The sequence below is a fragment of the Amycolatopsis sp. WAC 04169 genome (assembly GCF_003947535.1).
In the GTDB taxonomy this organism is placed as follows: Bacteria; Actinomycetota; Actinomycetes; order Mycobacteriales; family Pseudonocardiaceae; genus Amycolatopsis; species Amycolatopsis keratiniphila.
The window spans coordinates 393160-447907 of record NZ_QHJI01000008.1 but is presented as its reverse complement, the minus strand read 5'-3'; the positions used below and the strand labels follow the sequence as shown (position 1 = coordinate 447907).

Sequence of the window (54748 nt, the reverse complement as noted above, 5' to 3'; positions counted from 1 at the left end):
GCATCCGCGACGCGCTGCGGAAGACGCGCGCCAAGGTCGTCGGTGTCTCGCCGATCATCGGCGGGAAGGCGTTGCGCGGCATGGCCGACGCGTGCCTGAGCGCGATCGGCGTGGAGACCTCCGCCGAAGCCGTCGGGCGGCATTACGGCTCCCGCAAGGAATCCCCGGACGGCGTGCTCGACGGCTGGCTGGTCGCCGAGGGTGAGACCGTCGACGTGCCGGGAGTCGCGGTCCGCGACGTGCCCCTGCTGATGTCCGATGTGGACGCCACGGCCGCCATGGTGCGCGCCGCTTTCGATCTGGCGGGAGTTTCCGTTGACTGACCATGCTTCGGCGAAGATCGAGATCCTGCCCGTCGAAGGCCTGCCGGAGTTCCGGCCCGGCGACGATCTGACCGGCGCCATCGTCACCGCGGCCCCGTGGCTGCGTTCAGGCGACGTCCTGGTCGTGACGAGCAAGATCGTCTCCAAGACCGAGGGCATGCTGATCCGCGTCCCGTCCGACCCCGAGGAGCGTGACGCCGCCCGGCGCAGGCTCGTCGAGGAGGAGTCCGTCCGCGTGATCGCGCGGATCAACCGGACGGTGATCACCGAGAACAAACTCGGCATCGTGCAGGCGGCGTCCGGGGTGGACGCGTCGAACGTGGCCGCGGGCGAGGTCGCGCTGCTGCCGTCGGATCCGGACGCGTCCGCGCTCGCGCTGCGGAACGGGCTGCGCGAACGGCTCGGCGTCGAGGTCGCGGTCGTGGTCACCGACACGATGGGCCGCGCGTGGCGGGTCGGGCAGACCGACGCCGCGATCGGCGCGTCCGGCCTGCGGGTGCTGCATTCGTACGCGGGCGAGGTCGACGGCCAGGGCAACGAACTCGCCGTCACCGAGGTGGCGATCGCCGACGAACTCGCCGCCGCGGCGGATCTGGTGAAGGGCAAGCTCGGCGGGACGCCGGTCGCCGTCGTACGCGGCCTCCAGCTCACCGACGACGGTTCGACCGCCCGGAAACTGCTCCGGCCGGTCGAGGAGGATCTGTTCCGCCTCGGCACCAACGAATCCATCGCGCAGGGCCGCCGGGAAGCCGTGCTCGCGCGGCGCTCGATCCGCTCCTTCACCGGCGAGCCGGTCGATCCCGAGGTGCTGCGCCGCGCGGTCGGCACCGCGCTGACGGCGCCCGCGCCGCATCATACGAAGCCGGTCCGGTTCGTGTGGCTGCGCGAGGAAGGCTTGCGCCGCAAGCTTCTCGACGCGATGAAGGCGTCGTGGCAGGCGGATCTCGAAGGCGACGGCTTCACGCCCGAGCAGGTCGCGAAGCGGCTCAGTCGCGGCGACATCCTGTACAACGCGCCCGAGGTCGTGGTGCCGTTCCTCGTCGCCGAGGGCGCGCACACCTACCGCGACGACCGCCGGAACGCTTGTGAGCACACGATGTTCACCGTCGCCGGCGGCGCGGCCGTGCAGGGCCTGCTGGTCGCGCTCGCCGCCGAAGACCTCGGCTCGTGCTGGATCGGGTCGACGATTTTCGCGTCCGACATCGTGCGCGACGTCCTCGGCCTGGACGAGCGCTGGGAACCGCTCGGCGCGGTCGCGATCGGCCATCCCGCCGCCCTCCCGCCCGCGCGGGGCCCTGTCGAACCCGGTGAAGGACTTCTCGAACTGTGACCCTGCACGACGACGTCGTGTCCACATTGTCCGGTTGGCGACCGGCGGACGCGGCCCAGGAATCCTTGCGCCAGGCCTATCTCGGCTTCCTCGCCGCGCGAGACGACGTCTGCCGCCGCGAATGCGCGGCCGGGCACATCACCGCGTCGGCCGTCCTTCTCGACGCCGACGCGGAGAACGTGCTTCTCACCCTGCATCCGCGGGTCGGACGCTGGTTGCAGCTCGGCGGGCATTGCGAACCCGGCGACGCGACGCTCGCGGATGCCGCGCTTCGTGAGGCGCGCGAAGAATCCGGCATCGACGACCTGCTGATCGACCCGGCTCCGGTGCATCTCGACGTGCACCCGATCACGTGCTCGCTCGGCGTGCCGACCCGGCATTTCGACGTGCGGTTCGTGGTGCGCGCACCCCGCGGGGCACAACCGGTCCAAAGCGACGAATCGGACGATCTTCGTTGGTGGCCGGTGGATTCCCTCCCGAAAGGTTCGGAAGATCTCGCCGAACTGATGGAAGCCGCCGTGCCCGCGGCGTCCGGCCGTTAGGGTGTCGGCTGACGTTCTTAAGGGGGAATGATGATGCTGACGACGCTGACGACGCTGACGCCATACCTGGACCGGGTCCGGGTCCACAGCAGCGGTGACGGTGACGGCTTCGGCTGGTTTCTGCTGATCTTGGCGATCATCGTCATCATCATCGTGATCGTGGTGATCATCGTGAAGGTCAACCAGGCGAAGAAGCCGCCGATGACCTTCCCGCAGAACCCGAACTTCGGTGGCGGCGGCCCGGCTCCGGGCTTCCCGCCGCCGCCCGCGCCGACCGGCGGCCCCGCGCCGCAGGGCAACTGGCAGCAGCCCGGTTTCCCGCCGCCCCCTCAGCCCGGCTTCGGCCAGGCGCCCGGCTTCCCGCCGCCTCCGGTCCCGACTCCGGCTCCGGCGGGTTTCGCGCCGCCGCCCGGCGCCCCGGCGCCCAGCCCGTTCGGGGCGCCCGGCATGCCCCAGCCCGGTTTCCCGCCGCCTCCTCCGCAGGCCGGGCCGCCGATCGACGCCAATGCGGACCGCACCCAGGTCGTGTCCCCGCAGCAGCAGGCGGCCGCGGACCGCACGCAGGTGGTCTCCCCCGCGAACGCCGACCGCACGCAGGTCGTTTCGCCCGCGAACGCCGACCGGACCCAGGTGGTGGCCGGTGGCACCGGTGACGCCACCCAGGTCGTGCCCGGTGGCGGCGGCGACCGGACCCAGGTGGTTCCGCCCGCTCGGTAGCCGCTTGCCTTTGTGTCAGTGATTGTGTCATCATGGCGATACGATCACTGACACAAGGGGGAGTGGCATGGTGGTGGCACTCAGTGAATCCCAGCAGTTTCAGCTGGCCAGGATGAAGCTGCGGAGCCGGATCAAAACGCAGACCGTCGTCGTGGCCGTCGTGTTGTTCGCGGCGACCTGGGGAACCTGGTTCCTGCTGAGTCAGGAGTTCTTCGTCCGGACTTCGGACGGCACGCCGGGGCTTTACTCGCGCCGGAAAGCCGACTGGCCGACGTTCTCCGCGTCAGCGGGCTTGATCGCGGTCTTGGTGAGCTTCGTCGTGCTGGCAGGGCTTGTCTCGTGGACCTTTCTGCGAGTGCGAAAGGCGGAACGGCGGCTGGCACGGTCGCTGCCGCGCCGGATCGCGCACGGGAAGAAGCTGGGCGTTCACGACGTGGCGGGCTTCGGGTCGTTCGGGCTGTGGCTGCTGAGCACGATCGGCGGGATCGTCATCGGGCTGGGCATCGGCCTGTCCGCCGACGCGGCCGCGACCCGGCTGCTCGGCTTCACCTACGCGGGGGGCGTGGTCGTGCTCGGCGGGCTGTCGCTCGTTCTCGTCCGCCAGGTGATCGAGCAGCCCGCCCTGGCCGACGACGAACGTTCCCTGCGCACGGACGACGCCCTCCGCCGGAAGGACGCGCAGCTGGCCCTGGTGCCCGCCGGAATCTACCTCGGACTCCCCATGACCTCCGCGGTTCCGGAGTTCGCCGAGTGGCTGTGGTGGTTTCTCGTGGGATACGCCGCGATCGTCCTCGTCGGCGCACTGGCGGCGTGGATCCGCAGGCCGGCACAGCGCCCGCCGAGCACGGTGCTCTAATCAAGCCCGCCGACAAGAGACCTGGAGCACGAAGTGATCGTCAGCGTCGACACGAACTCACCCGTCCCGCCGTACGAACAGGTACGGGCCGCCTTCGCCGCGCAGATCACGGACCGGACGCTTCCCGTCGGAACGAAACTCCCGACGGTCCGCAAACTGGCCGAGGATCTGGGCATCGCCCCCAACACCGTCGCCAAGGCGTACCGCGAGCTGGAAGAGGCCGGCCTGATCGAAACCCGCGGCCGGGCGGGCACCTTCGTCGGGGACTCGGGCGACCAGAACCGGAAACTGGCGCAGAACGCGGCCGCCGAGTACGCGGCGATCACCCGGAAGCTGGGGTTGAGCCAGGGTGAGGCGAGCGCCATCGTGAACGCCGCACTGACCGCGAACGTCACCGCCTACCGCACGCGGCTGCAGGAACGCCCCGCGCACTGAGCCCGGCCCTATAGCCGCCGCGCCGGTGGCCGCACCGCGGGTTAGTCTCTCGGCATGGTCTTCCTTCTGGTGCTGGTGGTCGGCGTCCTGATCCTGGCCGGTATCGGCGTCGGGATCTACTTCCTGGTGAAGTCGAACAGCAAGCCACAGCCGCCCGCTCTGCCGTACCACCAGTACCCGCAGCAGCAGCCGCAGTACCCGAGCCAGCAGCAGCCCTACCCGCCGCAGGGCTGGGGCAACTGACTCACATCGCCCGGTAGTCGCGAAGTTCGATCTTCGGCCCGAACCTCGGCCGCCGGAAACCGGCCGTCGACAGGTAGCGCACCGCGCGCTGCCGCTGTGGCGAATACGGCGCCAAGACTTCGGACATCCCGACGTCGTCGAGTTTCGTGCCGACGAGCGCGTGCCCGACCATCGACGGGATGTTGTAGTCGCCGAAGCTCACCGCGTCCGGGTCGCCCCAGGCGCGCTGCGCGATCTCCGCCGCCGTCCACACGCCGATGCCGGGCACCTTTCGCAGCCAGGCCCGGCCTTCGACACCCTTCAGTTCCACGGCCTTCTCCAGCCGCGGCGCGACACGGGCCGCCGCGATCAGCGTCGTCCGCCGTTTCAGATCCACCCCGGCGCGGTGCCACTTCCAGTCCACAATGGAGCGGATGGCGACGGGGGTCGGCGGCACGCGCAGCCGTGACGGTCCCGGCCCTGGCGCCGGTTCGCCGAACCAGCGGCACAGTTCACCCCACGACCGCAGCGCCTCCGTGCTGGTCACCTTCTGCTCCAGCACGGCGAGCACCAGCGCGTCCCACACCCGGCCGGTCGAGCCGAGGCGCAGTCCCGGGTTCCGGCGCCGCGCCGACGCGATGACGTCGTGGTGCGCGACGAATTCGGAGTCGTCGTCGTGTGCGCCGAGCATCGCCGGGACACCTTCGAGCAGCCTGTCCGCGCCGGGGCCCCATGCCTCCGCCTCGATCTCGCCGTCCGCGCGCCGCAGCAGGGCGAGCGTGCCCGCGCCGTCCGCGGTGTTGGCGGCCAGCCAGGTGACCCCGCTCTCGGTCCGGACGACGTTGGGCGAGCGCGACCCACGGCTCAGCGGGCCCAGAACCGTGTCCAGGTCCAGCTCGAAGGCAGGACGGAATCGCACACACGGAAACTACCCGGCACTCGGCTAGGGTGAGCGGGCCACCCGAAACCGTAAGCCTATGGAGGACACCGACGATGACCGAGCGACCGGCGAAGGCCTCGATCGTCAGCGGGTACTTCAACCCGCTCCACCAGGGCCACCTCGACCTGTTCGAAGCCGCTCAGGCCCGGTCCGGCTACCTGATCGTCATCGTCAACAACGATCACCAGCAGGTCCTCAAGAAGGGCAGGGTGATCCAGGTCGAGGACGTCCGGGCCCGGATCGTCCGCGCGCTGCGCATCGTCGACGACGTGTACATCGCCGTCGAGCAGGGGCCGGGCATCAACGAGTCGTTCGACCTGATCCGCGCGGCGTACCCGGACACGGAGCTCGAGTTCTGCAACGGCGGGGACCGGCGCAACGTCGACGAGCTCCCGGCCGACGAGGTCGAGGCAGGGGCCCGGAACAACATCTCGATGATCTACGGCATCGGCGGCACGGACAAGGCCGACTCCAGCACCCGGATCCTTTCGGACATGGAAGCCTGACACCGACATTTGTCGGATGACGTTCGCGGGTCTGCTGACGGCGGCCGCTCCTAGGGCCTACCCTAGACAACACACAGTCGGCCCTGAACCCAGAGGGCCCCAGGTCAGTCGGGAGGCCTAGGGGAATGGACCCCCGTGCTCGGGCGGACGCCTTGCTCGCACGCGCAAGCGCGCGTGGAGCCTTCGTCGTGACACCGGACAACGCGACGTCTCCGATGGACTCCGCGAATACTCAGCAGATCCCCCGGTCGGTGGTCGCCGAGATCGACCGTTCGTCGGACCCGGACACGACCACTCAGCTACCGGCTTCGCTGATCGCGGAGAACGACCACCCGCTCGCGGGACCCGAACCGACGACACGGCTGGACCTGCCGGCGGTGCGGGGCGAAGGCTCGACCCAGCCGCAGCCGTACCCCCGGCGTCCCGGCACCCCGCAGCAGACCAGACCGCTGCCGCAGGCGACGACCCCGCTCACCCGGCGGCCGCCCGCCGCGCCGGTGCAGAGCCCGCTGATCGAGCAGCCGGAGCAGGAGACCGTCGAGAACGAGGTCGGCGGCTTGGTGCCGACGGTGAAGCAGAACCCTTCGGGGCGTTCGAACCTCTCGCGCCGGCTGGACGGCATCTAGCCCCTCCACGCGCGCTATGAACGGTCCGTTCCTTGCAAAATTTGCAAGGAACGGACCGTTCATAGCATCCGGATAGCCCGATCGATCTCCTTGATCGCCGCTCCCCCGCCGTACGTGGCGTTGGACAGCATCGCGACATCCAGCCCTTCGGCGGGATAGTGCCGCATGAGCGAGCAAACGCCGACGTTCCCGCCGTCCTTGTAGTAGTGCCGCACCGAACCGTCCGGCGTCAGCACGAATTCGAGGCCGAAGCCGTACCAAACGCCGCTGCTGTGGAGCACCTGCGGGGTGAGGAACTCCTTCGTGCGCTCAGGGCTCAAGAGCCGCTCCTCGCGGATCGCCCGCAGAAGCCGGACGAGGTCACCGACGGTGCAGTACACCCCTCCGTCGGGTGAACCGATCGGCGGGTAGCTGAAGATGTTCTGCTTCCAGCCGGTGATCCGCTCGCCGTCGAGGATCGGGTCCCAGCCTTCGGCGACCCTCGGCTGCGGATCACGCCGGTCGAAGAACCCCGAATCGGTCATCCCCGCGCGGTCGAGCACGGTCTCCCGGACGTGGTCGCGATACGGCCTCCCGGTGATCTCCTCGATCACCAACCCCGCGAGGACATACCCCGAATTGCAGTACCGGCAGCCCTCACCGGGCGCGAAATTCGGTGCCCGGTAAGCGAAATTGGGCAGATGGTCGCGCGTCTCGACCACCGAGTACACCGGCTTGTCGACCCACAACGCCTCGTAACTCTCGCCCGCTTCCTCGTCCGCGTCGTCGGCGATCCCGGACGTGTGCGTGAGCAGATGCCGCGTCGTCGCCCCGGCCGAGATCACCGTGCCGTCGAGGTCGATGATCTCGCCGATCGGGCGGTCGAGGTCCAACCGTCCCTCGTCGGCCAACTGCACTGCGGCGATCGAAGTGAGGACCTTGGTGATCGACGCGGTGTCGTACCGGATGTCCGGCGCGTTCGGCACCGACCAGCGGCGGCTGGCCAGGCCGTAGCCATGTTCGAACAGCGTCTCGTCGCCTCGCCGGATCAGCACGACCCCGGAGAAGCGGTCCTCCCCGGCGCGTTCCGTCAGCCAGGCGTCCAGTGCGGCGAAGTCCATGCACCGACGGTAACGACGACGGAGAGCCCGGTCGCGTGAATTCCGGTGGCCGGAACGGCTACTTCCGGCGCGTTTCGAGTTTGAGGCGCAGCGCGAGACCGGCCTTCACCGCGAGCATGACCGGCTTCCACAGGAGACCGCGGTGACGGTCCGCGAGGTAGCGGTACGCGCTGTCGTGGTGCGCGCGCAGCATCTTCGCCGAAGCCTGCGAAGTCGAGTGCCCGCCGATGTGCATGACACTGGACGAAGGCGCGTACACGTTCAGCCAGCCGGCGCGGGCCAGCCGGTCGCCGAGGTCGACGTCCTCGAAGTACATGAAGTAGCGCGTGTCGAACCCGTCGACCGAGTCGAAGGCCTCGCGACGGAACAGCTGGCAGGACCCGGAAAGCCAGCCCGCCGTGCGCTCGACCGGGGTGCCGGTCTCCTGCCGGTACTGCCGCGTCCACGGATTGCCCGGCCAGATCTTGCCGAACACCGCGTGCCCGATCCCGCGGCCGAACGACGGCAGCAGCCGGGCCGACGGGTACACGGTGCCGTCGAGATCGTGGATGAGCGGGCCGAAGGCGCCACCGCGCGGCCAGCGCCCGGCCACCTCGAGCAACGCGTCGAGCGAACCGGGCTCCCATTCGAGGTCGGGGTTCACCACGACGACCCAGCCGTAGCTGTCGTCGAGCTCCGCGACGCCCCGGTTGGCGGCCGTGCCGTAACCGACGTTCTCGCCGATGCTGAGCAGCTTGACGTTGTCCCGGCGGGCGGCCTTCTCCGGCGCGCCGTCCGTGGAGGCGTTGTCGGCGACGACGACCTGGACGTCCCGGTCCGTCGCCTTCTCGAGGGTGTCGAGGAACTTCTCGAGGGTCTCGCCGGGGAAGTACGTCACGGTCACGACGGCGATCCCGTCGCCGTAGCTGGGGTGCTCAGTCACGCGGCCATTGTCCACCCGTCACCGAACGCGACTTCGGCCCCACCCCACCGGGGCGGTAGCAAAGGTCCCTTGCTCCCGCCCGGCCGCGTCGATCATGAAGCGAAAAGCTCGCGAGACGACCGTCCGGACGCGTCGCGAGCTCTCATACTCGGTCCCACCGGAACCTCGCGCTCAGAGAGTACCGCCGTTCTCGAACGCGGGCTGCCGTGCCGCGGTAGCAAAGGTCCCTTGCTCCCGCCCGCCGCCGAGCGCGGGAGTCCTGAAGGCCTCCTTTGAGACGTCGAATGTCTCAAAGGGGGCCTTCAGGACAGCGAACCTCAGCTCGCCCGTCGCTGCGAGTGCCGATACCAAGCCTTCGCGTAGGCCTCACGATGCCGCTCCGCGGTCGTCGCCCACGAGAACTCCTTCGCCCGCCGAAGCGCGGCTTCGGCCAGCTCGGCCCGGCGAGCAGGTGCGTCGAGCAGCTCCGAGATGGCCGCGGCGACGTCTCCGGCGCCGACACCGCAGTAGGCGACCGCGTCCCCGCCGACCTCCGGCAGCGAAAGCCGTCGCGTCGTGAGCACGCTCGCGCCGCACGCCATCGCCTCCAGCACCGGCAGCCCGAAGCCCTCGCCGAGGCTCGGATAGGCGACCAGCTCGGAGCCGCCGAGGAAACCGGCGAGCGTGTCGAACGGCAGATACCCGGCCCGGATCACCCGCAGCCGGTGCGGCACGGCGTCCAGCGCGCGTTCGACCTGCGAGTCCCAGCCCGGCTGTCCGGCCAGCACCAGGGCGGGCGGGTTCGGCCTGCCGATCACGGCGTGCGCGAAGCCGCGGATCAGCGCGGGCACGTTCTTGCGCGGTTCCAGCGCACCGAGGAAGGCGACGTACGGCGTCTTCCCGAGTCCGACGGCCTTGCGCGCGGCCTCGATCTCCGCGGGCGAAGGCGGATGGAACCGATCCGGTTCGACGCCGTGGTGGATGATTTCCAGCTCGGCTGTGCGGACCTGGCCGACGCGTTCCAGCTCGGCCGCCGTCGCGATGCTCGGTACGACGCACAGCGTCGCGCGGCGAAGCGCCGTCGCGGTCCAGGCGCGGAAGAAGCGCGCCTTCACCGAAGAGTGCAGGACCGCGTCGGTGAAGAAGGTCGCGTCGTGCAGCGTCACCACCGAAGCGGCCGGGCTGGCCAGCGGCATCGTGTAGTGCGGTGAATGGACGACGTCGGCGGCGAGCCGGCGGACCAGCCGGGGCAGGGTCGCCTGCTCCCAGGTCAGCCTGGCCGTCCTGGTCGATGTCGACGGCGAGGTGGGCACGATCCGCGCGCCGGGCGCGAGCCGGTCGTACAGCACCGCGTCCCGCGGCTGGCAGACGACGGTGATCCGCGCGCCGTCCTCGTCCAGCGCCGCGACCAGCGAATCCACGTAACGACCGACGCCACCCCGGTCCGCGGGAACGGCAGTCGCGTCGATAAGCACGCGAGGGTCATCGGTCACCCTAGGAGGGTACGGCCGTGCACCAGGTCCGCGGTGGGGAACCGACAAACTGCTAGCGCAGGTGGAGCCCCCACACCGCGGAAGCGGCTCGTTCCCAGGTGAACTCACTCGAACGACTGAGACCACTGTCACGCAGGGCTGCCGCACGCTCCGGCTGGTCGAGGACGTCGCGAAGGGCATCCGCAAGCGCTTGCGCATCGCCGACGGGGACGGTGATGCCCGCTCCCCCGGCCACCTCGACCAGGGCAGGGGCGTCCGAATGCACCACCGGCACCCCGGCCGCCATCGCCTCGATCAGCGGCAGGCCGAATCCCTCCGCCCGGCTCGGCATCGCCAGCACCGACGCGCCCCGCAGCACGAACGCCAGCTCCGCGTCGCTCACCTTCCCCAGCACCCGGACATCGGCGCCGTGCTCGCGCGCCAGCGCCAACGGGTCGATACCGCCCCAGCCCGGCTGACCGGCCAGCACCAGCGGGACGCCGAGCCGCCCGACGGCGTCGATCAGCACGTCGATGCCCTTGCGCGGCTCGATCGTCCCGATCGCGAGCACGTACCGCTCCGGCAGCGCGACCTCGGCGAATCCGGCGGGCGGGCGCACCCCGTGCGGGATCACGCGCACCGGCACCGAAACCGGCACCAGCCCGGCGAGCTCGTCCGCAATCGCTTGCGTGGGCACGGTCAGCGCCGTCGCCCGCGACGCGGCCCGCGCGATCACCGCCTTGTGCCAGGCGACGCCGCGCGGGGTCAGCGTCTCGGGATGTGTCCACGGCACGGTGTCGTGCACCGCGACCGACAGCGTCCGCCCCTTCGGCACCCGGGCGGGCGCGAGCGGGGTCGGCGCGTGGACCGCGTCGCCACCCGGCCACCACGGCAGGCCCAGCTGCCAAGCCGCGATCAGCCCCCGGGGCGGGATCGGCAGCACGCGCGGCCCCGCGACCCCCTCGACGACCGCGGCTTCGACGTCGGCGTGCCGCGCGACGACACTCGACACCGTCCAGCCCGGCGGCGCCGTCTCGGCGAGCGCGCGCAGCAGCTCACCGGTGTAGCGGCCGGTCCCGCCGGGGACCGGCGCCAGCAGCTGCTCGGCGAGCACGACCAGTTCGGGCATGGTCTCTATTCTCTCCACCATGACCAGCACCACCGTCGTCGTGGTCACCTGGCGCGGCGCCGCGCATATCACCGCCTGCCTCGACGCCCTCGCCGCGCAGTCCCGCGCGCACCGGACCCTGGTCGTCGACAACGCCTCCGACGACGGAACGGCCGCCCTGCTCGCCGCCCATCCCTCGAAGCCCGAAGTGCTCCGGCTGCGGCAGAACACCGGCTACGCGGGCGCCATGGCCGCCGCACTGGACAAAGTGGACACTCCGCTGATGGCCTGGCTCAACGACGACGCCGCTCCGGCCCCGGACTGGCTCGCGACCTGCGAAGACACGCTCGCGAAGGCGCCGCTCGCCGCTGCCGTGAGCGCCCGGCTGACGCTCGCCGACGGGACCGTCCAGTCCACCGGCGTCCGCCTGACCGCCGACGGCCACGGCGCCGACCTGCCGGAACCCGCCGGCGAGATCTTCGGCTTCTGCGGGGGCGCGGCCGTGCTCGACGTCGAGGCGCTCCGTTCCGTCGGCGGCGTCCCTGCCTCCTACTTCTGCTACTACGAGGACACCGACACCGCGTGGCGACTGCGGCTGGCGGGCTGGGACGTCGTCAGCGCCGAAGCCGACGTCACCCATCAGCATGGCGCGAGCACCCGGCCGGGTTCGGTCCGGTTCCACCTGTGGAATGAACGCAACCGCCTCCTCACCCTCCTGCGATGCGCTCCGCGCGCGGTGGCGATCCGCCAGCTGGTGAAGTTCGCCGTGCTCACCTTGGTCCTTCCCCTCCGAGGGAAACCGGCGGCACCGAACTTCCGTCTGAGCCTCCGGTGCCGCGTCCTGGGCGCCGTCGCCGCCCGCCTGCCGCGCACGCTGGTCGAGCGGCGGGCCGTCGGGCGACGGGCGACACTGGGCCGAGGCGCGGTCTGGGACGCATGGGCCGGGCTTTAAGCTTGGTCCAATCGAGTGCAGGGAGTACGGCTTTGGCGCAGGGGGAAACGCAACCGGTCGTCTCGGTGATCGTCGTGAACTACCGGGGGGCCGCCGACACCGTCACCTGCCTGCGCGCACTCGCTGAACACGATTACCCGAACCTCGAGGTCATCTGCGTCGACAACGCCTCCGGCGGCACCGACGTGGCCGAGATCAAGGCCGCCGCACCGGGCGTCAAGCTCGTCGAATCCCCGGTGAACTCCGGCTTCGCGGGCGGCTGCAACCTCGGCGCGCGGCACGCCACCGGCACCGTCCTCGCCTTCCTCAACAACGACGCCCGCCCGGCTCCCGGCTGGGTCGGCGCGGCCGTCGCCGAACTGCGCGCGCAGCCGGCCGTCGCCGCGGTGGCCAGCAAGGTCCTCGACTGGGACGGCACCGGCACCGACTTCGTCGACGCGGGCCTCACCTGGTTCGGCATGGGCTACAAACGCCACGCCGGCAGCCCGCTGGCCGACGTCCCCGCCGCCGAACACGAGATCGCCAAGGACGTCCTGTTCGCGACCGGTTCGGCGATGTTCGTCCGCGCCGGGGTGTTCGCCGAGCTCGGCGGCTTCGACGAGCGGTTCTTCATGTTCTACGAGGACGTCGACCTCGGCTGGCGGCTGAACCTGCGCGGCTGGCGCGTGCGCTACGTGCCGGAGTCGCTGACCTATCACAAGCATCACGCCACGATGTCCACAGTGGACGCTCCGGACTCCGGGCGTGAGACGTTCTTGCTGGAGCGCAACGCCTTGGCGGCGCTGTACAAGAACCTCTCCGACGAGACCCTCTCGCGTGCGCTGCCCGCCGCGCTGGCACTGGCCGTCCGCCGGGCGACGGCGCGCGGAGACCTCGACGCCACCCAGTTCGATCTCGCCAAGGGTGCAGGCCCGGCCGAAACCGGCCCGGTCGAGGTGCCGAGGACGACGTTGGCCGGGGTGCTGGCGATCGACCAGTTCGTCGAACTCCTGCCGTCGCTCGCCGAGGCGCGCGCCACCGAACAGGCGGCCCGCGTCCGCACCGACGCCGATCTGCTTCCCTTGCTGCGCAAGGCCTTGGAGCCCGCGTATCCGCTGCCGCGCTATCTCGCCGCGCACGACGTCCTGGTCGAAACGTTCGGCATCGACGCGCTCTTCGGGCAGCGCCGCAAGGTGCTGGTGATAACCGGCGACGCGATCACCGAGCGGATGGCGGGCCCGGCGATCCGCGCCTGGAACATGGCCGCCACGCTGGCCACCGAGCACGACGTCCACCTGGTGACGATCAACCCCCTCGCCGATCCGCCGCCCGCGCCGTTCCGGGTCAGCGCGGCGACCAGGCGCGATCTGGAGACACCGATCGCGTGGGCCGACATCATCATCCTGCAGGGGCACGTGCTGGAGCTCGCGCCCTCGCTCAAGAAGCAGTACGCGCACAAGATCGTGGTCGCGGACCTGTACGACCCGATGCATCTGGAGCTGCTCGAACAGGGCAAGGGCGTGCCCGACGACAAACGGGCACTGGACCTCATCGGGGTCACCAAGGTCCTCGACGCACAACTGGAACGCGGGGACTTCTTCCTGTGCGCGTCGGAGCGTCAGCGCCACTTCTGGCTGGGCCACCTCGCCGCGATGGGCAGGCTCTCGCCGCGGCTGTACGACGCCGACCCGACCACCCAGTCGCTGCTGTCGATCGTGCCGTTCGGCCTGTCGCCGCAGGCACCGGTCCGTACCGGCCCCGGCCTCCGGTCCACTTTGGACGGTATCGGCGAGACCGATCACGTCGTGCTGTGGGCGGGCGGGGTCTACAGCTGGTTCGACCCGTTGACCCTGGTCCGGGCGATCGAACGGCTGCGACAGCGCCGCGGTGACGTCCGCCTGGTGTTCCTCGGGATGAAGCATCCCAACCCCGAGGTCACCGAGATGGACATCGGCGCGCGCACGATGCTGCTCTCGGACACGCTCGGCCTCACCGGCAAGCACGTGTTCTTCAACCAGCAGTGGGTGCCGTACGAGGAACGCCAGAACTGGCTGCTCGACGCGAACTGCGGTGTCACGACGCATTACGAGCACGTCGAGACGACGTTCGCGTTCCGCACGCGGGTGCTGGACTACCTGTGGGCCGGGCTGCCGATCGTCACCACCGACGGCGACTCGTTCGCCGATCTGGTCCGTGAGGAACGGCTCGGCGTCGTCGTCCCGGCCGAGGACGTGGACGCGCTGGCCGACGCGCTGGAAAAGGCGTTGTACGACGAGGAGTTCGCCGCCGGCTGCGTCGAGCGGATGGCCGCCGTCGCCCAGCGCTACGCCTGGCCCGAGGCGCTGAAACCGCTGGTGGAGTTCTGCCGGAACCCGCGGCCCGCCGCCGACCGGCTGCCCGGATCGGAAGACCTCGTGGTCACGGCGCCGGTGCGGGGCAAGGAAATGCTGCGCCGCGACGTCGACCTGATCCGCGAGTATCTCGCCGACGGCGGGCCGAAGGAACTCGTGCGGCGCGTGGGCGGCCGGGTGGTCAAGGTCGCCAAGCAGAGGCTCGGCCGTGGCTGACCGCCCCTTGCGCGTCCTGCTCGACGGGACCCCGCTTCTCGGTGCCAGGACGGGTATCGGCCGGTACACCGTCGCCCTGTCCGAAGAACTCGCCTCGATGTCCGAAGTGGACACTCGCGCGGTCGCGTTCACGTTGCGCGGCTGGCGACGGCTGCGGCACGTGCTCCCGCACGGCGTCCGGGCCCGTGGCATGCCGGTGGCCGCGCGGCTGCTGCGGAAGGCGTGGCTGCGGTCGCAGCTGCCGCCGGTGGAGCTGTTCGCCGGGCCGACGGACGTCGTGCACGGCACCAACTTCGTGCTGCCGGGCCGGTTCCGCGCGGCGGGTGTGGTGACCATCCACGATCTGGCCTTTTTGGACGCTCCCGAGGAGCTCGCCCCTAGCGATCACGAGCTGCCGCGGCTGGTCCGGCGCGGCGCCCGGCTCGCCGACGCGATCTGCACGCCCACCAACGCCGTCGCCGACCAGGTCGCCGAACGGCTCGACGTGGACCGCGGCAAGATCATCGTCACGCCGCTCGGCGTGAACCCGGCTTGGTTCACCGCGCGCCCGCCGGATCCCGAGCGCCGCAAGGAACTCGACCTCCCGGACAAGTACCTGCTCTTCGCCGGCGCCCCCGGGCCCCGGAAGGGCCTGCACTGGCTCCAGCAGGCCCACGAGGCCGCGCCGGATCTGCCGGATCTGGTGTTCGTCGGCCCCGGTTCGTTCCCGGTGGGCTCGCGGTCGCGGCACGTCGGGTACCTGTCCGACGTGAACCTCCGGCGGGTCGTCGCCGGGGCCAGCGCGCTGGTGCTGCCGTCACGCGACGAAGGGTTCGGACTCCCGGTGCTGGAAGCGCTGGCGTCGGACGTTCCCGTGGTGTGCACGGACATCCCGGCGCTGCGCGAGGTCGCGGGCAACTGCGCGAGCCTGGTGCCCTACGAGGACGTCGACGGGCTCGTGGAGGCGCTGCGGATGGCCGTCAGCGACCCGCACGCCGTCGCCACTTCGGCCGCGCGCCGCGCCCACGTCGCGAACTTCACCTGGCGCGCATGCGCCGAACTCACCGTCGCCGCGTACCGCCAGGCGAGCACGAAGCACTGACCTCCCGCATTTCGTCCTCTGAATGCGATCGCATTCAGAGGACGAAATGCGGGCGGGGGTCAGGAAGCGAAGTAGGCCTTCAGGGCATCGGACCAGTCCCGGAGCGGCGTGAGACCCGCCTCGCGCCAGGAAGCGTTCGACAGCACGCCATACGCCGGACGCGCCGCCGGACGCGGGAATTCCGCCGTCGTACAAGGCTTCACGCGAGCCGGATCCGCGCCGAGCTCCGTGAAGATCGCCTTCGCGAACCCGCACCACGTCGTCGACCCGCCACCCGTGCAGTGCAGCACCCGCTGCGAAGGTCCTTCGCCCGCGGCGATCCGGCCCGCCAGCTCCAGCAGCCCGGCGGCGAGGTCGCGCGACCAGGTCGGCGAACCGGTCTGATCGTCCACTACGGACAGTTCCTCGCGCTCCTTTTCCAGGCGTGCCATGGTATTCACGAAGTTCGACCCGGTTTTGCCGTACACCCAGGACGTCCGCACGATCCAGGACCGGGCGCCGGACCCGAGCAGCGCGTCCTCGCCGGCCGCCTTCGTCCGGCCGTAGGCGTTCAGCGGGCCCAGCAGATCGCCGGGCTCGTACGGCGAAGTCGCGTCACCGGCGAACACGTAGTCCGTGGACACGTGGATGAGCGGCACCCCGCGCGACGAGCACGCCGCGGCGAGCACCCGGGGGCCGTCGGCGTTCACCGCGAACGCCCGCTCCTCGTCGGTTTCCGCCGCGTCCACCGCGGTGTAGGCCGCCGCGTTGATCACCACCGGCGACGTCCCCGTCGCCCGCGCCCGGTCCGCCAGCTCGGTCACCGCGGCGACGACCTGTCCGGTGTCGCGCACGTTCAGCTCCGAAGACGACGGTGCCGCGGCCTGCGGGGCCAGCGCCGCGAGGTCCTGTCCGAGCTGGCCGGATCCGCCCGGTACGAGAATGCTCAGCACCTGTTCACGCCCCCGCACGGTTCTTCAGCGGTTCCCACCACGATCGGTTTCCGCTGTACCAGGCGACCGTGTCGGCCAAACCGTCCTCAAAGGACTGACGCGGCGCGTAGCCGAGCTCCGTCGAGATCTTGGTGATGTCGACCGAGTACCGCCGGTCGTGCCCCTTGCGGTCCTCGACCGGCTCGACGCTTTCCCAGTCCGCGCCGACGGCGGTCAGCAGCCGCTCGGTCAGCTGGCGGTTGGTGAGTTCCGTGCCGCCGCCGATGTTGTAGACCTCGCCCGGCCTGCCGCCGTCGGCGACGAGCTGGATGCCGTGACAGTGATCGTCCACGTGCAGCCAGTCACGCACGTTGAGCCCGTCGCCGTAGAGCGGGACCTTCTTGCCGTCGAGCAGATTGGTCACGAAGAGCGGGATGACCTTCTCCGGGAATTGGTACGGACCGTAGTTGTTCGAGCACCTCGTGACACAGACGGGCAGCCCGTGCGTGCGGAAGAACGAACGGGCCAGCAGATCCGAGGACGCCTTCGACGCCGAGTACGGCGAATTCGGCTCCAGCGCGTGGTCTTCGGCCCAGGAACCCTCGGCGATCGAGCCGTAGACCTCGTCGGTGGACACGTGGACGAACTTCCCGACCTCGGCCTCGAGCGCGGCCTGCAACAGGGTCTGCGTGCCCAGCACGTTGGTCAGCACGAAGTCGGCCGCGCCGGCGATCGAACGGTCCACATGGGACTCGGCGGCGAAGTGGACCACCAGGTCGACGCCCCGCATGAGCTCGCTGACCAGGGCGGCGTCACAGATGTCGCCCTTTTCGAACCGGTAGCGCGGATTCCCGCGCACCGGCTCCAGGTTCGCCTCGTTGCCCGCGTAGGTCAGCTTGTCGAGCACGATCAGCTCGGCGTCGGCCAAGCTCGGGTACGCGCCCGTCAGCACCTGCCGGACGTAATGCGAACCGATGAACCCGGCACCCCCGGTGACCAGCACTCGCATCCCGCGATCCTCCCTCTACGACTTCACCGACCGGCCGAGTGTGTCACGACCGGGGCAACCTTTCACCAGCCTACGGACGTCTAACACGAGGGTCAGTAGAGTCGTCGGGTAGGCACGCGTGTGCCCTGGGGAGATTCGTGGAGGACCGCACGTGACCGAGTGGCCCGGGCCACCCATTCCGGCGCGCCGTGGCGGCGGCGTCGTGGTCTTCGCCCGCCGCGGTGTGAAGGTCGTGTTCAGCCTGGTCTCGATCACGATCCTGGCGCTGACCTGGTGGGGCTGGCAGTTCATCGGTGACCCGTCGCAGGGCTTTGCGACCACGAACATCTTCGAGGACAACGGCCATCCGCCGGCGAAACCGCTGGACGGCGCGATCGACATCCTGCTCGTCGGCCAGGACAGCCGCACCGACGCGCAGGGCAACCCGCTGCCGCGCGAGGTCCTCGACATGCTGCACGCCGGGGTTTCGGACGGCGAGCGCCAGACCGACACGATGATCCTGGTGCACATCCCCCAGAACGGTAAGAAGGCGGTCGCGATCTCCTTCCCCCGCGACTCGTGGGTCGAGATCACCGGCGGTTTCGGCAAGCACAAGCTCAACAGCGCGTACGTGTACGCCTACAACGACACGTCGAAGACGCTACAGCAGCAGGGCAACTCCGACCTCAAGGACGTCGACGCCAAGGCCAAGGACGCCGGCCGCAAGAACCTGATCGCGACGCTGGAGAAGTTCATCGGCAAGCCGAAGATGATCGACCGGTACGCCGAGGTGAACCTGTCGAGCTTCTACGAGATCACCAAGGCGATCGGCGGCGTCGAGGTCTGCCTCAACAACGCGGTCAAGGAGAAGAAATCCGGCGTGGACCTGCCCGCCGGCAAGTCGACCGTCGAGGGCGTGCAGGCGCTCGCGTTCGTCCGGCAGCGCTACGACCTGCAGAACGGCGATCTCGACCGGATCGCGCGGCAGCAGGCCTTCCTGTCGGGGCTGGCGAACAAGGTGCTCTCCTCCGACGTCCTGATGAACCCGGCGAAGATCTCCGACCTGATCGAGGCGGTGAAGAAGTCGGTCGTGCTGTCGGCGGGCTGGGATCTGCCCGAGTTCGCCGCCCAGATGCGCGGCCTGACCAGCGGAAACGTCGAGTTCCACACCATCCCGACCCAAGGTGACGCGAATATCGGCGGCGCCGCCGTGCTCCGGGTGGACCCGGCACAGGTGCAGGCCGAGGTCACCCGCCTGACCGCCGACGGCGAGACGGCACCGGCCGAGACCCCGGCCACCCTGCCGGGCGCGGAAGCGGTGACCGTCGAACTCTTCGACGGGTCCGGCTCGCCCACCGCGGCCACCGAGACCCGGAACCTGTTGCAGGGCAAGGGTTTCAAGCTCGCGGCCGACACCAAGCTCAGCACCCGCAATTCGACGGTCATCCGGTACGCGCCGGGCGACGACGACGCGCTGGCCCTGATCAAGCAGGTCTTCGGCACCGCGGTGCAGGCCGAGGCGGACCGTGACGTCGCCCCCGGCAAGGTGCGGGTGCTGCTCGGCAAGGACTACAAGGGCGCGAACGCGACCACGGCCCCGTCGAAGACTTCGATCCCCTCGAAGCCCGCTCAGCCGCCCTCCAGCGCTCCGGCGGCGCCCAGCACGACGCCGATCGTCGCGGGCAATGTGCCCTGCGTCAATTAATCCCGGGTACTCAGCGTGGCCGACCTCACGGTGGCCTAGCCTTCTCCTACGATCGGACGAGCGGCAGCACAAGGGGAGGTGATCAGGGATGAGCGACGAGGAAAAGAGCGTCAACGCACGTTCTGAGCAGTTGGACGAAGACGAGCCGAAGTCCGAAGAGGACACCAATTCGGACACCGAGAGTGACGAAGAGCCCCGGTTCGTCCCGACGCCGTACCCGCGGAATCCGCCGCTCCCCCAGCCGTCCACCCCGGCCGAGGACGAAGACGAAGCTGTCTCGGGCACGCTGGCCGTGCCCGAGCGCCCGCTGCGCCGCGCCGGCCGGATCACCCGCAGGATCGCGGTCGGCCTCGTGTCGCTGCTCGCCCTCGGCACGACGGGCTACGCGTACGTCACCAAGGACCAGTTGCAGAACAACGTCCCCACGACGAACGCCCTGAGCAAACCCGACGACCCCGCCGCCCCGCCCGCCGACGACGGCGCGAACGACATCCTCCTGGTCGGCAGCGACGCGCGCACCGACGCGCAGGGCAATCCGCTGCCGCCGCGCGTGCTGAAGGAACTGCGCACCGAGGAGAAGCCGGGCGTCAACACCGACACCATCATCATCCTGCGGATCCCGAAGAACGGCGGGAAGCCGTCGGGCGTCTCGATCCCACGCGACACCTGGACCGACATCCCCGGCCGCGGCCCGAACAAGATCAATTCGGCCTATGGCGCCGCGAAGACCAACTACGCGAACGCGCATCGCGGCGAATCCGATCAGGCGAAACTCGAACGCGATTCCGATCAGGAAGGCCGCAAGGCACTGGTCCAGACCGTTCAGGACCTGACACAGATCCGCATCGACCACTACGCCGAGGTCAACCTGCTCGGGTTCTATCTGCTGACCGAGGCGCTGGGCGGCGTCAAGGTCTGCCTGAACCACTCGACCGAGGACAAGGACTCCGGCGCGAACTTCCGGCGCGGCGAACAGACCGTGTCGGGCGGTGAGGCGCTTTCGTTCGTCCGGCAGCGCAAGAACCTGCCGCGCGGCGACCTCGACCGCATCGTGCGGCAGCAGACGTTCCTGTCGTCCGCGCTGAACCAGGTGCTCTCGGCGGGGACGCTGACCAGCCCGTCGACGATGGCGGGCCTGATGGACGTCGTGCGCCGGTCGATCGTCCTCGACGAAGGGCTGGACCTGCTGGAGTTCGCGCAGCAGGCGAAGGGGATCGCGTCGGGCGACCTGACGTTCACGACCATCCCGGTGGTGAACATCAACGGCCGCAGCGCCGACGGCCAGAGCATCGTCGAGATCGACCCCGCCGCCGTACGGTCGTTCGTCTCCGGGCTGGTGGGCCGGGGCGGTGGCGGTGGGGCGCCCGGGGCGGCTCCGCTGCTCGCCGCGTCGAGCGTTCCCTGCGTGAACTAGCGTTGGGGGCGTGAGCCTCACCGAACTGCTGCTGCGGCCCGTGCTCGGGTCGCCCGCGAAACCGCTGATCACGCACTACGACGACAAGCAGGGCAGCCGGGTCGAACTGTCCGTGGCGACCACGGTGAACTGGGCCGCCAAAACGGCGAACTGGCTGGTCGACGAGTTCGACGTCGAACCGGGCGACGAGGTGGCAGTGGTGCTGCCGTCGCATTGGCAGACCGCCGGTGTGCTGCTGGGCGCGTGGTGGTGCGGCGCCAGGGTGGTGACGGAGACCGCGGGCGCCCGGGTGGCGTTCGTCGCGCCGGGTGGCGCCTCCGACGCGGCCGCGACCGCCGTCGTCTCGCTGCACCCGATGGGTCTCGGGCTACCCGCAGGCTCCGTACCCGACGGAGCGATGGACTACCTGACCGAAGCCAGGCTTTCGGGTGACCAGTTCAGCCCGCTGTTCCCGGTGCCCGGCGACACTCCCGCACTGGGCCCGTCCACTGTGGACGAAGTGCTCGCCGAGGCGCGCTCTCGGGCTTCCGGGCTGGGACTGTCCGCCGACGACCGCGTTCTGTCCACTGTGGAATGGGTTGGCGCGGAAGGGATCTTGGCAGGTTTCCTGACGCCGCTGGCGGCGGGTGCGCATCTGGTCCAGGTCACCGACGCGGATCCGGCCAAACTCGCTTCTCGGCGCGAAGCGGAACGGACTACCGCGGATCTCCCCTCCTGAAATGCAATGAACGGTCCTTTCCTTGCAAATTTTGCGAGGAAAGGACCGTTCCTAGCGTTCGGGTCAGGCGTCCTGGAGCTGCTTCGCCTCACGCTTGCGTCCGAAGAGCGCGTGATCGAGCGACAGTTTGCCGGGGTTGAAACCGAGCGCGAGCCCGGCGACCGCCAGGACCAGGACAAGTTCGTAACCGCCCTGTCCGGTGAGGCCGTTGTCGAGGTGCACCGAGAGCAGCGCGCCGACGGAGACCACGACGAAGCCGAGGCCCACCAGCGGCGTCAGGAAACCGACGATGAACAAGATGGCTCCCACGATCTCCACCGCGATCGCGAAGATCGCCGCGAGCGTCGGGAGCGGGATTCCGGTCTGCTCGAAGAACTTCGCGGTGCCGTCGATCCCGTTTTCCCACTTCTGCAGGCCGTGTGCGAGGAAGACCACACCGACACCGATCCGGCCCAGCAGAAGGGCGACATCCTTGAAACGAGCGAACATCGGGTATCAGCTTTCTGGTCGGTGAATATTCAACTTACCCGGATCACGGTAGGGCACCGAACGCCTCCGACGGCACCTCCGGAGCGTGATCGACAGGTACCCGACAGGAACCCCGTACGGCAGACTCTCGTCCGTGGCGGACGAACGGCTGACCGGCCTTTGGTCGGATGAAATCCTGCATCCGGGCAGCGTCGAGTACGTCGACCTGGCGTTCCGCCGCGACTGCTCCGGATGGTTCTATTGGAAGAGCTGGAGCACCGGATTCTCGGTGTCACGCTTCACCTGGGCGACTCCGGACGCACTGATCGTGAAGTTCCATCGCACCCTCGATGGCAGGTGGGCGACCGACAACGGTGTCACCCGCCACGAAGTCGAATCCGACGAGGAGGACGAGTCCGTCATCGAGCTGGGGTACGAAATCGCGCCTGGCGAAGACCCGTTCGGGACCCCGGTGACCCTGCTCTCGCTGGACCGTCCGCTGATCGCGTATCTGGCGGGTTCGCAGTTCGCGTGGGCCGAGGAACCGGAGTCGCTCAGCGACCCGTCCGCCGATGCTCCGCGGCCAGACCCGTCCAGCCGCCGCTGACGGCCAGCAACTCGAGCACCCGCTCCGCCTGTTCCGCGAACCCGGCCAGATCGGCGTGCAGCAACGCTATCCGCTCGGCGTCGAGCGGGACCTCGTCGTCGGCCCACAGCTCGATGACCGTGCTGACGGTCCACACGAGGAACTGGATGATCCGGATGAACTCCTCGGACGGCTCCTCGACGGCACCGCGGTATCCCGCCTCGATCTCGTCGCAGGCCGCGACCAGCTCCCGCAGCGGCCTGACGACGTCGGCCGCCGTCCCGTCCCACGCGGCCGACGGCCAGGTGCGATCCCCGAGTTCGAGCCACAACCGCCAGCCGGCGATCAGCTCGGCCTCGTCGTGCGGTGTCCACGACACCGGAGCGAACCAGAACATCCTTCGAGAGTGACACCGGCGGCCCATGATCGCCGTACTTCCGTGAAGCATCTCACCGGCTCACACCCCCGCATTTAGTCCTCTAAATGCGGAGGGCGCCAAGCGCGTGAAGGCCCCCTTCCCTCGGCTGAGCCGAGGGAAGGGGGCCTTCACGCGGGAACGAATCAGCCCTTGAGCAGGGCGCGCGCCATGACCATGCGCTGGATCTGGTTGGTGCCTTCGTAGATCTGGGTGATCTTCGCGTCGCGCATCATGCGCTCCACCGGGAAGTCGCGCGTGTAGCCCGCACCGCCGAAGAGCTGGACGGCGTCGGTGGTCACCTGCATCGCGATGTCCGACGCGTACGCCTTCGCGGCCGCGGCCATGTAGCCGCCGCGCGAGTCGCCACGCTCGGTCGCCGCGGCGGAGGCGTAGACGAGGTTCCGGGCGGCTTCGATCTTGATGCCCATGTCGGCCAGCATGAACTGGACGCCCTGGAACTCCGAGATCGCCTTGCCGAACTGCTTACGCTCCTTGACGTACGCGATGGAGGCGTCGAGCGCGCCCTGCGCGATGCCCAGCGCCTGCGCGCCGATGGTCGGGCGGGTGTGGTCGAGGGTGCGCAGCGCGGTCTTCAGGCCGGTGCCGGGCTCGCCGATGATGCGGTCCGCCGGGATGGTGCAGTTCTCGAAGTGGATCTCGCGGGTCGGCGAGCCCTTGATGCCGAGCTTCCGCTCCTTCGAGCCGACGGTGAAGCCGGGGTCGTCCTTGTGCACGACGAACGCGGAGATGCCGTTGGCCTTCTTCTCGGCGTTGGGGTCGGTCACCGCCATCACGGTGTACCAGGACGATTCACCCGCGTTGGTGATCCAGCACTTGGTGCCGTTCAGCACCCAGTGGTCGCCGTCGAGCTTCGCGCGGGTGCGCATCGAGGCGGTGTCCGAGCCGGCTTCGCGCTCCGAAAGCGCGTAGGACGCCGAGGCCTCACCGGAGGCGATCGAGGGCAGCACGAGCTTCTTGAGGTCTTCCGACGCCGAAAGGATGATCGGCACCGTGCCCAGCTTGTTGACCGCCGGGATGAGCGACGCTGACGCGTCGACGCGCGCGACCTCTTCGATGACGATGCAGGCGGCGATGGCGTCCGCGCCCTGGCCGTCGTAGGCCTCTTCGATGTGGACGGCGTTGAAACCCGACTTGACCAGCGCGTTATACGCCTCGATGGGGTAGCGCTCGTTCTCGTCGACCTCGGCCGCGTACGGCTCGATCTCCTTCTCCGCGAGGGCACGCACCGCGGCCCGCAGCTCCTCGTGCTCTTCGGCAAGCTGGTACAGACCCGGGCCGTCAGACACCTTCGTCACCTCTTCTAACCGCGTTTGGGAGTTTGACCGATGTTAGCGCTCGTTCACATGGTGCGACATCGCGAGCGCTTGTGTCTTTGACCGCAAAGTCCGTACGTTCGAGTGATGGAGCTCACCCCGTTCCCCCGGTCGCTCGATTATCCCGAGGTCCCGGTCGGCTCGGTGCTCGCCGGCGCCGCCGCTCGCTGGGGCTCCCGTACGGCCTTCGCCCACGGAGACCAGAGCCTCACCTTCGCCGAGACGTACAGCGCGGCCTGCCGGTTCGCGAACGCCCTGCGCGCCGAGGGCATCGGACGGGGCGACGTCGTCGCGCTCCACCTGCCGAACTGCCTGGCGTACCCGGTCGCCTACTACGGAACGCTGCTCGCCGGGGCCACCTTCAGCCCGGCCAATCCCCTGCTCCCGCCCGAAGACCTCGCCCTCCAGCTGGCCGATGCCGGGGCGGTCGCCGCCGTCACCGTCGGCCCGGTCGCGCGCGTGCTCGCTTCGGTGCGTGATCGGACGTCGGTCCGGCTGACCATCGTCGTTCACCCACCGGAGGGGCTTGGGCAGGGCGAGGTGGAGTTCACGGAGTTCCACTCCGGTCACTCCGACGAGCGGCCCGACGTCGAGATCGACATCTACCGCGACCTCGCCCATCTGGCGTACACCGGCGGCACCACTGGCCGTTCGAAAGGTGTCCGCCTGCCGCATCGGAACGTCGTGGTCAACAGCCTGCAAAGCTCCTGCTGGCGGCTGGGCGCGGTCCCCGCCGTCGACGAGTCGGGAGAGGTGATCGTCGACCAGCTCGGCGGCCCGGAGGAGTGGCCGTCACGGATCGGCACCGGGATCGCCCTCAATCTGACGCCGTGGTTCCACGCCATGGGTACCATCGCCGCGCTCAACGTCCCGCTGCTCGACGGCGGCACCGTCGTCCTGCACGACCGCTTCGACCCGGCCGCGTACGTGGCCGACGCCGAACTGCTGCGGGTCACCACGATCGGCGGCGCGCCCGCGCTGTTCGCCGCGTTGCTCGCCTGCCCCGAGTTTCACACAGCCGACCTGTCTTCGGTACTGACCATCGGTTCCGGCGCCGCGCCGATGAACCACGAGATGATCCGCGCGCTGCAGAAACGCTTTCCCGGTGTGCTCATCATCGAGGGTTACGGCCTCACCGAGGTCACCATGGGAGCCGTCATCGCGCCGGCCTACCGCTCCGCGGTCCGGAAGGTGGGCTCGGTCGGCCTTCCACTGCCCGACACCGAGATCAAGATCGTCCCGGCCGAAGGCGGCGAAGATCCTTTGCCCGCCGGAGAAAGCGGCGAGGTCTGCCTGCGCGGCCCGCAGGTGATGATCGGCTATCGCGACCGCCCCGAGGAGACCTCGGCCGCGCTCGTCGACGGCTGGCTGCACACCGGCGACATCGGCATCATCGACGAGGACGGCTATCTGTCTATTGTGGATCGCAAGAAGGACATGCTGCTGTACAAGGGATACAACGTCTTCCCGCGCGAACTCGAAGAGCTGTTGATCACCCTGCCCGGCGTCTCGGCGGCAGCCGTCGTCGGCAAACCAGACGCCGAGGTCGGCGAACTGCCGGTCGCGTTCGTGGTGCGCAGCGACGAGAACGTCACCGCCGAACAACTCCTGGAAGCCGTCGGCGCACGCGTTCTGCCGTACAAACGGCTGCGGGCGATCCACTTCGTCGACCAGATCCCGGTCTCGGCGGCCGGGAAGGTGCTCAAACGGGAACTGCGGAAGCAACTCGCCGACTGACGCTCAGCGGCCGCGGAGGTTGCCGATCACGAACTCCGCGGCCTTGCGCGCCCCGGCGCACGAATCGTTTCCCCAGTACTGAGAACCACTCGGGCCGTTCACGGCATACTCGACAAGCATCATTTCCGTGTCGCTGATACCCAAGTACAGATCACAAGCCCCCGGAATGTACCGCGGCGTGTACTCGACCACGGGTATTCCATCGATGGACAACTCGCGCCAGCCTGGATACTGTTGCGGATTCTCGTCGTTGACCTCAACCAGTTCAGCCAGGTTGTTCGGCTTCACTATGGCGCGATAGATCCCCAGGCTCGGGCTTTTCGGAGCGCTCCACGCACATCCGAGCATTCCGTCCTTGCCACCGCCCCTGGTCACTTTCTCCGGCGGGTCGATGATGAACGCGGCAACCTGCTCGGGCTGCAATATCCCACACGGGAACCGAGAAAAGTCGGCACTGCGCAGCGGCTTTTCAACGGGGGTGATCGGGATCGCAGGTCCGGCTTGCGCTGCCGCCGGCGGCCCGCTCAGGATCGGCTTCGGCTCCCCGATCCCACAACCCGCGACGAATAGTAATCCCGCGAGAATGCCGGCGATGCGAGCAGGTGTTCGCTTTTCACCTTCACTCGGGAACAGCATCAGGCTCAATCTTCCACTGCTTCTGGTCATCCATCCCCGAACTCGGTGACATATCCGGCACTTCGAAGAAATTGGTCGCGATCTGCTGGAATCCGACGGCCGCCCCGTAGAATTTGCCCGTCTGCTCTACCGCCGCTCCGAGCAAAGCAAGGAAGTTCTCAACCAACGTGCCGAACGCCTCGACGATGGTGTCGATAACGTCACTCCACACGATTGCGTTAAGCCCCGGGACAACCGAGGCAGCGGCCGCCAGCAGCATCTTGATGTCGATCGTCGCAAGCCGTCCGGCACAGACACCGAGGAATTCGATCGCCTTCGCGTAAGTATCAATGACGACCTGGGCGACTCCCACCAGAAGGCCGGACAACGTGCCGACGGCCTCTTGCTCCTTTTCAAGTGCGCTCGTCACCCGGGACGCGTAGGCCGAGAACTGGTCCGCGGCACGCCCTGTCCAAGTACCCGCCAACGATTGGGTAGCACTTTCGAAATCACTTCGAGCGTCGTGAATCGTCTTGTTGTTCGCGAACTGGAGAGCCATCTCTTGAATCCGCACAGGATTGCCCAACAGTCGATCTCGAACATCATCCAAGAGGTGCAGGATATCCGGACGCCCGATGAAGGGAAGGTTGGCGAATTCGCGAATCTTCGCATCGGCGGCATGTGGATATTCCGGCGGAGCACCGATAGGGACACTCATGGTCAATTCGCCTCCTTTTCAATATCGCGAAGTCGCTTGTAGTACTCGTCGTCCTGGGCGTCGTAGTAGTCCGCAGCCTTGTCCAACGAGCCACCCAGCGCTATCAAGCGATCGAAGTTCCTCCTGCTTTTGTCCTGCAAGTCGACGATCATGTCGGCGAACGCCTGCACGACATTCACCCGGTCACCGAGCATGCCGACATCCTGTGGGCCCAGAACCAGCCCACCCAGATCATGGTCGGCGAAATCGCGGAGCAGACCAGCCGCGTGATAGACGTCCTCTGTTGTCTTGCGCAGTGATTCCGGGTAGACCTCGTAACCTGAATCGCTGGACCCGAGCGGGTCGGGGAAAGTCAACTCTCCACCCCCTTGGAAGCTTCCGCGATCATCTCTTCACGTCGGGCGGATGCCGCGTTTTCCGCATCGTTGATCGCCCGAAGGACATGGCCGGCAAGACTGGCACCGGTTTGCATCACTGCCGTGTCCCGATCGAGATCGACTGAAATCAGCGCTCCAGAGCCGTCTACGGTAACGGTGCCCAGCCCGGCTCCGATCTCCCTGCTCAACGGCATCGCCCGACCGCTTTCCGCAGCCCGTTCGACGGCAGTGACGTGTGCGTCGATCTCCTTGGCGAGGTTGTAGAGCCGATCGTAAGGGTTCACCAGCGACCATCCGCGTCTTCGTCGGAGAGGAAGTCGAGCTCCTCGTAGCTCTCCTCGTGAATGGCGTCATCGGCTGCTCGCCGCCGCGGACTCGACGTGGGCTCGGGCCGCACTGGCTCCGGCTCAAGCGGCGACCGGGATCGAGTTGACTCCCGAGGTGGCGGAGGCTGCAAACCGAACAGCGCACTGAGCTCAGGCACCGACGCCTCGTGCGCAACACCACGAGCCGCTCGGACCGCCTGCACAATGCTGACCCCGAGATTTCGTATATGTGCTCCGTCGAGTGCGGAATCGGCGATTCGCAGGTCGACCAGCGCGCCTCGACCGGTAACGGTGACCGTCACAGACCGATCGATGGATTGGCTGGTGTGCCTGGCGGCGGCCAGGCGGGCATCCAGCTCACCGGCTTGCGCGCGCATCGCTCGCAGATCTCGTGGCGCATTCACGCGCGCATCACGACGTATGGCATTGCGCTCCCCTCCCCCACTACGGCCATTAGACCGATAGTGCCCGGATCGCACCTTACCGTGACGATCTTCGAGCGCAAGTGCGGAAAACCCACGAGAGGACGAAAAGCGGGTATCAGCCTTCGACGCGTTTGCGCAGTGCCGCGTCCTTGTCCAGCACCAGCTGCTCCAGATCCGCCTGGAACCGCGCCATTTTCGCCTGAAGCTCCGCATCGGACGCGGCGAGGATGCGCACCGCGAGCAGCCCCGCGTTGCGCGCCCCGCCGACGGAGACCGTCGCGACCGGGACACCGGCGGGCATCTGCACGATCGAGAGCAGCGAGTCCATGCCGTCGAGGTACTTCAGCGGCACCGGCACCCCGATCACCGGCAGCACGGTCGCCGAAGCGACCATGCCCGGCAGGTGCGCGGCCCCGCCGGCGCCCGCGATGATCACGCGCACACCGCGCGAAGCGGCCGACGTCGCGTAGTCGAGCATCCGCTGCGGAGTGCGGTGCGCCGAGTAGACGCCGACTTCGTATTCGATGCCGAACTCGGCCAGCGCCTGCCCGGCCGCTTCCATCGTCGGCCAGTCCGAATCGCTGCCCATGATCAGGCCAACCTGCGGCGACATACTCAGTTACTCCTAGTGGATCTCGTAGCCGTCGAGCCAGACGGCGTGGGAAAGCCAGTGCGCGGCGAGCAGTGCGCGGTCGCGCAGCTCCTCCATACGTTCGCCGACGAGGTTGACGTGGCCGAGTTTGCGGCCCGGACGCTCTCCCTTGCCGTACAGGTGAACGCGGATGTCCGGATACCGCGCGAACAGGTGGTGCAGCCGCTCGTCCGGGCCCATCTCCGGCGCCTCGGGCGCGCCGAGGACGTTCGCCATCACGCAGGCGGGGGCGATCAGATCGGTCACGCCGAGCGGGTAGTCGAGCACGGCACGCAGGTGCTGCTCGAACTGCGAGGTCTTCGAACCGTCCTGAGTCCAGTGGCCCGAGTTGTGCGGGCGCATCGCGAGTTCGTTGACCAGCAGGCCTTCGTCGGTCTCGAACAGCTCGACGGCGAGCAGGCCGGTCACGTTCAGCGTCGCGGCGATCCGCAGCGCCAGGTCCTGCGCCTCCTGGGTGCGCTCGAGGCTCAGCCCCGGGGCCGGGGCGAGCACCTCGGTGTTGATCCCGCCGGACTGCACGGTCTCCACCACCGGCCACGCCGCACCCTGCCCGAACGGGGACCGGGCCACGAGCGCGGACAGTTCGCGCCGCATGACGACCTTTTCCTCGACCAGCAAGGGGGTTCCGGCGTCGAGCAGTTCGGGGACGGTCTCGCGGGCGTGCTGCGCGGTGTCGAGCATCCAGACACCGCGGCCGTCGTAGCCGCCCTGCGCCGCCTTCAGCACCACCGGCCAGGAGTGCTTGTCGCCAAAGGGGATCACGTCGTCCACAGAGGACACTTCGGCGAAGGCGGGGCCGGGGATCTCGAGCCCGGCCATCATCTCGCGCATGACGAGCTTGTTCTGCGCCATCGACAACGCGGCCGGATCCGGCCGGATGGTGACGCCTTCCATCGCGAGCGTCAGCAGGTGCTCGCCGGGAACGTGCTCGTGGTCGAAGGTCAGCACGTCGACCCCGGCGGCGAACGAGCGCAGCGCTTCGAGGTCGGTGTGGTGCCCCTGCACTACCTCGCCCGCGACGAGGCCGGCGGATTCGTTCTCCCCGGCGGCGAGCACGCGCAGGGACTGGCCGAGGGAGATCGCCGCCTGGTGGGTCATCCTGGCCAGCTGTCCGCCGCCCACCATGCCCACGATCGGAAGACCGGTTCGTTTGTCCATAACGTCGTGCAGATTACTTGGCCGCCACCGCCGCGACCTGGGCGGACCCGCGTCGCAGCTCCCGCACGGCCAGGCCTGTGATGGCGATCGCAGCGGTGAGGACGTAGACGTTGCCGAGCAGCGACCAGCCCAGCCCCCAGCCGAACTCGGTGTCCCCGCCGTTGGGCACGAACATGATCACGCCGCTCGCGAACAGCACCGCGACGCCCGCGGCCAGAACCCACGCCCGGCGGACGACGAGCAGGACGAGCAGCGGCACCGTCCACACCCAGTGGTGTGACCACGACACCGGCGAGAGCAACAGCCCGTAGAAGGCGGTCACCAGCAACGCGCCGACCGGGTCACCGCGGCGGTGCAGGCGCACGACCAGCCAGACGGCGGGAACGGCCAGGACGGCGGCGACGGCGATGGCCACCGCCAGTGACCACGACGCGAGTTCCGTAGCGCGGTTCACCAGCCCGTTGAGCGACTGGTTGAAGATCCAGTGCACGGAGCCGACCCGGCTCGGATCGGTCGCCGACTCGGTCCAGAACCGGACGGCGTCACCGGGGATCACCGCGAACATCACGGCTTCGAGCCCGGCGAACGTGCCGAGCGCCCGCAGCGCGTCCTTCCAGCGACCGGTGAACAGCAGATGCGGGACGAAGATCAGCGGCGTCAGCTTGATCGCGGCCGAGATCCCGATCAGCACCCCGGCCCAGCGCGAACCGCGTGCCGAAAGCACCAGGACGTCGAGGACGATCAGCACCATCAGGATGAGGTTGATCTGCCCGAGGAAGATCGTCTTCCAGACCGGCTCCAGCGCCAGCGCGCCCGCCGTGGCCAGCGGCAGCACCCACCATCGGGTGAGCGGGGCGCCGCAGGCGCGGGCGACCACGGAGATCACGACGCTGAGGCAGACCAGCGACAGGGCGCCGACGACGCCCCAGGTCAGCCCGGCCGGCACGATCGCGAGCGGCAGGAACAGCGGCGCCGCGGCCGGGGTGTAGGTGAACGGCAGCAGCACCCACGGCGGCAACGTCGTCAGCGCCTCGCGGGTGTAGAGCGGTTCGCCCTTCAGCAGCGTGAGGGCACCGGCGCGGTAGACGGCGCTGTCCGCGCCGAGATGCCATTCACCGAGCCAGGCGACGACACCCAGCGCGAGCATCGCCAGCGCGAGCACACCCGCCAGCGTGATCCCGACGAGCCGGGCCTCAGCCGCCGGACGTGACTTCAGCATGCTTTCCGGTGTCCCCCGTGCCCTGCTTCCGCCGCAGGTACCACCAGCGTCCGGCGAGCGCGAGCGCCAGCACCAACGGCATGAAGATGTACGCGCTGCCGAGGATGTTCTGCCACACCTTCCAGTGCAGCTCGACGTTGCGGCCGTTCGGCAGGATCAGCAGCACACAGCTGATGAAGACGAAGAACACCGCGAAGGTGCCGAGCCAGCGTTTCCACGCGGTGGCGGGAGTGGTCTTCGGCAGGCGCGAGACCAGCAGGACGACCAGCGGCGCCACCCACACCCAGTGGTGGGTCCAGGAGATCGGCGAGATCAGCAGGATCCAGAACGCGGTCACCAGCATCGCCGCGAGCGCCTGGCCCTTGCGGTGGAAGCGGAGCACCAGCCAGATCGCCGGGATCGCGAGCAGCGCGCCGATCCCCATCGCCGCCTTCGACGCCCAGGGCGCGAGCTCGGTGAAGCGGTTCATCAGCGCGTTCAGCGACTGGTTGCCAGCCCAGTGCACCGGGCCGATGCGGCCGGTGTCGGGCAGCGTGTAGGTCCAGTACCGGGCCGCGTCGTGCGGGATGATCAGGAACATCAGGCCCTGCATCACGACGAACGTGACGAGCCCGCGCACGGCGTCCATCCGGCGGCCGGTGATGAACAGATGCCCCAGGAACACGATCGGGGTGAGCTTGACCGCGGCCGCGACGCCGACCAGCACGCCGCCCCAGCGGCTGCCCCTGGCCCCGATGACCAGGATGTCGAGCATCACCAGCGCCATCAGGATGATGTTGATCTGGCCGAGGAAGATCGTGCGCCACACCGGCTCGAGGCCGAGGAAGACCAGGAAGAACGCGATCGTCGACCGGGCGGGCGAAGCCCACCAGCGGGGACCGTCGGTCGAGGGCTTCGGGAGCGCGCCGATGGCGATGCGGACGCACAGCGCCAGCGCGAGCAGCGAGACCGCGGTCAGGAGCCCCCAGGCGACCTGCGTCGGGACGATCGCGAGCGGGATGAACAGCAGCGCGGCGGTGGGCGGGTAGGTGAACGGCAGCAGCGCCCACCACGGCTCCACCGGAAGGGTGTTCGCGTCGTACAGCGGGTCGCCGTTCAGCAGCGTCTCGGCACCCGCGCGGTACACCGCGCTGTCCACGCCGAGCACCCAGTCGTGCTGCCATCCCCAGATGCCGAAACCGATCGCGACCAGCGGGATCACCGAGAGGATGAGGATCGATCTCGGCCGGACGGACAAGCGGGCGAGCGACTTCCGCAGCGACAGACGATGTTGCGGTCGGCTCGCCGAAACGTCGCCGTTGGCGTCGGCGGGAACAGTCCGGGTCACGCGAACAGGAAATCATGAACCGGGTAGTGCCTGGTCGACAGGGTCGGCCGTGACCTGGAGAACCTCTTACGCTACCCGGTGTCAGGAGCGCGCGAGACTGCCGAGCAGATCGCACGCCAGGTCGTAGGTCGCCGGGAGCCGGACCGCGGATATCTGCGGACGGCCGGTGTCACGCAATTGCGCGTCCACCGAAAGCCGCTCGTTGAGCGCCCTTCGCAGCGCGACGCCGGACGAAGCGAGCCTCACGTCCTTCGGCACGAGTGCGCCCGCGACGGACGGCCCGATCGAGGCGACGCTCTCCCCGCCGTCGAACACCTGCTTCAACGCGTCCGCGACCAGGATCATCCCGGTCAGCCGGGGCCAGCCCGCGACGGAACTGAAGTCCATCGAGACCACGAGCAGCGTGTGCGCCTCCGCGACCGGCCGCTGGTCGCGGCGGGCCTGGCGGTACAGCTCACTCAACCGGGTCCTCAAATAGGCGGCGGTGGGCAGGCCGGTGAGGGGTTCGGTGACCTCGGTGTTCACCAGCTGGTCGGTCGCGACGTCCGCCCAGGCCAGCGCCGTCACCCGCAGTAAGCGGGAGGGCGTGGAATCGACATCCGGAGCGAGGAAACCGTCCACCGCGTCCGGGTCGGCGAGCACGGCGTGCAACGCCGCGAGGTCGGCGAGCGTCTCGGCCAGGCCCGCACCCGCGGCGGCCCGTGCCCGGCCCAGCCCCGCGAGGGCGGTCTCCGCCACTTCCGCGGGAGCGACCCGGCCGTTCTTGATCACGGCCGCGCAGACGGCATCGACCTCGGGCAGACCCCAATCGCTGGGGAAACGCCAGCCCGCGGCCAAGCTGGCCGTCCGCCAGCGGGCCCGCAGTGCGCGGAGCGTGCGATCTCGTTCGAACCGGTTCCAGGCGGCTTGCCCGTCGGATCCCCCGGACGGCGCACCGGTGGCCGGTACGTCCACTGCCCACCGCCCCTTTCCGTTCCGATCTTTTCGATCTTGCGATCGCTTCACGGTGGGGACGCCCGTCCACGCCGCGCGTGACGGCGTTTTTCAAGGATCTTTCCGAACTCTTCGGTAACCCGTCCTGGGTGATGGCGTTGCGCCCTCCGGGTCATCGAAGGGACCGCGAGGTGACGTGCGTCGCCCGTTCCGTCACACTGAGCGGGTTCGGGCGTTTAAGACAGTAGACCCGCCGAACCAGCAGATGAAGGAGCCCCGTGTCCACCGTTCCCGCCGATCTCTCCGGTAAGAGTGACGCCGAGCTGATCGCCGAGGTGCGTGACGGGAAGATCGCGTCCTACGGAACCCTTTACGAGCGCCACGCCGGCGCGGCGCACAATCTCGCACGCCAGCTCGCCCGTTCCAGTTCCGAGGCCGACGACCTCGTTTCGGAAGCCTTCGCGAAGGTGCTGGACACGCTGCGCGGCGGCAAAGGCCCCGACGCCGCGTTCCGCGCGTACCTGCTGACCGCGCTCCGGCACACCGCCTACGACAAGACGCGCAAGGACAAACGCGTCGACCTGAACGAGGACATGTCCGACGTCGGCGGTGCCGTCGGCGAAGCGCTGACCGTCCCCTTCTCCGACACCGCCGTCGCCGGGCTCGAGCGCACGCTCGCCGCGAAGGCATTCGCCAGGCTGCCCGAGCGGTGGCAGGCGGTGCTGTGGCACACCGAGATCGAAGGGCAGACGCCCGCCGAGGTCGCGCCGCTGCTGGGGCTGACCGCGAACGGTGTCTCCGCGCTCGCCTACCGGGCGCGTGAAGGCCTGCGGCAGGCGTATCTGCAGGTCCACCTGGCCGAGAACTCCGCCGAACGCTGCCGCGCGAGCGCGGACAAGCTCGGCGCGTGGACCCGCGACGGATTGTCCAAACGCGAACGCGCCCAGGTGGAGAACCACCTGGACGAATGCGAGAAATGCCGCGCGCTGGCCGCGGAACTGGCCGACGTCAACACCGGTCTGCGCGGGATCATCGCGCCGATCGTGCTCGGTGGCGCGGCTCTCGGGTACCTGGCGACGACCGGGGCGGGCAAGGCGGGCGCGGTCACCGCGGCCGCGACGGCCGCCGCCGCGGGTTCGAGTTCGGGCGGCGCGGCCGGTGCCGCCGCGGCCGGACCGCGCCAATTCGCCGGCGTGGCCGGATCGAGTGTGGCCATCGTCGCCGCCGTCGCGGTGGCGCTCGCCGCCGGTGGCGGCACCCAGGAGATCCCGGCCGCCGCGGCGGTCCCTCCACCCGCCGTCGCGCCCCCGGCTCCTCCTGCTCCCCCCGCGCCGCCGGTCGCGCCGCCCCCGGCTCCGCCCGCCGCGCCGCCGGAGCAGCAGCCCGCGCCGCCCGCTCAGCAGGAGCCACCGCCGGCCCAGGCCCCGGCACCTGGCCCGACGCCCACCCCCGCCGAGCCGCCCGCGCCCACGCCGGTGATCCCGGCGCCTCCGGTGATGACGGCGTCGACCCCGCCCGGCGGTGTCCAGCTGAGGCCGGGCGAACCGGCCGACCTGCCGATCACCGTGCGCAACGACGGCGGAACGAAGTCCGAGCCCGTGGCGGTCTCGCTGAACCTGCCGAGGGGGGTGCGGGCCATTCCCGCCGCCGGCGGCGGTGGGGCGATGGGCGCCAACGGCTTCCGGCAGCAGGCAGCCGGCCCGATCACGGTGAACTGCCCCGGCGGCACCGGCACGGTCACTTGCCGGACCGGTACCGGTCTCGAACCCGGTCAGTCCGCGGTGCTGAAGTTCCGGCTGCGCGCGGACGGAACGGCCGTGGACGGCAGCGTGGTCACCGGTTCGGTGACGGCGGGCGCGCAGATCAAGGTGTCGATCGAGGTGAAGGTCAAGGTGCCTCCGCCGCCCGCGCCCGTGGACAACCTCACGCTGCGCGCCGACGCCGACTGGATGTCCTCGTTCCCCTGGAACCGCAACCCACGGGTGAACATCCACGTCAAGAACACCGGTGAGTCGACGAAGCCGGTGACGATCACTGTCGACCACCGCATTCTCTATTCGTGGAGCTTCTCCGGTATCCGATGCACTCCGACCGGCGAAGGTGCGTCGTGCACTTCGCGCGGCTCGCTGGCTCCGGGGCGTGAGGCGAACCTGACGGTCGTGCTGAAGGGCCGCCCGGCGGAGGGGATGCCGGTGACGGTGAACGCCACCCTCGGCGGCGCCAAGGCGAAGCCGGCCGCCGTCTACCTCGGCTGCTGGCACCACTGGTGTGACGACAACGCGCTGCTTCCGCCGACTACGGTGCCTTCGCTGCCTTCGGTCACTTCGAAGCCTTCGGCTCCTCCGGACACGACGAAGCCTGGGCGTCCTGGATGGCCTGTTCCGCCGAAGAAGCCTTCGCCGTCCGTGACGCCTTCGGAGCCTGTGCAGCAAGAGCCGGCCCAGCCGACGACGACCACGAGCGCGCCGCCGCAACCCGGCAAGTCCAAGCCGACCACGCGGCCCAACGGAGTGGTCGACCGCGTTTTCCAGTAGCGTCGCCCGCATGCCGGCGAAGCATCGCGAACTGCTGCGGTTCGTCCTGGTCGGGGGCGCGAGTTTCGTCATCACGATGACGATCACCTACGGGCTGAAGTTCACCGTGCTGACCGACAAGCCGGTGACCGCGCTGATCATCGGCGTGCTGGTGGCGACGGTTTTCTCGTACGTCGCGAACCGCGAATGGTCCTTTCGCACCCGCGGCGGCCGCGAGCGCGCGCACGAAGCGGCGCTGTTCTTCCTGCTCAGCGGGATCGCGCTCGGCCTCAACGCGCTGCCGCAGCTGGTTTCGCGGTACGTGTTCGAGCTGGAGCAACCGCATGTCTCGCTGCTGACCCAGGAGGTCGCCGACTTCGTCAGCGGGGTGCTCGTCGGGACCCTGCTCGGTACGGCGTTCCGGTGGTGGTCGTTCAAGAAGTGGGTCTTCCCGGAGGCCGGCGCGCGGCCGCGGCTGCTGCAGGGCGGCGGACGGGAGATTTCCGGCATTCCGGATGATCCGGCCGCCTGACCGCCAGGTGGTAGCAAAGGTCCCTTGCTCCCCCGGTCCCGTGGGTCGTGGCACCGCACTCGCGTGATTGAAGCCGCAACTCGCGTGATCAGAGGCGCAACACCGAGTGCGGCCTTCAATCACGCGAGTTACGCGCCTGATCACGCGAGTCACGCCTTCACCCACGCCGCGCGCGTATTCCGAGTCCGCCCCGGCCGACGTCGCCACTCACGACCTCCGCGCCGAAACGCCCAAAGCGTCATATACCGCGCTGTACATCCCCTGCCGACCCGTTCGACGGGCGACGCGAATTAGACTGATCTGGTGACCGTGGTCGAATCCGTCCTTTCCAGGACGCCCGAGCCGCTCCGATCGGTGCTGATCAAGCACCGCGAGCTGTTGAAGTTCGCGATCGTGGGCGGCACGACGTTCCTGGTCGACAACGGCGTCTGGTACCTGCTGAAACTCAGCGTCCTGGAGTCGAAGCCGACCACGGCGAAGGCCATCGCGATCATCGTCGCGACGATCGTGTCGTACATCCTCAACCGCGAGTGGTCCTTCCGCACCCGCGGCGGCCGCGAGCGGCATCACGAGGCGGCGCTCTTCTTCGTGATCAGCGGTATCGCCGTGGTGGTCAACCTGATCCCGCTCTACACGTCGCGCTACATCTTCGATCTCGAAGTGCCGCACGTGACGCGGTTCGTCCAGGAGTTCGCGGACTTCACGAGCGGGTCGATCATCGGCATGCTGCTGGCGATGTTCTTCCGGTTCTGGGGTTTCAAGAAGTGGGTCTTCCCGGATGAGCTGGGCAAACGCCGCCGGGACAGCGACGAGCCGGACGACGACGTCGTTCCCCTCCACTGAAACACTTGTCAAAAGACATGTGATTGCCTAAGGTCATCCATGTCAACGTTCCTTCACTGATGACGCCGGCCGGGTTCGTACGGTCGAGCGGGACGAATTCGAGGTGATCGCCAAGCGCGAAGAGGACCGCATCCGGTTCGGATGACGGTTGAGCCTTTTCCCGTCTTGGCGGGGATCCGGAGTGCTGCTCCGCGTCCCTCGCGTTTCCTCGTTTCTCCCAGTGAACGGATCTCTTTCTTGAGCACCACTCTCGGCGCGCCTCCGCGCGCCCGAAACACCCTTGCCCTCGTCGGGCTCTTCGCCGCTGTTTTCCTGGCGATGCTCGACGCCCAAGTCGTCGCGACGGCCCTGCCGCGCATGGTCGGCGAGCTCGGCGGAGCCACGTCATTCGCCTGGGTGACCACGTCCTACCTGCTGGCGGGCAGCGTCAGCGCGCCCGTCTACGGAAAGCTCGGCGATCTCTTCGGCCGCAAGCGTGTCGTCCTCGTCGCGATCGCGCTGTTCGTCCTCGGCTCCCTCGCCTGCACCCTCGCGCCGACGATGCCACTGCTGATCGCCGCCCGCGTCCTGCAGGGCATCGGCTCCGGCGGACTGTTCGTCTCTGTCGCCGCGATCATCGGCGAACTGTTCCCGGGCCGCGAAGGCGCCCGCTACTTCGCCTGGTTCTCGATCTGCTTCGCCGGGTCCTCGCTGGCGGGTCCCGTCGTCGGCGGCGTGCTGACCGATCTCGCGGGCTGGCGGTCGATCTTCGGCCTCAACGTGCCGATCGGCCTGGTCGCGTTCGGTGTCGTCGCCCGGTTCCTGCGGCTCGAACGACGCCGGACGGCCGCACCGTTCGACTTCGCGGGCATCGTCGTCCTGGCCGGCGCGATCGTCGGCCTGACCCTGGCGACTCCCCTGTCGGCGTCGATCGGCGCGGTGCTGCTCGTCGCCTTCCTGCTCATCGAGCGCCGCGCGGCCGAACCGGTCGTCCCGCTCCGGCTGTTCCGCTCCAGGATGTTCAGCCTGAGCGTGCTGGCCAGTGCCGCGGCCGGGTTCGTCTTCCTCGGTTCGGTCAACTACCTCGCGCTCTTCCTGCAGACGGCGGGTGGCACCGGACCCTCCGAAGCCGGGCTCCTGCTGCTGCCCATGACGCTCGCGGTCGCCGCGTCGTCGATGGTCGCGGGCCGGATCATCGCCAGGACCGGCGCCTACCGCTGGGCGCCGATCCTCAGCATGACCCTCGGCCTCGCCGCCGCGCTCGCTATGTCCACAATGGACGAAACTACGCCGTTGCCGCTCGTCGTCGCCTACCTCGTCGTGTTCGGCGCGGCCGCCGGGCTCAACATGCAGGTGCTTTCCATGGCGGCCCAGCAGAACGTCGCCAGGACCGATCTCGGCGCCGTTTCGGCGACCGTCGGCTTCCTTCGCTCCCTCGGCACCACTGCCGGGCTGACCGTTTTCGGCGCGGTGTTCACGAACGCCTTCACCGACGACAGTCCCGCCGGCTACTCGTCCGCACTCGGCGGCGTCTTCCTGGTGATGCTCCCCGCCCTCGCCGTCGGCCTCGCCGCTTCCCTCTTCCTGCCGCGCGTTTCGTTGCGGCGCAACCACTAAGGAGTCTTTCGATGATCCTCGTACTCGGTTCCACCGGCAAAATCGGCCGTGAACTCGTTCCCGCGCTGCTGGACAGGGGCGCTCGAGTCCGTGCCCTGACGCGCGATCCCTCCCGCGCCCGGATCGATCCGCGTGCCGAGGTCGCCGCCGGCGATCTCGACGCCTTCGACCCCGCGCTGCTCGACGGCGTCGAGCGCGTGTTCGTCCTGACCTCCGGCCACGGCTCGGACCCGCTCGCTCAGGAACAAGCCGTACTCAAGGCCGCAGGCGGCGTCTCGCACGTCGTCAAGCTCTCCACCACGGGCGTCCACTTCGGACAGACCGACCCGATCTCACTCGTGCACGCCGAGGCCGAGCGGGCCGTGCGTGAGGCCGGGCCGGACTGGACGATCCTGCGACCCGGCACGTTCATGGACAACCGGTTCGCCTGGTTGCACGCCGTTCGCGGCGACGGCGTCATCCGCGTTCCCGAAGGCGACCCGGCGTCCGCGCTGGTGCACGTCCGCGACATCGCCGAGGTCGCCGCGACCGTGCTGACCGGCGACGGGCACGCGGGCACGACCTACCCGATCACCGGCGGCGAAGCGCTCACGACGCGGCGGCAGGTGGAGATCCTCGGTGACGCGCTCGGGCGGCGGCTAACCTACGTCGAAGAGCCCGAAGCCGCTTCGCGCGCCCGGATGCTCGAGTACGGCTGGCCCGCTTCGGCCGTCGACGGCATCTTCGAGCTCAAACGGCAGTCCGCCGGGAAAGAGGAGATCGTGTTCGGCACCGTTCGCGAACTCCTTGGCCGGGCGCCGCTGACGTTCGCGGACTGGGCTCGCGAGCACGCGGCCACCTTCGCCTGATCCGTGAAGGCCTCCTTCACTACTTTCAGGGTAGGGAAGGAGGCCTTCACGGACTTGAGACCCGAACATGGGCCGAAAGGGTTAATGGGTTGGGCTGGCCTCCGGGATACGCGATACTCATCAGGCGTTTAATTATCGCCGGTCCGCTGTCCGGACCTCGCATTGTTCGTGACCGGCCCTCTCGCTTAACGTGCCGCGTCGGGGAGACAGGGGGAACCGTATGAACGAACGTCTTCGCGTGCTCGTGGTCGACGACCATCCGCTGTTCCGGTTCGGGGTCTGCACACTGCTCGACAACGAACCGCTGATCGACGTGGTCGGCGAGGCCGCGAGCGGCGCGCACGCGATCAGCGCGGCGAGCGCCCTCACGCCCGATGTCGTGGTCATGGACCTGCATTTACCCGATATCAGCGGCGCCGAAGCGACCCGGCACATCGTCGCCGAACGGCCCGGCGTCGGCGTGCTCATGCTGACGATGGCCGATGAAAGCGAATCCGTTTTCTCCGCGATGCGGGCCGGAGCCCGCGGATATCTGCTGAAAGACGCGGAACCCGACGAAATCATCCGTGCCGTGCACGCCGTCGCGAGGCGCGAAGCGATCTTCGGGCCCGACATCGCGACGCGGGTTCTCGGCTTCTTCAACCACACTCAACCGGCCACGGACACGGTGTTCCCGGAACTCACCGTGCGCGAACGAGAGGTCCTTTCGCTCATCGCGGGCGGGCACAGCAACACCGCCATCGCCAGCACTCTGTGTCTCAGCCCGAAGACGGTGCGGAACCACATTTCGAACGTCTTCAGCAAGCTTCACGTCGCGGATCGCGCCGAGGCGATCGTGCGCGCCCGCGAGGCGGGGCTGGGTCGCTGAAAAAGCGACCCCGATAAGGGCGGCTTTTCGGGCAATTCCGGGACCGGAGTCCCATGCGCTCGGGACACCTCACCCGGCAGGGTGAGTAGCGCGAGGGGTGGGGCCCTCGCACAGTTCGAGGGGAATGGGAATCACATGTTCGAACCGAACCGGACACCGGTGGTCGTCCGCGCGACCGATCCGATCCTGCACAACGGCGTCTGCATGACGCTCCGCTCCCGTGACGACGTCTGGCTGGTGGACGGGGAGACCGCCGACCCGACCATGGTGGCCCTCCTGGTCACCGATCGCCTCGACGAGGCGATGACGCAACTGCTGTCCGCCTTGCACCACCAGGGCTTCACCCGCATCGTGCTCATCGCGGGTGAAGTCGACGACAACGAGATCCTCAGCGCCATCGAACACGGCGTCTGCGCCGTCGCCCGCCGCTCCGAGGCGGGCGCCGACGTCCTGGTCCGGCTGATCAAGGCGGCCGCGGCCGGGGAGGGCGCGCTGCCGCCCGACCTGCTCGGCAGGCTGCTGCACCGGGTCTCACGGCTGCAGCGTCAGGTGCTGCAGCCGCGCGGCCTGCACCTCGGTGGCATGAGCAACCGGGAGACCGAGGTGCTCAAGCTGGTCGCGTCGGGGTTCTCGACGCAGGAGATCGCCGACCAGCTCTGCTATTCGCAGCGCACGGTGAAGAGCATCCTGCACGACGTGACCAACCGGTTCCAGCTCCGGAACCGCTCGCACGCGGTGGCTTACGCACTGCGTGAGGGATTGATCTGACCCCGTGATCAGCCAGGTCGACGAGGCGTTGTGCCGTCTCATCGCGCCTCATCTTCCGGAGGGGACGGTGGTCCGGCTCGATCCGCCGAAACCGACCTGGCAGACCGAGACGCGGGTGTCGAGCGTCGATCTGTTCCTCTTCGCCCTGCACGGCGCCGGCCCGGGAACCGGCGCCGTGCGGGCGAAGCGGTGCCGACTGTCCTATTTGGTCACGGCGCGGGCGGACAAGGTCCGCGACGAACACACGCTGCTCGACCGGTCGCTGGGGGTCCTGATCGGGACGGAGTTCCTCGTGGTCGGCGAGCAGCCGTTGCCGATCACCCTGGAGGAGACCGATCCGACCGGGCTGTGGGTCAGCCTCGGCATGCCGGCCCGTGCGGCGTTCGTCGTCACGATCACGGCGGAGTACCGAGACTGAGCACCGACGACCGGCGCAGGACCACCCCGCCGATGGACGCCAGCTCCCCGCCGAAGAGGTCGCACCACTCGGCGGCGTTCCCCGGCGGGCCGCAGTCACCCGCCCGTCTCGCCCACTCCGCGCGGACTTCGAGGCGATAGCCGAGGATGCCGGTCAGGGTCAGCCCGTTCCGGCTGACGCCGACCCCGCACATGCCCCGGTAGAGCCGGCCGTCCGGCGGCTCGAACTCGGCGCTCTGCTGGACGAACCGATGGCCCGCCGCCCCGGTGACGGTCGCGACCGGGGTGTCGATCCCGCTGACGAACAGGCCTTTGGAGAGCAGGTCGAGGGCTTCGGCCTCCATCCGCTCCACCACGCCGGGAGGACGGCGGCACGCGTACAGCGCGCCGTCGAAGGACAACCGCACGGTGATCGCCACCTTGCCGATCTCCAGGGTCGCCGCGGCCACCGGACTCACCGGTGGGCGGTACCGGAACGCCGACGCATGCACACCCCCGACGGTAAGTCGCCGCGCCGCCGCGACCTTGCCCGATCGGGACGTTCTAGGGGCGGCACTTAGCGAGGGACTCGCTCGGCGGGCCACCGCACTTCGGCCACGTCACCCGGCCGGGGCACCTTGAGGAACAGGCTGAACACCGCCGGCTGCTTGCTCGACAGCTCCAGCCTGCCACCGTCGGCCTCGATGAGCGCTCGCGCGAGCGCGAGACCGACACCGGTCGATCCGCCGCCGGAGAATCCGCGTTCGAAGATATGCGGCGCCAGCTCGTCGGGCACCCCCGAGCCGGTGTCGGCGACCTCGACGACGACGGTGCCTTCCGTGTCGCCGCGCCGGGCGGCGAGCGTGACCGTGCCCGCGCCGTGGCGCAGCGCGTTGTCGAGCAGGACGCCGACGACCTCGCGCAAGCGGCCGGGCGTCGCCCTCGCCCTCAGCCCGTCGGAGACACGGATCCGCAAATGCCTGCCCTCGGCGCGAAGCAGCTGCCGCCACTCTTCGGAGACCTCGGGGAGCACTTCGGCCAGATTCACCGGTTCCGCGCCGACCTCACGCGCCGCCCGCGCGGCGGCCAGCAACTCGTCGAGCGCTTCGGCGAGCCGGTCCGCCTGTTCCTGTGCGGCCTTCGCCTCGTCGACGACGTCCTTGTCGGAGTGGATGGTCAGCGGTTCGAGCCGCAGCTGCAACGCGGTCAACCGGCTCCGCAGCTGATGCGAGACGTCGCCGACGAGCTGACGTTCCCGCTGGACGAGCTGCGCGAGCGCCGAGCCGGACGCGTCGAGCGCTTCGGCGACCATGTCGAGCTCGCCGACGCCGTAGCGCTTCGGATCCGGCCGGAAATCCCCGCCGCCGAGTTTGACCGCGCGATCCGCGACGTGTCTCAGCGGTTTCGCGAGCCTTCGCGCGGTCACCGTCGCGACCACCGTGCCGGTGCCGACCGACAGCACGACCAGCAGCACCACCAGCAGGGTGACCTGGGTCTGGCGGGTGCGCATCGGCCCGGCGGGCACGGACAGCTCGACCTCGCCGTGCAACGCGATCGGCGCCCGCTCGGACACCACGTCCGAGCCGGGGTCGGAGCCGTAGCGCTTCTCGATCTGCCCTTGCGCGCGGACGGTCAGCAGACCGCCCTGCGGCACGGCGACCCGGACCAGGTCGAGATTGATCGGCTGGCCGACGGCGATCTCGTTGTCCAGCGTCGCCGCAATTCCGCGGGCCGAGGACGCGAGGTTCTCGCGGTTGAGGTTCTCGACCAGTTGCCACGCGGTGATCCCCAGCGGGATGCCCAGCACCGCGGCGGTGACCGCGACGGCGAGCAGGATCGCCAGGAGGATGCGGCGGCGCATGCTATTCCGCGTTGAAGCGGAAGCCGACGCCGCGGACCGTGGCGATCCGCCGTTCGCCGTCGCCGTTCCCGCCGGGTTTGCCCGCGCGGCCCGCGGCTTCGTCGGCCGCGATGGCGAGCTTCCGGCGGAGCCACGACATGTGCATGTCGAGGGTCTTCGAGGTCTTCGATTCCAGGTCGTTCCAGACCTCGGCGAGGATCTCGTCGCGGCTGACCACCTGGCCGGCGCGGCTCATCAGCACCCGGAGCAGCTCGAACTCCTTGTTCGCCAGCTGCACCTCGTGCAGGTCGACGGTGACCATCCGGGCGCCGAGGTCCATCCGCACTCCCCCGGCTTCGAGGACGTCGGGCGCCCGGCGGCGGAGCAGCGCCCGGATGCGGGCCAGCAGTTCGGCGAGCCGGAAGGGCTTGGCGACGTAGTCGTCGGCGCCCGCGTCGAGCCCGACCACGAAGTCGACCTCGTCCGTGCGCGCGGTGAGCATCAGCACCGGGACCTCGGTGCCGCTGGCGCGCAGGCGGCGGCACACCTCGAGCCCGTCCATGCCCGGGAGGCCGAGATCGAGGACCAGCAGATCCACTCGGTCGCTCTCGGTCGCGTCGAGGGCGGCGGGCCCGTCACCGACGACCCGCACCTCGTATCCCTCCCGCTGGAGTGCGCGGGAAAGCGGATCGGCGATGGCCGGGTCGTCCTCGGCGAGTAGCACCATGCTCACCTGGCCAACTCTACGACTGCCGGGCGTGAAACCATCGTGACCGTGCCCGGCTACGAGAATGATCTTGAACTCGCCACTCGGCTGGCCGACGCCGCCGACGCCATCACCACCGCCCGGTTCCGCGCGCTCGACCTGGCCGTGGAACGCAAACCCGACCGGACGCCGGTCACCGACGCGGACACCGCCGTCGAGGACGCCATCCGCGCGATCCTCGCCACGGACCGGCCGGACGACGCGGTGCTCGGCGAGGAACGCGGCGGCACCGCCGCGACCGGGCGGGCCTGGGTGCTCGACCCGATCGACGGGACCAAGAACTTCCTGCGCGGCGTCCCGGTGTGGGCGACGCTGATCGCGCTCGTCGAGGACGGCGACCCCGTGGTGGGCATGATCAGCGCACCGCTGCTCGGCCGCCGCTGGTGGGCCGCCGCCGGGGACGGCGCCTGGATGAGCGACTCCGCCGGGGAACGCCGCATCTCGGTGTCGAAGGTCTCGGCGCTCGAAGACGCGTATCTGTCCACAACGGACCTGAACTCGTGGGTGGAGTACCACTCACGCGAGAAGTACATCGACCTCGTCGACGCTTGCTGGGAAAGCCGCGCCTTCGGCGATTTCTGGCACCACTGCCTGGTCGCCGAGGGCGCGCTCGACGTCACCGCGGAATGCATCGTGAACCCGTGGGACGTCGCCGCGGCCCAGGTGCTGGTCACCGAGGCCGGTGGCCGCTTCAGCGACCTGAACGGCGAAGCGCGCTACGACAACGGGTCGGCGCTTTCGACGAACGGGCTGCTCCACGATGAGGTCTTGGCGATCCTGAAGCGCTGAACGCGCGTGAAGGCCCCCTTCCCTCGGCTGATGGAATTCAGGCTGCGCGCGCCAGCGCGTCCGTTGAGGGCGGTGGCGGGGGCATGGATGGAGGAAGGGGGCCTTCACGCGCAACGAGGTCAGTGCGCGCCGGGCAGCAGCCCGACGGCGCCGCGCGCGACCTGCGACCAGGCCAGACGGCCGAAGAGGTAGTGGCAGGCGACCTGTTCGCTGGTGAACCGCGCCCAGTCGTACCGGTTGCCCTGCTCCCGCCAGAAGACCTCCCAGGCGGGCTCGGCGCCCTCTTCCTCCGTGCGCATGAGGCACCAGGCGTTGTCCACCTCCGCGCCGACCGAGACCACTTCGGGCGGCACGCCCAGCGCGGCCAGCCACCGCAGGATCGTCCCCGTGTTCACCGAACCTCCCCCGTGACGTCCGCCAGGAAGCCCAGCGTGACGAGTTCATCGGCGCCCAGCACCGTGCGGAAACGCACCCCGCCGCCCGGCTGGCCGAACCATCCGGCGGTCACCGAGCGCCAGACCGGCAGCGGCCGGACGACGCGGTAACGCCGGTAGACACCGACCTGGTCGGGCGGCAGCGAGCGCATGGGGAACAGGGTCGCGTCCTCGGCGAACACCCGGCCGTGCTGATCCCCGAAGCGGTCGAGATGAGTGCCGGCTTCGAGCATCGTCGGCGTCGCCGGATCGCCGTCGGACGGCCACAGGTAGCCCGTTCCGGTCACGAAGCGCTCTTTCCAGTCCTCTTCGGACATTTCGCCCCACGGATGGTGTCCCCTGGTCAACTCCGGCGGCGGAACCGCGGCCGGAGTCGTCGGCGACCGCCGGAATCCGCTGCTGACATGGGACAACGCGTCCAGGTCGTCGAGCACGTCCGCCTCGGGATGGTCCTGCGGGCCGGAACCGCCGTCGGGCAGCGGCAGCTGACGCGCGGGTTTGCCCATCGCGACCGGAAGATGCCCGATCGGGAACATGTGCACGAGGAACAGCGCGATCACGCTTTCCCGTTCCGTCCGCAACGCCCCCATCGGCGGCGGGGCGGCGGGCTTCGGCGGGAAGGGCACCCGCAAGGGCGCCACCGCGGGCGGCCACGGCGAAGGCGCGTACGGCGCGCGAGCCCCGTGCGGCGGTGTCGGGGCGTCGTACTCGACGGGCAGCCGGATCGGGCCCGTTCCGGCCTCGCTCGGATCGGTCACCGCACCTCCCCCAAGGAATCGGTTCCCACCGGTGGACGGGGGAGGCAGCGGACAGGACGCGTTACGACCTTAGCGCCGGACGGCGTTCCCGTCGGCGGATACCCGAAAGCGCATCAAGGCTCGCGACGGCGCACGACGTTCGACGAGTTCGAAACCCGCCTTCGTGAAGGTGCTCACCGTGCCGTGGTACAGGTCCGCGCCCGGCCGCTTGCCCAGTACCTCGACGGGGTAACCCTCGACGACGCGCGCCCCACGCCCGGCCGCGAAATCGACCGCGGCCCGCAGCAAGGCGGCGGAAAGCCCCTGGCGACGGCTCTTCCTGCCGATGTAGAAGCACGTCACCGACCAGACCCCGGCGTGATCACCCGCCGACGCCGCGACCGGCGACCTCGCCAGCCGCGGGTTGTCGAGCCGGGGCGAGACGGCGACCCAGCCGACCGGCTCGTCGTCGACCAAGGCCAGCAGCCCCAACGGTTTCCCGGCCGCGGCCTCGTCGCGAACATGGGCCTTGCGGCCGTCCTTGCCCGCCTGCTTGAACTCGGGCCCGGTCAGCCGGAAGAAGGCGCACCAGCAGCCGCCCTGCACGCCTCCGGGCCCGAACAACCGCTCGAAAAGCGGCCAGGTCTCGCCGGTGAGTTCCGCGAACCTCATCCGGCGAGCGCGTTGACCACCCGCGACGGACTCGGCCTGCCCAGCTTCCCGGCCATCCACTTGCTCGTCGCCACCAGCGCGTCGAGATCGACGCCGGTTTCGACGCCGAGACCGTCGAGCATCCACACGAGATCCTCGGTCGCGAGGTTCCCGGTGGCCGATTCGGCGTACGGGCAGCCACCGAGGCCACCGGCCGACGAGTCCACAGTGGACACACCGCTCCGAAGGGCGGCCAGTGTGTTCGCGAGAGCCTGGCCGTACGTGTCGTGGAAATGGACGGCCAGCGCGTCGACGTCGGGGAACTCCCCGATCAGCGTCTCGACCTGGCCCGCGGTGGCGACGCCGATCGTGTCGCCGAGCGAGAGCTGCGAGCAGCCGAGGTCCAGGAGCCGTTTACCCACTCCGGCGACCTGCGCGGCCGGGACGGCGCCCTCCCACGGGTCGCCGAAGCACATCGACACGTACCCGCGGACGTCCAGCCCCGCGGCCCGCGCCCTGGTGACGACCGGCTCGAACATCGCGAACTGGTCGTCGACCGTCGAGTTGAGGTTCTTCTTGGCGAAGGTCTCGGTGGCGCTGGCGAAGATCGCGATATGCGAGACACCGGCCTCCAGCGCCCTGTCCAGCCCGCGCTCGTTCGGCACGAGCACCGGGTACCGGACGCCCTCGCGCCGGTCGAGCCCGGCCAGGAGCTGCTCGGCGTCGGCCAGCTGCGGCACCCATTTCGGGCTCACGAAACTGGTCGCCTCGAGCGTGGTCAGCCCGGAATCGGCGAGCCTGTCCAGGAATTCGAGTTTGACCTCGACCGGGACGATCGACTTCTCGTTCTGGAGACCGTCACGCGGGCCGACCTCCCAGATCGTCACCCGCTCCGGCAGGGAGTGGACGGACGCGACCTTCTCGGGCAGCCCCAGCTCTCGCGTGCCCATCAGCGGCGCCGGTTTCCGCGCGGCGGGTGCCCCTGCGGCGGCAGCGGCTCGGTCTGCTGCGGGCCCGGCGCGAAGTCGTCGTACGGGTTGTCGTTGACTTCGCGGTAGATGACCGTGTGCACGCGCTCGACCTTGGGGATGTCGTCGAACTTCAGCGGTTCGTCCGAAGCGGACTCGATCACCAGCGTGCCGCAACCGAACACGCGGTCCAGCAGCCCGTGCTCGAACTGGACGCTGTTGATACGCGACAGCGGGATGTCGATGCCGGTCCGCTTGAGCACACCCTCGCGGGCGATCAACCGGTCCGTGGTGACGATGAAATGCGTCGTGCGCCACCGGACGAACGGCGCCAGGAACAACCACACGACGAGACCGAGCCCGACCGCGGCGATCGCGATCTCGGAGATCAGGTCCCACGGGGCCGTCGCGTCCTTCGCGATGACGGCCAGCCAGATCCCCGCGCCGAGCGTGACGATCAGCGCGAGGAACGGGAAGATCAGCATCTTGAAATGCGGGTGACTGTGCACCACGACGTGCTCGTTCTCGCTGAGCAAATCGTCCGGATAGGCCACGACGGACGCTCCCAAAGTGTGTTCGGCGCTGGTGAGCTCACCGTACCGGCGAACGGTCCCGGCGGAAGAGGAGACGCCGGAAATCGAGACGCACGGATCAGGCCTTGGCGGGCCGCACGTGGACAACGTCTCCGGCGAACACCGTGTACCGCTCACCACCGGGAACGTCGACCTGGAGCTGGCCGGCGGGATCGATGTCGGCGGCGCGGCCGGTGAGCGCCGAGCCGTCGGGCAGCTGGACCTCGACGTCCTGTCCCAGCGTGGCGCAGTACCGCCGGTAATCCCCGAGCAGACCGGCCTCGGCCAGCGACCCGCCCCCGAGCCGCCAGCGGCGTTCGAGCTCGTCGAACGAGGTGAGCAGCCGGACGGCGATCTCGGCGCGGTCGGTCTCCGTCGCCCCCTGCTCGGCCAGCGAGGTCGCGGGCAGGCCGCCGGGCCCGGCCGGGACGTTCTCGCCGAGCGGCAGCACGTTCAGGCCGATACCGAGGATCACCGTGGTCTCGTCACCGGCGACGGCCTCGGCGAGGATGCCCGCGCATTTGGCGCGGTCCGGGCCGGCGAGAACGTCGTTCGGCCACTTGAGGACGGCGTCGACACCCAGTCCCTCAGCGATCTCCCGGACCGCGAGCCCGGCGACCACGGAAAGTGAACCCAAATTGGCGAACGGGACGCCGCCCGGGCGCAGCAGCACACTGACGTAGAGGCCCGATCCCTTCGGCGAAGACCAGTGCCGGGCGCGGCGGCCGACCCCGGCCGTCTGCTCTTCGGCGATCAGCACCGTGCGGTCTTCAGCCCCCTTCGCGGCGGCTTCCCGCAGGTCGGCGTTGGTGGACCCGGTGCTCGCCACGACCTCGATCGCGGCGTACCGGCCGGACAGCGCGGCACTCAGACGCCCGGCGTCGAGCGCTCCCGTCTCACTCATTTGTCCAGAATATGAGAGTCCCCCTAACGTGCAAGGCGTTCGCTCGTTACGCAGAGGTGGTCTCCAATAATCTGGACGGCGTGACCGAGCCCGAGCCCGCGCCGAGCGCGTCCGAAACCAGCCGGAAGAAGTCGTGGGCGCACGGCGTGGCGATGCGCGGCCTGGTCGCCCTCCCGCTGGTCGCGGGGCTCGCGACGGCGGGCTGGCTGCTCGCGGGCGGGAACGACCCCGCCCCGGCGGACGGACGTCAGCCAGTGCCGCTTCCCGCCGCGAAGCAGGATCCGGCCACCGTCGGCGGCGGCGCGGGCCCGTCGGTCCTGGAGGTCAGCGCGCCGGTCAAGGCGCAGGAGACGCCGAAGGGCGCCCGGCCGCTCGAAGAGTGGGCCAACAAGCTGGCCGGACCGCTCGACATCCCGGCGAAGTCGCTCATGGGCTACGCGAACGGCGAACTGGCGCTGCGCGGCGAGCAGCCGAACTGCCACCTGTCCTGGGTCACCCTGGCCGGGATCGGCGCGGCGAGCTCGAACCACGGCCGCGGCGGGGACAACCCGCTCGGCCTGTCGGCGCAGCAGTGGAAGAAGCACGGCGCGTCGATCCCCGGCATCGCGAAACCCGCGCTCGCCGATCCCGACTCCGCTTCGGTCGCCGCCGGGCGCGTCCTGTGCGCTTCCGGGGCCGACCTCGGCGGCGGCAACGGCTGGTGGAAGGCCATCGCCGGCTACCAGGGCGGCAAGGGCAACGAGGCCGAACTGTTCCGTCAGCGTGTCCTCGGCAACGCGCAGCTGTACGCGACCTTGTCCCTCGACCCGGCGCGCTCCGCCAGCCCCGCCGTGAAGGCGACGCGTTTCGCCCTCGGCCAGCTGGGCCTGCCGTACGTGTGGGGCGGCAACGGCCCCGAAGCGGGCGCGGCGGGCTTCGACTGCTCCGGGCTGACCAAGGCGTCCTACGACGAAGCCGGTGTCGCGCTCCCGCGGACCGCGGACAGCCAGTTCCGCGCGCTGCCGCAGGTGCCCGGCGAGCCGAAGCTCGGCGACCTCGTGTTCTACGGGAACCCGTCGACGCGGATCCACCACGTGGGGCTGTACCTCGGGAACGGGCTGATGATCAACGCGCCCACGCAGGGCCAGGCGATCCAGATCCACACGTATCACTCGAAGGGCGACGACTACACGGGTGCCGGGCGGCCCGCGGCCTGACTTGGGTCCAGGCACGACGTGCCGGAAGTACGGGAAAGTCACTCATGGGAGCCGTTGCGGACACTTCGTTGCATTGAGTGACGGGTGTGTGGAAATAGGGACGCTGGATGTCCCTATTTCCACACACCCCTCATCAAGGCCACCGGTCACAGCAAACACATGCCTGACCGCCCTCACGGCGCGACAGCCCGCCGGTAAGGGCTCGACACGCCCGCCGCGGTCAGCGGCCGCTCCGGATCGTCGGGCTTCCCCGGCGAAGGCGGAACGGACTCGGCGTGCCGGACGAGGACGATCTCGCAGCTCATTGACGAGCGGCCAGCCACTCGAGCGCGCCCGCCCCGTGGCGCAGAACCGAGACATGCCCGTCTTCGGGAAAAACGCGCGACTCGGCCGTGGCGCACTGCCGCGCCAGCCACTCGCCGTGCGCGAGCGGCACGATCCGGTCCTTGCCACCATGCAGGAACAGGGCCGGAGCCCGGACATCGGACGGCTGGAAGCCCCACGGCGCGACGTACGCGAGGTCGTCGTCGATCAGCGCACCGGGCCCGCCCTCGACCGCGGGGCCGACGACGTCGAGAAACCACTTCCAGTCGCCTGACAAGGCCGCGTGATCCGCGGGGGTGAACATCTCCGCGTCGTATTCGGCCGTCGCCTCGTGCCGCTCCTTTTCGGCCCGCCCCGCCACGGCGGCCGTCAGGGATCCGGCTCCCGCCGCGCCCATTCCCGCGAACCAGTCCAGCCCGGCGGCGCCGTACGGGGCCAGGCTCGCGACGCAGACCAGCGCCGTCACCCGGTCCGGCAGCAGCGCCGCGCAGGCGAGCGCGTGCGGCCCGCCGCCGGAATGCCCGAAGACCGCGAAGCGCCCGATTCCCAGGGCATCGGCGATCTTCTCGACGTCCGACGCCGCCGACGCGACATCCCGGCCGGGCCTCGGCGACGAACCGCCGTAACCGGGCCGGTCGTAGGAGACCCACCTCAGCCCGAGCCGCTCGGCGGCCGGGAACAGCGGGACGGGCGGGGCGCCGATGTTCGGGCTCCCGTGGTGCCAGAAGACCACCGGACCGGCCCCGCCCGTGTCGTACGCGTGCAGTGTGGCCCCGTCCCCCAGGTCCACGTCCGACTCGTCCACCATGGCCCGAGCGTAGGGCACCCTGGAGCCATGTCCCGCTATCACGAGATCAAGCACCGGGTGGCCACGACGTTCCAGCGCCACATCGGTAACCCGATTCTCGGCAGGCTGCCGAACCAGCCGATCCTGGAGACCACCGGCCGCAAGTCCGGCGAGGCCCGGCGGACCCCGATCGGTGGCCGCCGGGTGGGCCGCGAGTTCTGGATCGTCTCGGAGTTCGGCGAGAAGTCGCAGTATGTCCGCAACATCCAGGCCGATCCGCGGGTCCGCGTCCGGCTCAGGGGCCGCTGGCACACCGGCACGGCGCATCTGCTCCCCGGCGACGACCCCCGCGCGCGTCTCAAGGCCCTGCCCAGGCTCAACAGCGCCGCCGTGCGCGCGATCGGCACGGACCTCCTCACCATCCGGGTCGATCTCGACGACTGAACGTTTGCCTTGACGCCAAGGGCAAGGTTTACGCTCGGGACCATGCGGATCGGCGAACTCGCCGCGCGTACCGGAACCACCACCCGCGCGCTGCGTTTCTATGAGTCACAAGGGCTTCTCGACGCACGGCGCGCGTCGAACGGCTACCGGGAGTACGACGAGGACGACTTCCGGCTGGTGAACGAGATCCTGACCCTGCAAGCGGTGGGGCTCAGTCTGGAGGACACCAGGCCGTTCGTCGAGTGCCTGCGCGCCGGGCACGAGACCGGCGACTCGTGCGCCGATTCGATCGAGGTCTACCAACGCAAACTCGCCGAGGTGGACGCCTGTCTGGCCAGGCTCAACGACGTACGGGACAGCCTGCTGACCAAGCTCGCCGGCGCGCTGAAAACGCCGCCGGGACCGTGCGTCGTCGCGCCGCGAACCGAGGAGGCCTGAGTGTCCCTTTCCGCCGTCACCGACGAAACCTTCCAAGCGCTCGTCCTGGACCAGGACAAGCCCGTCCTGGTGGACTTCTGGGCGCAATGGTGCCCGCCGTGCCACATGATCGCGCCGGTGCTCGAACAGATCGCCGGAGAACGCGCCGGATCGCTGATCATCCGCAAGCTCAACTCCGACGAAAACCCGCTCACGGCCCGGAATTATCAGGTCATGTCGCTGCCGACGCTGATCCTCTTCCGCGACGGGAGTCCTGTGTGGACGACCGTCGGCGCCCGGCCGAAGGCGCGGCTGCTGGCCGACCTGGACGCCGTTCTTCAGCCGTCCCTCTCGTGAGCCGCGAGATAATTGTGTTGCGCGAGCGGCACCCCGCTCGCATCCTTCTCCCATGACATCGACCCGCACCTTCCTGCCGCCGTCCACCGTCGTCCGACGGGTGCGGAAGCAGCAGCAGGCCGGGTCCGGGTGGAGGCCGACACCAGTCCGACCGTGAGCGCCGCGTTCGTCGCGGGCCTGCTCGCCGGGTACGGCATCGCCATCCCGGTGGGCGCGGTCGGGACCTATCTCGTGGTGCTGACGGTCAGGGCGGGCCTCAAGATCGGCGTGTACGCCGCGCTGGGGGTCGCCACGGCCGACGGGCTTTACGCCCTGGTGGCGGTTCTCGGCGGGGGCACGCTGATCCCGGTCATCGAACCGATCACCGTGCCACTGCGCTGGATTTCGGTGGTGGTGCTGCTCGGGCTGGCCGTCCACATCGGATTCACCGGGGTCCGGAACTTCCGCGACTCCGCGAAGGCCGAGGTGACCGACCCGGTCGCGATCGGGCCGGTGAAGGCCTACGTGAGCCTTTTCGGAATCACATTGCTGAACCCGATGACGGTGGTCTACTTCGCGGCACTCGTGCTCGGAAGCAAGGACATGGCCGCGGCGAGCGGAGCGGAACACGTCGTCTTCGTGCTCGCGGCGTTCGCGGCCTCGGCCAGCTGGCAAGTGTTCCTCGCCGGCGGTGGCGCCGTACTCGGCAAGGCGCTGACCGGACGTCGCGGGCGGCTGGCGACCGCGCTGACGTCCAGCGGGCTCATCACCGTGCTCGGCGTTCGCCTTCTTTGGTGACGAATCGAGGACCGTAGGTGTCCTCATCGCTTGCGAGGCTGTGCCCATGACCGAAACCCAGGAACGTCCCGCCTCCCTCCACACCTACCTCGCTTACAACGACGCCCCCAAGGCCCTTCGCTGGCTCGAACGCGCCTTCGGCTTCGAGACCACCACGGAGTACCCCGACGACAAGGGGTTGATCCTGCATTCGGAACTGCGGCGCGGTGAGGTCCGGATCATCGTGTTCAGCGCGGAAGAGGACTACGACCGCCCGGCCCGCAAGGGCGAAACCGTCGGCCACGGCCTCTACGTCAGCCTTCCGACGCAAGAGGCCGTGGACGCCGTCTTCGCTTCCGCCGTCGACGCCGGCGCGACGACGGTCTGGAAGCCGGAGAACACCGAATGGGGCAATTACCGTTGCCGCGTCGACGATCTCGAAGGGTACGAATGGACTTTCGGCACGTACGTCCCCGGCGAGCCGCAGGGTTAGAGCAGCCGCGCGAACCACTCGCGGGTGCGGCGAAGCAGATCCAGCTGGTGCGCCCGCCCGCGGATCGAATGCCCTTCGCCGGGATAGACCACGAAGTCGTGCTCCACACCGAAGTGGCGTAGCGCGCGGTGGAAGAATTCCGCTTGGGACAAGGGGACGTTCGTGTCGTCCGCACCGTGCACGATCAACACGGGGGTCTCGATCTCCGACGCGAAGGAGATCGGGCTGAGCTGATCGTGCCGGTGCGGGCCGGTCCCTTCCCA

General features: G+C 69.3%; 64 protein-coding genes (2 of these 64 running past the window's edge). 32 read left to right on the top strand and 32 right to left on the bottom strand.

What is annotated here, in order from left to right; translation table 11 throughout:
• The 7 genes from cofD to DMC61_RS24475 all read left to right on the top strand — a co-directional run.
• Positions 1-323 carry the final stretch of a 2-phospho-L-lactate transferase gene (gene cofD / locus DMC61_RS24505; protein ID WP_125691503.1) on the top strand. It extends 676 nt beyond the left edge of the window, so 323 of the gene's 999 nt are visible here — the last part of the coding sequence; its start codon lies off the left edge, out of view; its stop codon occupies positions 321-323.
• On the top strand, positions 316-1653 hold the full coding sequence (locus tag DMC61_RS24500; RefSeq protein WP_199750089.1) for a coenzyme F420-0:L-glutamate ligase: 1338 nt from the start codon (positions 316-318) through the stop codon (positions 1651-1653). The genes cofD and DMC61_RS24500 overlap by 8 nt, the downstream gene beginning before the upstream one ends.
• A complete protein-coding gene (locus tag DMC61_RS24495; protein ID WP_125691500.1) occupies positions 1650-2195 on the top strand; it encodes an NUDIX hydrolase in 546 nt (181 codons plus the stop codon). The genes DMC61_RS24500 and DMC61_RS24495 overlap by 4 nt, the downstream gene beginning before the upstream one ends.
• 33 nt (positions 2196-2228) lie before the next feature.
• A complete protein-coding gene (locus DMC61_RS24490; RefSeq protein WP_125691498.1) occupies positions 2229-2912 on the top strand; it encodes a hypothetical protein in 684 nt (227 codons plus the stop codon).
• A gap of 67 nt (positions 2913-2979) precedes the next feature.
• Positions 2980-3768, top strand: coding sequence for a hypothetical protein (locus tag DMC61_RS24485; protein WP_125691496.1), 789 nt, complete (start codon positions 2980-2982; stop codon positions 3766-3768).
• Positions 3769-3801: 33 nt separating this feature from the next.
• Complete coding sequence (locus tag DMC61_RS24480) at positions 3802-4203, top strand: GntR family transcriptional regulator (protein ID WP_016331405.1); 402 nt, start codon at positions 3802-3804, stop codon at positions 4201-4203.
• A 54-nt stretch (positions 4204-4257) separates the two neighbouring features.
• Positions 4258-4446 (top strand): hypothetical protein, encoded by a 189-nt coding sequence (locus DMC61_RS24475; protein ID WP_063272169.1) that lies wholly within the window; start codon positions 4258-4260, stop codon positions 4444-4446.
• 1 nt (position 4447) lies between these two features.
• On the opposite strand, the gene DMC61_RS24470 is transcribed toward DMC61_RS24475, so the two are convergent.
• The gene (locus DMC61_RS24470) at positions 4448-5344 is read right to left on the bottom strand and encodes a DNA-3-methyladenine glycosylase (protein ID WP_016331403.1); all 897 of its coding nucleotides are present in this window, start codon (positions 5342-5344) and stop codon (positions 4448-4450) included.
• Between the two features lie 74 nt (positions 5345-5418).
• On the opposite strand from DMC61_RS24470, the gene DMC61_RS24465 reads away from it, so the two are divergent.
• Both DMC61_RS24465 and DMC61_RS24460 read left to right on the top strand, forming a co-directional pair.
• A complete protein-coding gene (locus DMC61_RS24465) occupies positions 5419-5871 on the top strand; it encodes an HldE family cytidylyltransferase (RefSeq protein WP_016331402.1) in 453 nt (150 codons plus the stop codon).
• A gap of 188 nt (positions 5872-6059) precedes the next feature.
• Positions 6060-6497, top strand: a complete 438-nt coding sequence (locus tag DMC61_RS24460) for a hypothetical protein (RefSeq protein WP_016331401.1) — start codon at positions 6060-6062, stop codon at positions 6495-6497.
• 59 nt (positions 6498-6556) lie between these two features.
• Here the strand turns inward: DMC61_RS24460 and DMC61_RS24455 are convergent, their stop codons facing one another.
• From DMC61_RS24455 to DMC61_RS24440, 4 genes are all read right to left on the bottom strand, one after another.
• Positions 6557-7597: a serine hydrolase gene (locus tag DMC61_RS24455; protein WP_125691494.1), complete on the bottom strand. Its 1041-nt coding sequence runs from the start codon at positions 7595-7597 to the stop codon at positions 6557-6559.
• Between the two features lie 58 nt (positions 7598-7655).
• Positions 7656-8519, bottom strand: coding sequence for a glycosyltransferase family 2 protein (locus tag DMC61_RS24450; RefSeq protein ID WP_199750088.1), 864 nt, complete (start codon positions 8517-8519; stop codon positions 7656-7658).
• A gap of 317 nt (positions 8520-8836) precedes the next feature.
• A complete protein-coding gene (locus tag DMC61_RS24445; RefSeq protein ID WP_063272173.1) occupies positions 8837-9973 on the bottom strand; it encodes a glycosyltransferase family 1 protein in 1137 nt (378 codons plus the stop codon).
• A 70-nt stretch (positions 9974-10043) separates the two neighbouring features.
• Positions 10044-11099, bottom strand: coding sequence for a glycosyltransferase family 1 protein (locus DMC61_RS24440; RefSeq protein WP_125691751.1), 1056 nt, complete (start codon positions 11097-11099; stop codon positions 10044-10046).
• Positions 11100-11118: 19 nt separating this feature from the next.
• Between DMC61_RS24440 and DMC61_RS24435 the strand changes: the two genes are divergently transcribed.
• The 3 genes from DMC61_RS24435 to DMC61_RS24425 are packed head-to-tail and all read left to right on the top strand — an operon-like array spanning position 11119 to position 15657.
• Entirely contained in the window at positions 11119-12030 is a 912-nt protein-coding gene (locus DMC61_RS24435; RefSeq protein WP_125691492.1) for a glycosyltransferase family 2 protein, read from the top strand.
• A gap of 32 nt (positions 12031-12062) precedes the next feature.
• The gene (locus DMC61_RS24430) at positions 12063-14576 is read left to right on the top strand and encodes a glycosyltransferase (RefSeq protein WP_125691490.1); all 2514 of its coding nucleotides are present in this window, start codon (positions 12063-12065) and stop codon (positions 14574-14576) included.
• Entirely contained in the window at positions 14569-15657 is a 1089-nt protein-coding gene (locus tag DMC61_RS24425) for a glycosyltransferase family 1 protein (protein WP_125691488.1), read from the top strand. The genes DMC61_RS24430 and DMC61_RS24425 overlap by 8 nt, the downstream gene beginning before the upstream one ends.
• 59 nt (positions 15658-15716) lie before the next feature.
• On the opposite strand, the gene rfbD is transcribed toward DMC61_RS24425, so the two are convergent.
• Both rfbD and rfbB read right to left on the bottom strand, forming a co-directional pair.
• Positions 15717-16589, bottom strand: a complete 873-nt coding sequence (rfbD, locus tag DMC61_RS24420) for a dTDP-4-dehydrorhamnose reductase (RefSeq protein WP_233594926.1) — start codon at positions 16587-16589, stop codon at positions 15717-15719.
• 4 nt (positions 16590-16593) lie between these two features.
• A complete protein-coding gene (rfbB, locus tag DMC61_RS24415; RefSeq protein ID WP_125691484.1) occupies positions 16594-17577 on the bottom strand; it encodes a dTDP-glucose 4,6-dehydratase in 984 nt (327 codons plus the stop codon).
• A 151-nt stretch (positions 17578-17728) separates the two neighbouring features.
• On the opposite strand from rfbB, the gene DMC61_RS24410 reads away from it, so the two are divergent.
• The 3 genes from DMC61_RS24410 to DMC61_RS24400 all read left to right on the top strand — a co-directional run bounded on the left by DMC61_RS24410 (position 17729) and on the right by DMC61_RS24400 (position 21393).
• Positions 17729-19261 carry an LCP family protein gene (locus DMC61_RS24410; RefSeq protein WP_125691482.1) on the top strand — a complete coding sequence of 511 codons (1533 nt, stop codon included), beginning with the start codon at positions 17729-17731 and terminating at the stop codon, positions 19259-19261.
• An 88-nt stretch (positions 19262-19349) separates the two neighbouring features.
• Positions 19350-20675 carry an LCP family protein gene (locus tag DMC61_RS24405; protein ID WP_199750087.1) on the top strand — a complete coding sequence of 442 codons (1326 nt, stop codon included), beginning with the start codon at positions 19350-19352 and terminating at the stop codon, positions 20673-20675.
• A 10-nt stretch (positions 20676-20685) separates the two neighbouring features.
• Positions 20686-21393, top strand: a complete 708-nt coding sequence (locus tag DMC61_RS24400) for a TIGR03089 family protein (RefSeq protein ID WP_125691480.1) — start codon at positions 20686-20688, stop codon at positions 21391-21393.
• Between the two features lie 63 nt (positions 21394-21456).
• Here the strand turns inward: DMC61_RS24400 and DMC61_RS24395 are convergent, their stop codons facing one another.
• A complete protein-coding gene (locus tag DMC61_RS24395) occupies positions 21457-21882 on the bottom strand; it encodes a DoxX family protein (protein WP_016331387.1) in 426 nt (141 codons plus the stop codon).
• Positions 21883-22015: 133 nt separating this feature from the next.
• On the opposite strand from DMC61_RS24395, the gene DMC61_RS24390 reads away from it, so the two are divergent.
• A complete protein-coding gene (locus DMC61_RS24390; RefSeq protein WP_125691478.1) occupies positions 22016-22468 on the top strand; it encodes a hypothetical protein in 453 nt (150 codons plus the stop codon).
• On the opposite strand, the gene DMC61_RS24385 is transcribed toward DMC61_RS24390, so the two are convergent.
• Positions 22416-22844, bottom strand: coding sequence for a hypothetical protein (locus DMC61_RS24385; protein ID WP_125691477.1), 429 nt, complete (start codon positions 22842-22844; stop codon positions 22416-22418). The two genes, DMC61_RS24390 and DMC61_RS24385, sit on opposite strands and share 53 nt — an antisense overlap.
• A gap of 164 nt (positions 22845-23008) precedes the next feature.
• Complete coding sequence (locus tag DMC61_RS24380) at positions 23009-24181, bottom strand: acyl-CoA dehydrogenase family protein (RefSeq protein ID WP_016331385.1); 1173 nt, start codon at positions 24179-24181, stop codon at positions 23009-23011.
• A gap of 105 nt (positions 24182-24286) precedes the next feature.
• Between DMC61_RS24380 and DMC61_RS24375 the strand changes: the two genes are divergently transcribed.
• Positions 24287-25936: a class I adenylate-forming enzyme family protein gene (locus DMC61_RS24375; RefSeq protein WP_125691475.1), complete on the top strand. Its 1650-nt coding sequence runs from the start codon at positions 24287-24289 to the stop codon at positions 25934-25936.
• A gap of 3 nt (positions 25937-25939) precedes the next feature.
• Here DMC61_RS24375 and DMC61_RS24370 read toward each other — a convergent pair whose 3' ends face one another.
• The 10 genes from DMC61_RS24370 to DMC61_RS24325 form a co-directional block, all read right to left on the bottom strand.
• The gene (locus tag DMC61_RS24370; protein ID WP_233594939.1) at positions 25940-26572 is read right to left on the bottom strand and encodes a DUF3558 domain-containing protein; all 633 of its coding nucleotides are present in this window, start codon (positions 26570-26572) and stop codon (positions 25940-25942) included.
• Positions 26556-27269 (bottom strand): WXG100 family type VII secretion target, encoded by a 714-nt coding sequence (locus DMC61_RS24365; RefSeq protein ID WP_233594938.1) that lies wholly within the window; start codon positions 27267-27269, stop codon positions 26556-26558. The genes DMC61_RS24370 and DMC61_RS24365 overlap by 17 nt, the downstream gene beginning before the upstream one ends.
• A gap of 2 nt (positions 27270-27271) precedes the next feature.
• On the bottom strand, positions 27272-27625 hold the full coding sequence (locus DMC61_RS24360) for a hypothetical protein (RefSeq protein WP_125691469.1): 354 nt from the start codon (positions 27623-27625) through the stop codon (positions 27272-27274).
• Entirely contained in the window at positions 27622-27930 is a 309-nt protein-coding gene (locus DMC61_RS24355; protein WP_125691468.1) for a YbaB/EbfC family nucleoid-associated protein, read from the bottom strand. The genes DMC61_RS24360 and DMC61_RS24355 overlap by 4 nt, the downstream gene beginning before the upstream one ends.
• Positions 27927-28349, bottom strand: coding sequence for a YbaB/EbfC family nucleoid-associated protein (locus tag DMC61_RS41210; protein ID WP_158634133.1), 423 nt, complete (start codon positions 28347-28349; stop codon positions 27927-27929). Before DMC61_RS41210 ends, DMC61_RS24355 begins: the two co-directional genes overlap by 4 nt.
• A gap of 163 nt (positions 28350-28512) precedes the next feature.
• Positions 28513-29010, bottom strand: coding sequence for a 5-(carboxyamino)imidazole ribonucleotide mutase (purE, locus tag DMC61_RS24345; RefSeq protein WP_016331381.1), 498 nt, complete (start codon positions 29008-29010; stop codon positions 28513-28515).
• A gap of 12 nt (positions 29011-29022) precedes the next feature.
• Positions 29023-30207, bottom strand: coding sequence for a 5-(carboxyamino)imidazole ribonucleotide synthase (locus tag DMC61_RS24340; RefSeq protein ID WP_125691464.1), 1185 nt, complete (start codon positions 30205-30207; stop codon positions 29023-29025).
• A gap of 13 nt (positions 30208-30220) precedes the next feature.
• Positions 30221-31426: a glycosyltransferase 87 family protein gene (locus DMC61_RS24335; RefSeq protein WP_125691462.1), complete on the bottom strand. Its 1206-nt coding sequence runs from the start codon at positions 31424-31426 to the stop codon at positions 30221-30223.
• A complete protein-coding gene (locus DMC61_RS24330) occupies positions 31401-32753 on the bottom strand; it encodes a glycosyltransferase 87 family protein (protein WP_016331378.1) in 1353 nt (450 codons plus the stop codon). Before DMC61_RS24330 ends, DMC61_RS24335 begins: the two co-directional genes overlap by 26 nt.
• A gap of 81 nt (positions 32754-32834) precedes the next feature.
• Positions 32835-33707 (bottom strand): GGDEF domain-containing protein, encoded by an 873-nt coding sequence (locus tag DMC61_RS24325; protein ID WP_125691460.1) that lies wholly within the window; start codon positions 33705-33707, stop codon positions 32835-32837.
• A gap of 257 nt (positions 33708-33964) precedes the next feature.
• Between DMC61_RS24325 and DMC61_RS24320 the strand changes: the two genes are divergently transcribed.
• The 8 genes from DMC61_RS24320 (at position 33965) to DMC61_RS24285 (ending at position 42072) form a co-directional block, all read left to right on the top strand.
• Positions 33965-36220 (top strand): sigma-70 family RNA polymerase sigma factor, encoded by a 2256-nt coding sequence (locus tag DMC61_RS24320; protein WP_125691458.1) that lies wholly within the window; start codon positions 33965-33967, stop codon positions 36218-36220.
• A gap of 10 nt (positions 36221-36230) precedes the next feature.
• On the top strand, positions 36231-36731 hold the full coding sequence (locus tag DMC61_RS24315) for a GtrA family protein (RefSeq protein ID WP_125691457.1): 501 nt from the start codon (positions 36231-36233) through the stop codon (positions 36729-36731).
• A gap of 303 nt (positions 36732-37034) precedes the next feature.
• Positions 37035-37574 (top strand): GtrA family protein, encoded by a 540-nt coding sequence (locus DMC61_RS24310; RefSeq protein ID WP_016331373.1) that lies wholly within the window; start codon positions 37035-37037, stop codon positions 37572-37574.
• Positions 37575-37811: 237 nt separating this feature from the next.
• Positions 37812-39170 carry an MDR family MFS transporter gene (locus DMC61_RS24305; RefSeq protein ID WP_125691456.1) on the top strand — a complete coding sequence of 453 codons (1359 nt, stop codon included), beginning with the start codon at positions 37812-37814 and terminating at the stop codon, positions 39168-39170.
• 11 nt (positions 39171-39181) lie between these two features.
• Positions 39182-40018: an NAD(P)H-binding protein gene (locus DMC61_RS24300; protein ID WP_125691455.1), complete on the top strand. Its 837-nt coding sequence runs from the start codon at positions 39182-39184 to the stop codon at positions 40016-40018.
• Positions 40019-40238: 220 nt separating this feature from the next.
• Positions 40239-40886 carry a response regulator transcription factor gene (locus DMC61_RS24295; protein WP_016331369.1) on the top strand — a complete coding sequence of 216 codons (648 nt, stop codon included), beginning with the start codon at positions 40239-40241 and terminating at the stop codon, positions 40884-40886.
• A gap of 135 nt (positions 40887-41021) precedes the next feature.
• A complete protein-coding gene (locus DMC61_RS24290; RefSeq protein ID WP_016331368.1) occupies positions 41022-41654 on the top strand; it encodes a response regulator transcription factor in 633 nt (210 codons plus the stop codon).
• A gap of 4 nt (positions 41655-41658) precedes the next feature.
• Positions 41659-42072, top strand: a complete 414-nt coding sequence (locus DMC61_RS24285) for a hypothetical protein (protein WP_016331367.1) — start codon at positions 41659-41661, stop codon at positions 42070-42072.
• On the opposite strand, the gene DMC61_RS24280 is transcribed toward DMC61_RS24285, so the two are convergent.
• From DMC61_RS24280 to DMC61_RS24270, 3 genes are all read right to left on the bottom strand, one after another.
• The gene (locus tag DMC61_RS24280) at positions 42050-42520 is read right to left on the bottom strand and encodes a hypothetical protein (protein WP_016331366.1); all 471 of its coding nucleotides are present in this window, start codon (positions 42518-42520) and stop codon (positions 42050-42052) included. The two genes, DMC61_RS24285 and DMC61_RS24280, sit on opposite strands and share 23 nt — an antisense overlap.
• Positions 42521-42627: 107 nt before the next feature.
• Positions 42628-43911: an ATP-binding protein gene (locus tag DMC61_RS24275; protein WP_125691453.1), complete on the bottom strand. Its 1284-nt coding sequence runs from the start codon at positions 43909-43911 to the stop codon at positions 42628-42630.
• A 1-nt stretch (position 43912) separates the two neighbouring features.
• Positions 43913-44617, bottom strand: a complete 705-nt coding sequence (locus DMC61_RS24270; RefSeq protein WP_038519243.1) for a response regulator transcription factor — start codon at positions 44615-44617, stop codon at positions 43913-43915.
• Between the two features lie 42 nt (positions 44618-44659).
• Between DMC61_RS24270 and hisN the strand changes: the two genes are divergently transcribed.
• Entirely contained in the window at positions 44660-45445 is a 786-nt protein-coding gene (hisN, locus tag DMC61_RS24265; protein WP_125691451.1) for a histidinol-phosphatase, read from the top strand.
• Between the two features lie 119 nt (positions 45446-45564).
• On the opposite strand, the gene DMC61_RS24260 is transcribed toward hisN, so the two are convergent.
• From DMC61_RS24260 to DMC61_RS24235, 6 genes are all read right to left on the bottom strand, one after another.
• Positions 45565-45840, bottom strand: a complete 276-nt coding sequence (locus DMC61_RS24260) for a hypothetical protein (RefSeq protein WP_125691449.1) — start codon at positions 45838-45840, stop codon at positions 45565-45567.
• Positions 45837-46637 (bottom strand): TNT domain-containing protein, encoded by an 801-nt coding sequence (locus tag DMC61_RS24255; RefSeq protein ID WP_125691447.1) that lies wholly within the window; start codon positions 46635-46637, stop codon positions 45837-45839. The genes DMC61_RS24260 and DMC61_RS24255 overlap by 4 nt, the downstream gene beginning before the upstream one ends.
• A gap of 69 nt (positions 46638-46706) precedes the next feature.
• A complete protein-coding gene (locus DMC61_RS24250; protein ID WP_125691445.1) occupies positions 46707-47288 on the bottom strand; it encodes a GNAT family N-acetyltransferase in 582 nt (193 codons plus the stop codon).
• Positions 47285-48217: a hydroxymethylglutaryl-CoA lyase gene (locus DMC61_RS24245; protein ID WP_125691443.1), complete on the bottom strand. Its 933-nt coding sequence runs from the start codon at positions 48215-48217 to the stop codon at positions 47285-47287. Before DMC61_RS24245 ends, DMC61_RS24250 begins: the two co-directional genes overlap by 4 nt.
• Complete coding sequence (locus DMC61_RS24240; RefSeq protein ID WP_016331358.1) at positions 48217-48789, bottom strand: PH domain-containing protein; 573 nt, start codon at positions 48787-48789, stop codon at positions 48217-48219. The genes DMC61_RS24245 and DMC61_RS24240 overlap by 1 nt, the downstream gene beginning before the upstream one ends.
• Before the next feature lie 97 nt (positions 48790-48886).
• A complete protein-coding gene (locus DMC61_RS24235) occupies positions 48887-49711 on the bottom strand; it encodes a biotin--[acetyl-CoA-carboxylase] ligase (protein WP_125691440.1) in 825 nt (274 codons plus the stop codon).
• Positions 49712-49791: 80 nt separating this feature from the next.
• Between DMC61_RS24235 and DMC61_RS24230 the strand changes: the two genes are divergently transcribed.
• A complete protein-coding gene (locus DMC61_RS24230) occupies positions 49792-50907 on the top strand; it encodes a C40 family peptidase (RefSeq protein WP_199750086.1) in 1116 nt (371 codons plus the stop codon).
• Between the two features lie 173 nt (positions 50908-51080).
• Here the strand turns inward: DMC61_RS24230 and DMC61_RS41960 are convergent, their stop codons facing one another.
• Both DMC61_RS41960 and DMC61_RS24220 read right to left on the bottom strand, forming a co-directional pair.
• On the bottom strand, positions 51081-51212 hold the full coding sequence (locus DMC61_RS41960) for a hypothetical protein (RefSeq protein WP_255431605.1): 132 nt from the start codon (positions 51210-51212) through the stop codon (positions 51081-51083).
• Entirely contained in the window at positions 51209-52039 is an 831-nt protein-coding gene (locus DMC61_RS24220) for an alpha/beta fold hydrolase (RefSeq protein WP_125691439.1), read from the bottom strand. The genes DMC61_RS41960 and DMC61_RS24220 overlap by 4 nt, the downstream gene beginning before the upstream one ends.
• Before the next feature lie 27 nt (positions 52040-52066).
• Here DMC61_RS24220 and DMC61_RS24215 point away from each other — a divergent pair, with 27 nt between their 5' ends.
• The 5 genes from DMC61_RS24215 (at position 52067) to DMC61_RS24195 (ending at position 54485) form a co-directional block, all read left to right on the top strand.
• Entirely contained in the window at positions 52067-52462 is a 396-nt protein-coding gene (locus DMC61_RS24215; RefSeq protein WP_125691437.1) for a nitroreductase family deazaflavin-dependent oxidoreductase, read from the top strand.
• Between the two features lie 42 nt (positions 52463-52504).
• Positions 52505-52900: a MerR family transcriptional regulator gene (locus DMC61_RS24210; RefSeq protein ID WP_125691435.1), complete on the top strand. Its 396-nt coding sequence runs from the start codon at positions 52505-52507 to the stop codon at positions 52898-52900.
• A complete protein-coding gene (gene trxA, locus DMC61_RS24205) occupies positions 52901-53236 on the top strand; it encodes a thioredoxin (RefSeq protein WP_125691433.1) in 336 nt (111 codons plus the stop codon).
• A 153-nt stretch (positions 53237-53389) separates the two neighbouring features.
• Positions 53390-54013, top strand: a complete 624-nt coding sequence (locus DMC61_RS24200) for a LysE/ArgO family amino acid transporter (RefSeq protein ID WP_125691431.1) — start codon at positions 53390-53392, stop codon at positions 54011-54013.
• A 46-nt stretch (positions 54014-54059) separates the two neighbouring features.
• Complete coding sequence (locus DMC61_RS24195) at positions 54060-54485, top strand: VOC family protein (RefSeq protein ID WP_125691429.1); 426 nt, start codon at positions 54060-54062, stop codon at positions 54483-54485.
• On the opposite strand, the gene DMC61_RS24190 is transcribed toward DMC61_RS24195, so the two are convergent.
• Positions 54482-54748: the 3' portion of a prolyl oligopeptidase family serine peptidase gene (locus tag DMC61_RS24190; protein WP_125691427.1), read on the bottom strand. Its footprint extends 1497 nt past the window's final position; the window shows 267 of its 1764 coding nt (coding positions 1498-1764); its start codon lies beyond the right edge, outside the window; its stop codon occupies positions 54482-54484. The two genes, DMC61_RS24195 and DMC61_RS24190, sit on opposite strands and share 4 nt — an antisense overlap.

Coding starts and splice junctions, on each gene's coding strand:
- DMC61_RS24375 (WP_125691475.1), top strand. CDS start 24,287: ATGGAGCTCACCCCGTTCCCCCGGTCGCTCGATTATCCCGAGGTCCCG.
- DMC61_RS24365 (WP_233594938.1), bottom strand. CDS start 27,269: ATGAGTGTCCCTATCGGTGCTCCGCCGGAATATCCACATGCCGCCGAT.
- DMC61_RS24300 (WP_125691455.1), top strand. CDS start 39,182: ATGATCCTCGTACTCGGTTCCACCGGCAAAATCGGCCGTGAACTCGTT.
- DMC61_RS24465 (WP_016331402.1), top strand. CDS start 5,419: ATGACCGAGCGACCGGCGAAGGCCTCGATCGTCAGCGGGTACTTCAAC.
- DMC61_RS24275 (WP_125691453.1), bottom strand. CDS start 43,911: ATGCGCCGCCGCATCCTCCTGGCGATCCTGCTCGCCGTCGCGGTCACC.
- DMC61_RS24475 (WP_063272169.1), top strand. CDS start 4,258: ATGGTCTTCCTTCTGGTGCTGGTGGTCGGCGTCCTGATCCTGGCCGGT.
- DMC61_RS24245 (WP_125691443.1), bottom strand. CDS start 48,217: ATGGGCACGCGAGAGCTGGGGCTGCCCGAGAAGGTCGCGTCCGTCCAC.
- DMC61_RS24440 (WP_125691751.1), bottom strand. CDS start 11,099: ATGCCCGAACTGGTCGTGCTCGCCGAGCAGCTGCTGGCGCCGGTCCCC.
- DMC61_RS24220 (WP_125691439.1), bottom strand. CDS start 52,039: ATGGTGGACGAGTCGGACGTGGACCTGGGGGACGGGGCCACACTGCAC.
- DMC61_RS24485 (WP_125691496.1), top strand. CDS start 2,980: ATGGTGGTGGCACTCAGTGAATCCCAGCAGTTTCAGCTGGCCAGGATG.
- DMC61_RS24295 (WP_016331369.1), top strand. CDS start 40,239: ATGAACGAACGTCTTCGCGTGCTCGTGGTCGACGACCATCCGCTGTTC.
- DMC61_RS24270 (WP_038519243.1), bottom strand. CDS start 44,617: ATGGTGCTACTCGCCGAGGACGACCCGGCCATCGCCGATCCGCTTTCC.
- DMC61_RS24340 (WP_125691464.1), bottom strand. CDS start 30,207: ATGGACAAACGAACCGGTCTTCCGATCGTGGGCATGGTGGGCGGCGGA.
- DMC61_RS24455 (WP_125691494.1), bottom strand. CDS start 7,597: ATGGACTTCGCCGCACTGGACGCCTGGCTGACGGAACGCGCCGGGGAG.
- DMC61_RS24335 (WP_125691462.1), bottom strand. CDS start 31,426: ATGCTGAAGTCACGTCCGGCGGCTGAGGCCCGGCTCGTCGGGATCACG.
- DMC61_RS24315 (WP_125691457.1), top strand. CDS start 36,231: ATGCCGGCGAAGCATCGCGAACTGCTGCGGTTCGTCCTGGTCGGGGGC.
- DMC61_RS24395 (WP_016331387.1), bottom strand. CDS start 21,882: ATGTTCGCTCGTTTCAAGGATGTCGCCCTTCTGCTGGGCCGGATCGGT.
- DMC61_RS24405 (WP_199750087.1), top strand. CDS start 19,350: ATGAGCGACGAGGAAAAGAGCGTCAACGCACGTTCTGAGCAGTTGGAC.
- DMC61_RS24490 (WP_125691498.1), top strand. CDS start 2,229: ATGCTGACGACGCTGACGACGCTGACGCCATACCTGGACCGGGTCCGG.
- DMC61_RS41960 (WP_255431605.1), bottom strand. CDS start 51,212: ATGAGCTGCGAGATCGTCCTCGTCCGGCACGCCGAGTCCGTTCCGCCT.
- DMC61_RS24370 (WP_233594939.1), bottom strand. CDS start 26,572: ATGCTGTTCCCGAGTGAAGGTGAAAAGCGAACACCTGCTCGCATCGCC.
- DMC61_RS41210 (WP_158634133.1), bottom strand. CDS start 28,349: ATGCGCGCGCAAGCCGGTGAGCTGGATGCCCGCCTGGCCGCCGCCAGG.
- DMC61_RS24215 (WP_125691437.1), top strand. CDS start 52,067: ATGTCCCGCTATCACGAGATCAAGCACCGGGTGGCCACGACGTTCCAG.
- DMC61_RS24435 (WP_125691492.1), top strand. CDS start 11,119: ATGACCAGCACCACCGTCGTCGTGGTCACCTGGCGCGGCGCCGCGCAT.
- purE (WP_016331381.1), bottom strand. CDS start 29,010: ATGTCGCCGCAGGTTGGCCTGATCATGGGCAGCGATTCGGACTGGCCG.
- rfbB (WP_125691484.1), bottom strand. CDS start 17,577: ATGCGAGTGCTGGTCACCGGGGGTGCCGGGTTCATCGGTTCGCATTAC.
- DMC61_RS24250 (WP_125691445.1), bottom strand. CDS start 47,288: ATGAGGTTCGCGGAACTCACCGGCGAGACCTGGCCGCTTTTCGAGCGG.
- DMC61_RS24235 (WP_125691440.1), bottom strand. CDS start 49,711: ATGAGTGAGACGGGAGCGCTCGACGCCGGGCGTCTGAGTGCCGCGCTG.
- DMC61_RS24195 (WP_125691429.1), top strand. CDS start 54,060: ATGACCGAAACCCAGGAACGTCCCGCCTCCCTCCACACCTACCTCGCT.
- DMC61_RS24385 (WP_125691477.1), bottom strand. CDS start 22,844: ATGTTCTGGTTCGCTCCGGTGTCGTGGACACCGCACGACGAGGCCGAG.
- DMC61_RS24210 (WP_125691435.1), top strand. CDS start 52,505: ATGCGGATCGGCGAACTCGCCGCGCGTACCGGAACCACCACCCGCGCG.
- DMC61_RS24290 (WP_016331368.1), top strand. CDS start 41,022: ATGTTCGAACCGAACCGGACACCGGTGGTCGTCCGCGCGACCGATCCG.